This window comes from Pseudomonas sp. FJ2-5-13, assembly GCF_029201605.1.
GTDB classification, from domain to species: domain Bacteria; phylum Pseudomonadota; class Gammaproteobacteria; order Pseudomonadales; family Pseudomonadaceae; genus Aquipseudomonas; species Aquipseudomonas lactis.
The window spans coordinates 2,297,994-2,355,664 of the sequence record NZ_CP104045.1 but is presented as its reverse complement, the minus strand read 5'-3'; the positions used below and the strand labels follow the sequence as shown (position 1 = coordinate 2,355,664).

The window sequence follows — 57,671 nt, the reverse complement described above, 5'->3', positions numbered from 1 at the left end:
CACAGGCCGGCAGTGGCGAAGAATTCATCCTCGGCAGAGCGGAACACCGCGTAGGTCTGCGCGCCGTGGTCGAAGCGCAGCACGTCTTCTGCTTCTATTTCGCCCACGGCGCAGACGTCGATCCATTGATCGTTCATGCATTTATCTCCAATGACTGGCTCTTACTCTGTGGCGAACGAGCTTGCTCGCCACGGGTGGGGCGCTGGACGAAGTAGCTGGGGTCGCTGCGCTGGCGCCAGATCGTCGGAATGATTTCCTGGTAGGCCTGCCACAGGTTGGCATACGGCGGTGGGCAGTCGCTGCGGATCTCTTCGTGCAGCTGGCTGAGCGCGTGGTAAGGCACCATCGGGTACATGTGGTGTTCGAGGTGGTAGTTCATGTTCATGTAGATAAAGCGCAGCACGCGGTTCATGTAGATGGTGCGGCAATTGCTGCGGTGGTCGAGCACATCTTCGGCCAGGCCCACGTGCTGGCTGAGGCCAAACAGGTAGCCGAGCCACGCGCCATAGAGGCTGGGCAGGCCCACCAGCATCAGCGGCAACCAGCTGTGCAGGTACAGCGCAGTGCCAATGATCACCGCATAAAGACCGACCCAGATACGCGCATCTCGGTACACCTTGGGCCACTCGGATTCGGGGATGAAGTCCTGCTCCTGGGCACTCATTCGCCCGAGCGCGTGGCGGGCCACGCCGCTGAAGGTCTTCCAGGCCAGGGGCAGGTTGAACAGGCTGAGGGCCATCATCCATAAGCTGGGCGGGCGCGGTTCGACGATCTCCGGGTCACGGCCGACGACGATGGTGTCGGTGTGATGACGGGCGTGGCTCCAGCGCCACACGTGGGGTTCGAAGAGGCACATGAAGCTCGCCACCTGGTACAGCGCATCGTTCATCCAGCGGGTCTTGAACGCCGTGCCGTGGCCGGTTTCGTGCCAGCGCGGGTTGGAGGCCGTGCCATAAAGCACACCGTAGGCGATGAAGAACGGCACGCAGGCCCAACTGCCCCAGAACCAGTAGCCGCCGACACCAGTGGCCAACAACGCCGAGAACCACAGGGCGGTGTCGAGCAACGCCGGAGCGTCGCGGCGTTGCATCAGGGCTTTCATGCGATTGCGCGGGATGGGCGACTGGTACCAACGGGCCGAGACCAGGCCCTTGTCGGCGGCGCGGGCCGCTTCGGGGCCGGTGAGGCTGTAGTCGCGCCGAGCGCGGTGAGCGGTGTGTTCAGGCATTGTTATTGTTCTCCGCAAGCGTGGGTTTCAGGGGCTTTGCGAAACCAACCATAGAGCGCGGCTAAATCACCCTCAAGGCCTTGAATCCATTCCCTATCAAGCTATCATCCAGGCCCAGCGGAGCTTGATAGTTTTCTATCAAGACGCTCAAGGGGCCTACCATGCACAACAACAAACGCCCAACCATCGCCACCGTTGCCGCCCAGGCGGGGCTCAGCGTAGCCACCGTCGACCGCGTGTTGAACGCCCGCGCGCCGGTCAACCCCGGCACCGCCGAACAGGTGTTCCAGGCCGCCGAAGCGGTGGGCTATTTCGCCGCACGGCTGATCGGCCAACGCATTCGCGAGCGCCGGCCCACCTACCGTTTCGGCGTGCTGTTGCTGGGGACCGCCCAAGCGTTCTATGCGCAGTTGGCACACTGCATCAGCGAGGCCGCGCAGCATCACGCCACCGCCAACCTGAGCTGCCAGTTCGACTACATCAACGACCGCACGCCCGGCGCCATCGTCGCGCAAATCGAACAACTGGCCGTGCAGTGCGACGCCCTCGCGGTGGTCAGCTTCGCCCACCCATTGATCAACGCCTGCCTGGCGCAGATCCGCACAGCGGGCGTGCCGGTGGTTGCCCTGCTCTCGGACATCCATGAACACGCCGCCGAACCCTATGTGGGCCAGGACAACCACGTGGTCGGGCGCACCATGGGCTGGCTGCTGGCGCGCACTTGCGGCGCACGCAAAGGCAGCGTGGGCATCCTGTTGGGTGGCCACCGTTTTCTCGGCCATCAGGCACGGGTCGAGGGCTTGCACAGCTACCTGGCCGAACACGCGCCGGGGCTCAAGCCGTTGGAGCCGCTGATCAACCTGGACAACTGCGACATCACCGAAGAAGCCACCCTCGACCTGCTCAGCCGCCATACCGATTTGCGTGGGTTATGCGTGGTCGGCGGTGGTGGCGACGGTGTGATCAACGCCTTGGCCCAACTGCCCAAGCGCCCGGCGCTGTGCTGCATCCTGCAAGAGTCCACGCCGTTGTCGCGTCAGGCATTGAGCAACGCCTTGATTGATGTGGTGATGGACTCGCAGCCACGGCAAACGGCCGTGGCGCTGGTGGAGTTGCTGGTGCGCTTGCAGAGTGATGAGGGGTTTGACCCCTTGAGGCACCGCGTGCATATACCGCCGCAGATAGTGACCCCGGAAAACCTGTGCAACTGATCGGGTTGGATTGAGGTTTCAGCGCTCACGGAAATCGGCGGCGCTCAAGCCAAACCGACTCATTTTGTTGTACAGCCCGCCCCGCGACACATCCAGTTGCTGTGCGGCCAGGCGAATGTTGCCGTGGGTGCTGGTGAGCGCGGCAACGATGGCGTGCATTTCATGGCTGCTCAAATCCTGCGCGGGCTGGGGCTGGTAGGCGCGCAACGTGGTGCGTTGCTGGGTTTCCAACGGCAAGTCAGCCGATTGAATCAGCTCGCCCATCGCCAGGTTGGTCGCCCGCTCAATGACGTTTTCCAGTTCCCGCACGTTGCCCGGCCAACCATGGGCTGACAGCAACGCCAACGCATCCGGCGCGAAACCTTGCACCGTTTTACGTAGCGAGCGGGCACAGCGCTGCAGGAAGTGCCGCGCCAGCAATGGGATATCGTCACGGCGCATGCGCAGTGGCGGCACGCTCAGGTTCAGCACGTTGAGTCGGTAGTAAAGGTCTTCACGAAACGCGCCCTCGGCCACCGCCTGGCTCAGGTTGCGATGGGTGGCCGCGATGATGCGCACGTCGACTTGCCGCGATTGCTTGGCCCCGACGCGGGTGATTTCACCCTCCTGCAAAACCCGTAGCAGACTGACCTGGGCATCGAAGGACATGTCGCCGATTTCATCCAGGAAGATGGTGCCGCCATCCGCCAGTTCGAACTTGCCTGCCGCCCCACCCCGCGCCGAGCCGGTGAACGCACCTTCGACGTGGCCGAACAGTTCGCTCTGCACCAGGTCCCGTGGGATCGCGCCGCAGTTGACTGCCACAAACGGGCCGTTGCAACGCTCGCTGCCGTTGTGAATGGCCTGGGCAAACAGCTCCTTGCCGGTGCCGCTTTCGCCGAGGATCAAGGTGGTGGACTCGCTGCGACTGGCAATGCGCCCCAGGTGCAGTGCATCTTGTATGGCCCGAGAGGTGCCCAGGATGGTCTCGAAGGTATAGCGCGCCTGGGTGCCGATAATGCGCCGGGTAATCTCGCGGATACGGCGGTTTTCGCGCACCGACACAATCACTCCACCCTGCTCCAGTGGGCATACCGAAACCAGGCAGGCGAGTTGGCTGCCGTCGTGCAAGTGGAAGGTGCAATCGCGGTCGCGCACCGGCTCACCTAGCGCGTCGCTCAGCTCACTGCGGCCCAGGCGCTGGAAAGGACTGCCGATCAACTCGCGCCCTACCCCGAACAATTGCCGCGCATAACGGTTGAGTGCCTTGATGCAGCCACGCTCATCGAGCACCACCAAGCCTTCGTTGAGCACTTCGAGTACGGCCTGTTGTTCTTCCAGCAACAGCTGCAGCGCCATCTGCCGCGACACCGCTTCGGCCGCCGCTTGAACGGTGCCCAGGGTATGGAAATGAAACCAGCCGGGCTCGGCGGTCAGGGTGAGCATGGCCAGGGTCTGGCCTTGGGCATCCTTGATCGGCGCGGCGGCGCAGTGCATGTGGCGCTGGCGCAGGCCGCTGGCGAAATTTTCTTCCGCCAGCACATACACCAGGCGATCTTCGGCCAGGGCCAGGCCGGTGCAGTTGGTGCCTTGCACCGATTCGAGCAAGCGACTGCCCACCGGGGTGATGTCCAGCCCGCAAAAATACAGAGTCGTGCCCTCGGCATCGGTGAGGTTGATATGCCCGCGCGGGTTGTAAGCCAGTAATCCATGCATGACCTGCGCGGCGGCGGCGATCAGGGCGCGATGGTGGGCCAGGGTCGCCGCCAGCGCATGAGGCGCAACAAAGCGGTAGTCGTTGTGACCGGGCTCGATACCTGCCTTGACGCTGCGTTGCCAGGAATCCCAGATGACTTGGCGTACCCCGTCGGGACGCACGACTTGGCCAGCCAGGCACTCTCGCCACGCCTGTTCCAAGGCGGCAATGGGCCCGTCATTCAGCGCGGCAGGCCCCAGGTTCGTGAGGTATTCGAGGTCTTGCACACTGAACGCCTGGGTCATTGCGGTTATCCATGTTCATATTTTCGACATGTCAGTATAGACATGTCATAAAAATGAACACTTTTTGTTTGATTAAAATAATAAGCCTTTATAAATCAGCTACTTATAAACTGGCACAGGCCTTGCTCTTGCCCCTGTGTCACCCAGGACGGTCCTGGGGGCCCATAACAACAAAAGGGGTCGTTTCATGAGTACACAGAACATCCGCCTGGGCTTGATCGGTGCCGGCCGCATGGGCAGCTTCCATGGCCTTACCGCTGCACGCCATATCCCCGGTGCCTGCCTCGCCGCCATCGCCGATCCCGTCCCAGGCCAGGCCGCTCGCCTGGCAGCAGAACTGGGGGTGGACAAGGCCTACACCGACCCGCAACAGTTGCTGGACGACCCGGACATCGACGGCGTACTCATCGCCGCCCCTGCCCGTAGCCATGCCGAGCTGGTGATCAAGGCCGCACGTGCCGGCAAGGGCATCTTCTGCGAAAAACCCATGGCGATTACCCTGGATGAAGCCGACCGCGCCATTGCCGCCGCTGCCGATGCACGGGTGCCCCTGCAGGTCGGCTTCAATCGGCGCTTCGCCAGAAGCTTTCGCACGGCGCACCTCGACGTCGTCGCCGGACGTATTGGCACGCCGCAACTGCTGCGCTCGCTGACCCGCGACCCGGCGCTGAACAACCCGGCCAACTCACCGCAATGGGTGATCTTCCTCGAAACCCTGATCCACGACTTCGACACCCTGCGCTACCTCAACCCCGGAGCCGAAGTGGTACAGGTGCAGGTGATGGCGGACGCACTGATTGCCCCGCAATTCAAAAGCCAAGGCTTGCTCGACACCGCCGTGGTCACCCTGCGCTTTGACAACGGCGCCATTGCCACCGCCGAAGCCAGCTTCCAGGCCGTGTATGGCTACGATGTGCGCGGCGAAGTGTTCGGCAGCAAGGGCATGCTGAGCATGGGCAGCCTTAACGACTGCGACCTGGTGCGCTACCTGGCCGAGGGCATCCAGGCAGACACGCAGCGGATGGACACCGACCTGCTGCGCGACGCCTACATCGCTGAGCTCAACCACTTTGTCGACTGCCTGCGCAGCGGCGCCAAGCCCCTGGCCAGCGGTGAAGATGCGCGTGCAGCCCTGGCAATTGCCCGTGCCTGCATTGAGTCGTACCAAACCGGCAAGGCCGTGGCCGTTCAAGGAGCCCGCTGATGATGCCGTTCAAATTGGCCGTCAGCGCCGAAATGGTGTTCCTCGACCTGCCCTTCATCGAACGGGTCAAACGTATTCATGCCCTGGGTTTCAGCGCCGAAATCTGGGGTTGGGCCGATAAGGACATTCAGGCCTTGGCGGCGACCGGTGCGGACTTCACCTCGATGACCGGCTACCTCACCGGCACCCTCACCGACCCCGACGGCATCCGCCAATTGCTCGACAGCGCCCGTGAGTCCCTGGGCATTGCCGAGCGCCTCAACTGCCCCAGCCTCAACCTGCATGGCACGGGCCTGGGTGAAGGCGGCCTGCCCGTGCAGCCCGTCAGCCACACCACCGGGCGCATGTGGCTGAGCGCATGCAAAAGCCTGGAGAAAATCGCGCGCCTGGGGGAAGACGCCGGCCGCGTGTTTCTGCTGGAAAACCTCAACACCGCCGTCGACCACCCCGGCACACCGTTTGCGCGTGCCGACGACACCCTGGCCCTGATCGAAGCCGTCGGCAGCCCGCATCTGAAGATGAACCTGGACCTGTACCACGCGCAGATTGGCGAAGGTAACCTGATCGAATTGATCCAGCGCGCTGGCAGCGCCATCGGCGAAATCCAGGTCGCTGATGTGCCTGGACGCAAGGAGCCCGGCACGGGCGAAATCCACTACCCGGCCATTGCCCGGGCCTTGCACGCCATGGGTTACACCGGTGTGGTCGGCCTGGAGGGCTGGGCCAGCGGCGACAGCGAGACGGCCCTGGAGCGTTTCCGCCAGGCATTCACCCTATAACAATAAAAGGAACAGCCTCATGCACCGTTATTCATTACTAATGGCCGCGCTGTTATTGATGTTCAGCCAGTGGTCCTTCGCCGCCTATCGCATCGGCGTGAGCATTGCCCGGGTGGACGATAACTTCATGACCTACGTGCGCACCGGCCTGGAAGCGGCAGCCAAACACCAGGACGTGCAGATCCAATTCGAAGACGCCCAGGGCGATGTGGTGCGCCAGCTCAATCAGGTCGAAGGCTTTCTCAACCAGAAGGTCGATGCGGTGATCGTGCTGCCGGTCGACACCGCCGCCACCGCCAACATCACCCGCGCAGCCGTGGCGGCGAAGACGCCGCTGGTGTACGTCAACCGCCACCCGGATGAGCGTACGCTGCCTGAGGGCGTGGTCACGGTGGCCTCCAACGACATCGAAGCGGGGCAATTGCAGATGCGTTACCTTGCCCAAAAACTGGGTGGTAAGGGCAACGTGGCGATCATCATGGGCGACCTTGCGCAGAACGCCACCCATGCCCGTACCGAGGGGGTCAAACAGGTGCTCAAGGACTTTCCGGGAATCAAGATCGTCGAGCAGCAAAGCGCCGAATGGCAGCGCAGCAAGGGGATGGACCTGACCAGCAACTGGTTGCTGGCCGGGACACCGTTCAATGCCATTGTCGCCAACAACGATGAAATGGCGATTGGCGCGGCCATGGCCTTGCAACAAGCAGGCAAGGCCAAGGGCGAGATTGCGATTGTCGGCATCGACGGCTTGCCCGATGGACTGGCGGCGATCAAGCGCGGGTTGTTGGCGGGCTCAGTGTTCCAAGACCCCAAGGCCCAGGCTGCCCAGGCCGTGCAAGCGGCGGTGCGCATGATCAAGGGCGAGCAAGTTGACGCACAGGTGTGGGTGCCATTTGAGCTGATCACGCCTGAGCAGGTGGGGGTGTTTGAGCAGCGCTACAAATAACGCAGCTTTGTAGGAGCGAGCTTGCTCGCGAAGAACGCCCAGACGCCGCGCTCATTAAGGAAGCACGCGTTATCGTTGACGTTTTTCGCGAGCAAGCTCGCTCCTACCTGGTTATCGTATCAATCCAGGTCACGTGCATCATGGCGCTCGGGCAGTTGATCATCCCCCGACACCCGGTTCACCCGCCGTCCACGCTGCACCGCCGGCCGTGCGTCAATCGCATCCGCCCAGCGCTGCACATGCTTGTATTCATGCACCGACAAAAACTCCGCCGCGCCATACAAACGGCCTTTGACCAACCCACCGTACCAAGGCCATATCGCGATATCGGCAATGGTGTAGTCATCCCCGGCAATGTATTGGCTGACCGCCAGGCGCTTATCCAGCACATCCAGTTGGCGCTTGGTCTCCATGGCAAAGCGGTTGATCGGGTATTCCATCTTGCTCGGCGCATAGGCATAGAAATGCCCGAAGCCGCCCCCCAGGTAAGGCGCGCTGCCCATCTGCCAGAACAGCCACGACAGGCATTCAGCCCGTGCGGCGGGCTCCGTGGGCAGGAACGCACCGAACTTCTCGGCCAGGTACTGCAAAATCGCGCCTGATTCGAACACGCGAATCGGCGTGGCGCCGCTGTGGTCCATCAGCGCAGGAATCTTCGAGTTCGGGTTCACCGCCACAAAGCCACTGCCGAACTGGTCGCCGTCGCCGATCTTGATCAGCCAGGCATCGTATTCGGCGCCGCTGTGCCCCAGAGCCAGCAGCTCTTCCAGCAGGATCGTGACCTTCTGCCCATTGGGCGTGGCCAGAGAGTATAACTGCAGCGGGTGCTTGCCCACCGGCAGCGGCTTTTCGTGGGTGGCGCCGGCGATGGGCCGGTTGATGCTGGCGAAGGTGCCGCCGCTTTCGGCGTCCCAGGTCCAGACTTTGGCAGGTACGTACTCGGTCATAATCAATGCTCCAGAGGCGCTTGTGATCCACTAAGCGTTCCAGACTAAACCAAAGGTTGATGACTCGTCACACCTATCAGCATGGAAGATCCGGCATGAACGAGCGACTCGACGACCTCCTCGCCGACCACTTGCACGTACTGTTCTGCGGCATCAACCCTGGCAAGGGCTCGGCAGCCCTCGGCCTGCATTTTGCCAATCGTAGCAACCGCTTCTGGCGCACCGTGCATCTGGCCGGTTTCACGCCCCATGAGATTCGCTCGCAAGACGGCGCCACCTTGCTGCACTACGGTTGCGGATTAACCACCTTGGTGGAGCGCCCCACGGCCAGTGCAGGCGAGTTGGCGCGGCATGAATTCCAGGACGCGGCGGCGGCGTTCGAACACAAGATCCGCCGCCATGCCCCGCGCTTCGTCGCGTTCCTCGGCAAGCCCGGCTATAGCGCGCTGAGCGGCCAGCGCGAGGTCGCCTGGGGTTTGCAAGCGCAGCCACTGGGCGACGCCTCGGTCTGGGTGCTGCCCAACCCCAGCGGGCGCAACCTGGCGTTCAGCCTTGAGCAACTGGTGGAGGCGTATCGGCGGCTACGCGAGGCCGTTGTGCAAGCGCCCCAACCTCAAGCGTTACCCCATCGAGTAAGCACCACAATTTGAATGTGGGAGCGGGCTTGCTCGCGAAGGCGGTGTGTCAGAACCTAATAAGTTCACTGGCACACCGCCTTCGCGAGCAAGCCCGCTCCCACACCCGATGTGCATCATTCTGAAAATCGCGTTTATACCCAGCCGCCGTCAACGATAAAGTTCTGCGCCGAGCACATCGCCGAGGCATCCGAGGCCAAAAACAGCGCCATGTTGGCGATGTGTTCCGGCATCACGCTGCCGGGCAGGCACTGGCTGCGGGCGATGAGGTCCTTGGCGGCGTCGTCGACCCACATGGCCAGTTGTTTTTCGGTCATCACCCAACCCGGCACCAAGGTGTTGACGCGGATATGGTTGGGCCCCAGTTCCCGCGCCAGGGCTCGGGTCATGCCGTGGGCGGCGGCCTTGCTGGCGGCGTATACGGGGTAGCCGGCCGAGGCCATCATCCAGCCCACCGAGCCCAGGTTGATGATCGAGCCGCCACCGGCCTGTTTCATCATGGGCACCACCGCTTTGGCGGCAAAGAAGGCGTGCTTGAGGTTGACCGCAATCAGCTGGTCGAACATGTGCGAGTCGATTTCTTCCAGGCTGTGGCGCACATCGTTCGCTGCATTGTTGACCAGTACCGTGATCGGCCCCAGGGAATGCTCGAAGCGCCCGATCGCGGCGCGGTAACCGATCTCGTCGGTGATATCGCAGCACTCGAACTCGACACGCTGCCCTTTGGAGTTCAGCAGCGCCGCCAAGCGTTCACCCTGGCTCTGTGCACGGTCCACAAACGCCACCTTGGCGCCCTGTGCGGCGAAGGCCCGCACCATGAACTCGCCAATCCCCGAAGCCCCGCCGGAAACCAGCACGGTTTTGTCCTTGAGGTCGGGATAAATCGCTTGCTGGGTAGTCATAACAATCAGTGCTCCGCTTAATTAGTCTTATTTTATTTTGCAAGAACGGCGTTAAAGGCTATAAATCTGCTGTCATATCGACAAAATATCTCAAATTAGTAGAACTATTCCAGCAAAACAACAAAAGGAAGTTCGACCATGAAGCACCCTCGATACCTGCTGTCCGGCCTCGCGCTGTCCATGCTGATCGCCAGCGGCGGCGCGCACGCCGCTGGCCTTAGCAGCGAACACAAACCCTTCGGTAAAACCAACGATGGCACCGCCGTCGAACAGTACGTGTTGCGCAACAGCCATGGCATGCAAGCCACGGTGATCACCTACGGCGGCGTGCTGCAGTCGCTAAAAGTGCCGGACAAACACGGCAAGCTCGACGACGTGGTGCTGGGCTTCGACGACGTGCAAGGTTATCAAGGCGGTACCGCGTTTTTCGGCGCCACCATCGGCCGCTTCGGCAACCGCCTGGCCGGCGGCGCCTTCGAACTCGACGGCAAACGCTACCAGGTACCGCTCAACGACGGCCCCAACTCATTGCATGGCGGCGCCCAGGGCTTCGACAAGCAGGTGTGGCAAGCCAAATCGGTCAAGGACAAGGATTCGGTGGGCGTCACCCTCACCTACCTGTCCAAGGACGGGGAAATGGGCTTTCCGGGCAACTTGAAAACCGAGGTCACCTACCGCCTCAACGACAACAACGAACTGCACATCGACTACACCGCCACCACCGACAAACCGACGGTGCTCAACCTCACCAACCACAGCTATTTCAACCTGGCCGGCGCGGGCAACGGCGACATTCTCAAGCAGGTCGCCACCTTGCACGCCAGCCACTACACACCAGTGAATGCCACCTTGATTCCCACCGGTGAATTGGCGCCGGTCAAGGGCACGCCGATGGACTTCCTGAAGCCCACACCTATCGGCCAGCACATCAAAGACGACCATCCGCAGCTCAAATTCGCCGAGCCGAAACAGGGTGGCTTCGACTTCAACTGGGCGCTGGATACCAAAGGGAATGTGAAACAGCTGGCCGCCGAAGTGCATGACCCTGAGTCGGGGCGGCGTTTGCAGCTCTACACCACAGAGCCTGGCGTACAGTTCTATACCAGCAACTTCCTGGACGGTTCGGTGAAGGGCAAAGGCGGCAAAACCTATCAGCATTGGAGTGGGTTTACGTTGGAGACCCAGCACTTTCCCGATGCGCCTAACCAACCAGGCTTTGCCTCAACCCGCTTGAATCCTGGGCAGACTTACACCCAGAGCACCCTCTTCAAATTCACCGCCGATTAAATTGTGGGAGCTGGCTTGCCTGCGATAGCGGTGGTTCAGGCAACACTTGTGTAGCCTGTGCCACCGCTATCGCAGGCAAGCCAGCTCCCACATTGGTTTCTCACTGCGCCTGGGTTCAGCGTTGTTTCATGCGGTCGATGACCACGGCCAACAGCAGGATCGAGCCGCGGATCACATACTGGTAGAAGGTATCGATGTTCTTGAGGTTCATCGCATTCTCGATGATCGCCAGAATCAACACCCCGGCAATCACATGCCGGATCATGCCGATACCACCGCTCAGCGACACCCCACCCAGCACGCAGGCCGAGATCACCGTGAGCTCGAAGCCCTGGCCGATCATCGGCTGGCCGGAGGTCATGCGTGAAGCCAGGATTACACCCGCCAGCGCGCCAATCAGGCCGTGCACGGCAAAGATCAGGATCTTGGTGCGGTCAACGTTCACCCCCGCCAACAGCGCCGCCTCCGGGTTACCGCCGATGGCCATGGTGTTGCGCCCGTAGGTGGTGTAGTTGAGCAGCCAGCCGAAGAACAGGAAGCAGACAATGGTGATCAAGATCGGCACCGGCACACCAAACAATTGGCCGTTGCCGAACACAAAGAATTGCTCCTGGGACACACCCACCGCTTTGCCGTCGGCAAAGATATAAGCCAGGCCGCGCACGATCTGCATGGTCGCCAGCGTGGTGATCAGGGCGTTGACCCGCAGCTTGGCGATCACGATGCCGTTGATCAGCCCCACCATCAGGCCCATCAGCAGCGCTGCGCCAATGCCCAGCATCACGCTGTCGGTATCGCGCATCACAATCGCCGCAACCACCCCGGCGCAGGCGATCACCGAGCCTACCGACAGGTCGAAGTGCCCCGAGGCCAGGCAAAACAGCATGGTGCACGCGGCAATACCGACAGTCGAAATTGCCAGGCCCAGACCGCGCATGTTCAGTGGCGAGAGGAAGTTATCGATCAGCAGCGCGCACAGTACGAAGATGCCCACCGCTGCCAAGAGCATCGCCCAGTTATCGAGCAATGCGCGTATATCGAGGGGTTTGCGTGCCGAGGGCAGCGCGTTGTTTTGAATAGTCATGGTCGTCTCTCAGTTCGCCAGGCCGCGTGGCAAGGCCAGTTGCAGCAGGTTGGATTCAGTCGCCTGTTCTCGCAGTTGTTCGCCGCGCAAGGCGCCTTCGCACAGCACCAGGATGCGGTCGGAGATGCCCATCACCTCCATCAGGTCGCTGGACACCACAATCACCGCAATGCCGCTGGCTGCCAGGTTATGGATGATCTGGTAGATCTCCGACTTGGCGCCGATGTCGATACCGCGAGTAGGTTCGTCGAGCAGCAACACCTTCATCGGCATCGACAACCAGCGGCCAAGGATGGCTTTCTGCTGATTGCCGCCGGACAGGTACATGATCTTCTGCGCCGCGTTCGGCGTTTTGACCCGCATCGCCTGGATCTGTCGGTCGGCGTTACCTTTCTCCCAGCCTTCGCGCAACAGCCAGCCAAAGGTGGAATGGGCGCCACGGGCGCTGATGTTGATGTTTTCAGCGACGCTGCCCAGCGGGATGATGCCCTCTTTCTTGCGGTCCTCCGGACACAGCAGCACGCCAGCGGCAATGGCGTCGCGGGGTGAGCGCAGTTGCAGCGCTTGCCCGCACAGTTCCAGGCTGCCGGCGCTGGCGCGCTCTAACCCACTGAGCAAGCGAAACAGCTCGGTACGCCCCGCGCCCACCAGCCCGAACAGGCCCAGGATCTCGCCCTTGCGCACCTGGAAGCTGATCGGCTCACGCAGGCCCGGACCGAGCAAGCCGTCCACCTTGAGCGCCACTTCGCCCTGCTCACGCGGTCGGTAATCGTAGATATCCTGAATATCGCGACCGACCATGCAGGTCACCAACTGGTCATGGGTCAGTGTGCTCATGTCCTCGAACGTGCGCACGTAGCGGCCGTCCTTGAACACCGTCACCGCATCGCAAATACGGAACACCTCTTCCATACGGTGCGACACGTAAAGCACCACTTTGCCCTCGTCGCGCAGGCGCGCGATGATCGCCATCAAGCGGTCGATTTCCCGCGCCGATAAACTGCTGGTGGGTTCATCAAAGGCGATCACGTTGGCGCCGCGAGACAGCGCTTTGGCGATTTCCACCAATTGGCGCTGGCCCAGGGACAGGCGCCCGAGCTTCTCGTCGGGGTCGATTTCATCGGCCAGGCCCTTGAGGCAGGCCAGGGCCTGCTTGCGCAGCAGGCTCCGGTTGACCACGCCAAAGCGCGTGGGCAAATGCCCGAGGAACAGGTTCTCGGCCACGCTCATTTCCGGCACCAGGTGCAGCTCCTGGTGAATCACTGCCACACCGCTGGCAATGCTGTCGGCGGCGCATTTGAACGCCATGGTTTGCGCGCCGATTTGCACGGTGCCGCTGGATGGGATGTAGGCGCCGCCGAGGATTTTCAGCAAGGTCGATTTGCCGGCGCCGTTCTCGCCCATCAGCGCATGCACCTGGCCCGGGTGGGCGGTGAAGCAGATGCCATCCAGCGCCTTGACCCCGGGAAAGGTCTTGCCGATGCCGTCAAACCGCAGGGCCGCAGCGGTCATTTCCACAGCCCGATCTTGGTCAGTTCCGCTTGGAAGTTTTCGCGGGTGATCAGCGTCACTTCGTCCATGGCGGTGTATTTCGGCGGCTCGGTGCCCTGGGTGACCCACTCGTACATCATCTCGGCGGTTTTGTAGCCTTCAATGTGCGGGCTGGGCAGCATCGAACCAAAGAAGCCGCTGTTGGCTTTCTTCAATTCGCCGATGGCGTCGGTACCATTGATGCCGATGCCGATCACATTGGCTGCAGCGAAACCGGCACTTTCGGTGGCGCGCACGCCGCCGAGCACGGTATTGTCGTTCATGCCGCCGATGATCAGGTTCTTCGCCCCGCTTGGCAGCTTGACCAAGGCCGAGTTGGTGGCGTCCATGCTCCCGGGCACGTCGAGGGTTTTCAGGGGGGCGGTGAGGATGTGGTCCTTGGGAATACCCGCCTCCTCCAAGGATTTGATCGAGCCGTCGGTGCGTTTCTTGCCGGTGTCGAGCTCGTTGAAGGTGTTGATCACCGCGTAGGTGTCCTTCCAGTCCCAACCGCGCTTTTTCGCTTCAGCGGCCATGGCGGCGCCCTGCTTCTGGCCCACCTCAAATGCGGCCATGCCCAGGTACGGCACGTCTTCCATGAAGTTGCCCTTGGCATCGACGAAGCGATCATCCACGGCCATCACTTTCAAACCGTTGACCTTGGCCTTGGCAACGATGGCAGGGCCCAGGGACACGTCCGGCGGGCAGATCACGAAGCCTTTGGCGCCGTTGGCGGCCAGGCTGTCGATGGCCGAGAGGGTTTTCTCGCCGTCGGGCACCGCGATCTTGATGAGTTTGAAGCCTTTGTCCTGGGCGGCTTTTTCCGCAAACGCCCACTCCGTCTGGAACCAGGGCTCTTCGGCCTGCTTGACCAGAAAGCCGATCTTCACGTCTTCAGCGGATACGATGCTGCTGAGGCTGCTTAACGCAACAGCGGCAGCCAGAACGCGTAGAACCTTTTTCATGAGCGACACCTCTTGTTGTTGTTTTTTTAAGTCTTGGGTTTAACCGGCGAAACGATGGCAAGGCTTGCCAGGAACATCGACTTCAATGGCCAATACCGCACCATCAAGGGGGTGATCCAAGGGACTCGCCGCGCTGGTGATGTACAGCGTGGTGAGCTCGGGCCCACCGAACACGCAACTGGTGGGACGGCTGACCGGCAGTTCGATTATGCGATCCACCTCACCTGAAGGCGTCAGACGCAGCAGGCAACTGCCGTCCCAGCGCGCATTCCAGATGTAGCCGTCGGCGTCCATGGCCGAGCCATCCGGCCCGCCGCGTGTGTGCGGCCCGAACCAGGCCTGGGCGGCACCGAGTTGACCGTCAGCCTGGATCGAATGCTGATAGAGCGTGCCGTCCATGCTGTCGCCGAAATGCACCTGGCTGCCCTCCTCGTTCCAAAGCAACGTGTTGGGAATGCCCAGGCCGTTGAGCAACCGCGTGACCGTTGCATCCGCATCGACACGAAACAAGCCACCGGAGCGCCGGGTAATCGGCAGGTCTTCGCCCTGCTCGCCAATGTTGTTCTGCATGGTGCCCAACCACAGCCGGCCCTGGGCATCGCAGCGTGCTTCATTGCCACGGTTGCCCGCTTGCGGGTCGGCTACGCACAGCAGGGTCAAGGCTTCGGTGGCCAGGTCCAGGCGATACACGCCGCTGCTCAAGGTCACCAGCGCATCGCCGCGTTCACAGGGGATGAACGCCGAGACGTGCTCGGGCAATTGCCACACCTGCAACTGCCCGCCCATCAGGCGCAGTGCCTGGCGGGCGGCGATATCCACCCAATACAGGGCCTGGGTCGGTGCATCCCAGAACGGCCCTTCGCCCAACCGGGCACGGTGCGGGGTGACTGCGCTCAACGACATGAAGCCTCCTGATCAGTTACAGCGATTCACGCGATGGCGTGCCATTTACCAGGCGCTGAATACGCAAAGGGTTGGCGTTTTTCAACGCGTCGGGCAGCAGGCTATCAGGGTAGTTCTGGAAGCACACCGGGCGCAGGAAGCGGTCGATGGCCAAGGTGCCAACCGAGGTGCCACGCGCATCGGAAGTTGCCGGGTACGGCCCGCCGTGAACCATGGAGTCGCACACTTCCACGCCAGTGGGGTAACCGTTGAGCAGGATGCGCCCGACTTTCTGTTCCAGCAGGGGCGTGAGTTCGGCGAACTGGTGCAGGTCGGCCGGTTCGCCGATGAGCGTGGCGGTCAACTGCCCGTGCAGCCCTTGCAGGGCGGCGCTGAGTTGCGCCTGGTCGGCCACTTCGACGAACACCGTGGTGGGGCCGAACACTTCCTCTTGCAGCACTTCGTCACCGTCAATCAACAGACGTACATCCGCCCTGAACAGTTGCGGTTGCGCCTGGTTGCCCGATTGCGCGCTGCCCGCCAGGTGCTGGATGCCCGGGTGAGACCGGAGTTTTTCCAGGCCCTTGCCGTAGCTGCCCAGGGTGCCGGCATTAAGCATGGTTTGTGGCGGTTGCTCGCCGATCAATTGCGCGACCTGCTGAGTGAACGCGGTGAACCCAGGCGAGGCGATACCGATCACCAGGCCTGGGTTGGTGCAGAACTGGCCGCAGCCTTGTACCACCGAGGCGGTCAGGTCGCGGGCAATGCTGTCGGCGCGGGCGTGCAGCGCCTGGGGCAGCACGATCACCGGGTTGATGCTCGACATTTCGGCAAACACCGGGATCGGTTGCGGGCGCGCCGCTGCCATGTCGCACAGGGCGCGGCCGCCTTTGAGCGAACCGGTAAAGCCCACCGCCTGGATCGCCGGGTGCTTGACCAGCGCCTCACCGACGCCGCCGCCAAAGATCATATTGAACACGCCAGCCGGCATCTCGGTGGCTTCGGCGGCGCGGATGATCGCATCGGCTACGCGCTCGGCGGTCGCCATGTGCCCGCTGTGGGCCTTGAACACCACCGGGCAACCGGCGGCCAGCGCGGCAGCGGTGTCGCCGCCAGCCGTGGAAAATGCCAGGGGGAAGTTGCTGGCGCCGAACACTGCCACCGGGCCAAGGCCGATGCGGTATTGGCGCAGGTCTGGGCGCGGCAGCGGCTGGCGCTCTGGCAGGGCCTTGTCGATACGCGCGCCGTAGAAGTCACCGCGGCGTAGCACGGTGGCGAACAGACGCATCTGGCCGCTGGTACGCCCACGCTCGCCTTTGATGCGTGCGGCCGGCAAGGCGGTTTCGCGGCAGACCAGTTCGACGAAATCATCGCCCAAGGCATCCAGCTCATCGGCCACTGCATCCAGGAACTGCGCACGCCGTGCGGCGCTCAAGGCACGATAGGCCGGGTAAGCCTGGGCTGCGGCCTGGGCAGCGGCATCCACTTCCTGGGCGGTGGCCTGGTAGAAATCCTGGGGCAAGGCTTCGCCGGTGGTGGCGTCGATGCTTTGCAGCTTGATGCTGCCGTTGGCGCTGCGCTGGCCGCCGATGTAGTTGTGGCCGAGGAACGGGGTCATGTTGATCTCCTTAAAGGGGGGTGACTTGGCCGGGTTCAAATGCCGCATCGCTGCTGCCGATACCGTTGATCAACGGCGCGCCGAATTCAGCCTGGCTGATCTCAAACACATCGCCCGGCTGGGTACGTATACCGTCGGCGAATGACAAGGTGGCGGTGCCGAAGAAGTGAACGTGCACATCGCCCGGCTTGAGGAACTGGCTGTATTTGAAGTGGTGGTATTCGAGGTTTTCCAGGCTGTGGCACATATTGGCCTCGCCGCTGAGGAATTCGTTCTGCCAGATGACTTCGCCGTTGCGCAGGATGCGGCTGGTGCCTGCCAGATGCTGGGGCAGTTCGCCCACGCGCAGCTCCGGGCCATAGCTGCAACTGCGCAGCTTGGAATGGGCCAGGTACAGGTAGTTCTTGCGCTCCATCACATGGTCGGAGAACTCGTTGCCCACCGCAAAACCCAGGCGATAGGGTTTACGGTCATGCCCGATCACATAGAGGCCGCCGATTTCCGGTTCTTCGCCGGCGTCTTCGGCGAACGGCGGCACCGGGAAGGCCTGGCCCGGGCGCACGACGATGCTGCCATCGCCTTTGTAGAACCACTCCGGTTGCACACCGGCCTGGCCGGCGCCTGGTTTGCCGCCCTCCACGCCCCATTTGAAGATGCGCATGGTGTCGGTCATCGCGCTGTCGTCGCCGGCCTGCTGGTGCATCTTGTCGCGGGCCGAGGCGCTGCCCAGGTGGGTAAGGCCGGTGCCGCTGATCAGCATGTGGGCCGGGTCAGGGTGGTCCAGCGGGGGCAAAATTTTATGGTCCGCCAATAAGGCGGCGTAGTCATGGCTGCCGCCCAGGCCAAAGGCCTCCACCTGGTGCTGCAACTTGCCGCCGGCTTCGATAGCGGCCAGCGCCAGTTCACGCACGCTGTGGGCGCCGCGCACTTCGCGTACCTGGTTGCCTTCTACCACGCCGACGCGGCGCTCACCGTTGCTCAACTCGAACTGAACTAAACGCATGCGGGTTCTCCTGGATTTATGTGCGTGTGGCGCCACGGGCGCTGGCGGCGAATTGGTCGGCGGGCAGCACGTGCTTGCGCTCCAACAAGCGGTAGACCACAAGGGTCAGCAGCAGCCCGAACACCATCACACCGGATAAGAAATACAAGCCTGAAGCCAGGTTGCCGGTGTACTCCTTGAGCGCACCGATCACGAACGGGCCGATATAGCCGCCGAGGTTGCCCACCGAGTTGATCAAGGCAATACCGGCCGCCGCACTGGCGCCGGCAAAGAAGCGCCCCGGCAGGGTCCAGAACACGGCGGTGCAGGAAAACATTGCAAATGCCGCCAGGCACAGCGCGGCCATTTGCAGCACCGGCACGGTGAGCCAGGCGCTGCAGAATAGGCCGATGGCGCCCAATACATAGAGCACGGCGAGATGGCCGTAACGGTCGTTCAAGCGGTCGGAACTGCGCGGAATGATCAACAGGCCGATGATGCCGAAGATATAGGGCACGGCGGAGATGAAGCCGGTGGTGAGGTCGCTGCCGCCAAACTGTTTGATCAGGGTCGGCAGCCACAGGCCGAGGCCGTAGATGCTCAAGGTCACCGGCAGGTAGAACAGCGCCAGCAGCAACACGCGCTTGTCCTTGAGCGCATGCAAGGGGTTGCCGTGGCGCGTCTGGCCGTAGGCTTGCAGGTCTTTGTGCAGCTCGCCGGTGAGCCAGGCTTTTTCTTCCTCGCTCATCCAGTTGACCTTTTGGGGGCCATCCGGCAGGTAACGCAGCACCGGCCAGGTCAGCAGGATCGCCGGGGTGCCGATCACGATAAACAGCCACTGCCAGCCATGCAGACCGAGGATGCCGTCCATGCCGAGCAAACCGCCGGACACAGGGCCGGTGATCATCATTGCAATCGGTTGGGAGAGGATGAACAGCCCGAGGATCTTGCCGCGATGGCGCACCGGGAACCATTGGGTGATGTAGTACAGCACGCCGGGAAAGAACCCCGCCTCCGCCGCGCCCAGCAGAAAGCGCATCACATAGAAGCTGTGCGGCCCCTGCACGAACGCCATGCCAATGGTGATGGCGCCCCAGGTGATCATGATGCGCGCAAACCAGCGCCGTGCGCCGAAGCGGTCGAGCATCAGGTTGCTGGGAATCTCGAACAGGAAATAGCCAATGAAGAACAACCCCGCACCCAGGCCATAGGCGGCGTCGCCGATGCCCACGTCAGCGCCCATGTGCAGCTTGGCGAAGCCCACGGCGGAACGGTCCACGTAGGCGATCAGGTACAGCAGGATCAGGAAGGGAATCAGTTTCAGCGTGATGCGCCGAATAAGCCGCAGTTCCTGGCTCATGGGGTCGATCTCCGATTGTTGTTTTTATAGAAGCTCGGGGGACGCCTCTCGCGAAAATCCGCCAGGGTCATACCTCAGTTGAGAAAGACTATATAGTATGACTATTTGCAAAACAACACTTCCAAAGCAGCGATTTTGCGCTTATGTTTAAGCACGCATAGAACATATAGTCATACAATAAGAGAATCGATCATGCCTGACAAAAAGCCCGGCCTACGCTCTGCCCAGTGGTTCGGTACCGCCGACAAGAACGGTTTCATGTACCGCAGCTGGATGAAGAACCAAGGCATTGCCGACCATCAGTTCCATGGCAAGCCGATCATCGGCATCTGCAACACCTGGTCGGAGCTGACGCCGTGCAACGCGCACTTCCGCCAGATCGCCGAGCACGTCAAGCGTGGCGTGATCGAGGCCGGTGGCTTCCCGGTGGAGTTCCCGGTGTTTTCCAACGGCGAATCCAACCTGCGCCCTACCGCCATGCTCACTCGCAACCTGGCGAGCATGGATGTGGAAGAAGCGATTCGCGGCAACCCGATTGATGGCGTGGTACTGCTCACCGGCTGTGACAAAACCACCCCGGCGCTGCTGATGGGCGCGGCCAGTTGTGATGTGCCGGCCATCGTGGTCACCGGCGGGCCGATGCTCAACGGCAAGCACAAGGGCCAGGACATCGGCTCGGGCACGGTGGTGTGGCAGCTCAGCGAACAGGTCAAGGCCGGCACCATCACCCTGGATGACTTCCTCGCGGCCGAGGGCGGCATGTCGCGTTCGGCGGGCACCTGCAACACCATGGGCACGGCTTCTACCATGGCGTGCATGGCCGAAGCACTGGGCACTTCCCTGCCCCACAACGCGGCGATTCCGGCGGTGGATGCGCGTCGCTATGTACTGGCGCACATGTCGGGCATGCGCGCCGTGGAGATGGTGCGTGAAGACTTGAAGCTGTCGAAGATCCTCACCAAGGAGGCGTTTGAAAACGCTATCCGCGTGAACGCAGCCATCGGCGGCTCGACCAACGCGGTGATCCACTTGAAAGCCATCGCCGGGCGCATCGGTGTCGAACTCGACCTGGATGACTGGACCCGCATCGGGCGCGGCATGCCGACCATTGTCGACCTGCAACCCTCCGGGCGCTTTCTGATGGAGGAGTTTTACTACGCCGGTGGCCTGCCCGCCGTGCTGCGCCGCCTGGGTGAAGCCAACCTGATCCCGCACCCCAACGCCTTGACCGTCAACGGCAAGTCCCTGGGCGAGAACACCAAGGACTCACCGATCTACGGCCAGGACGAAGTGATCCGCACCCTGGACAACCCGATCCGCGCCGACGGCGGCATCTGCGTGCTGCGCGGCAACCTCGCGCCCCTGGGCGCGGTGCTCAAGCCTTCGGCAGCGAGCCCCGAACTGATGCAGCACCGTGGCCGCGCCGTGGTGTTCGAGAACTTCGACATGTACAAGGCACGCATCAACGACCCGGAGCTGGACGTGGATGCCAACTCGATCCTGGTCATGAAAAACTGCGGCCCCAAGGGTTACCCCGGCATGGCCGAAGTCGGCAACATGGGCTTGCCCGCCAAGCTGCTGGCCCAGGGCGTGACGGACATGGTGCGCATTTCCGATGCACGCATGAGCGGCACCGCCTACGGCACCGTGGTATTGCACGTGGCACCGGAAGCCGCTGCCGGCGGGCCGTTGGCGACTGTGAAGGAAGGTGACTGGATCGAACTCGATTGCGCCAATGGCCGCCTGCACCTGGACATTCCCGACGCCGAGCTGGCAGCGCGCATGGCCGACCTGCCGCCCGCGCAGAACCTCATCGTCGGCGGCTACCGCCAGCTGTACATCGACCATGTGCTGCAGGCCGACCAAGGCTGTGACTTTGACTTCCTGGTGGGCTGTCGCGGGGCGGAAGTCCCACGGCATTCCCACTAATTGGGATGCTATGATGCGGCGAATCTAAGCCAGAGCCTCCCCGTCGTTATGGATCACCAGCCGCCCAAGCCGCGCAAGAGCCAGCATGCCCAGATCGTTCAGGACTTGGGCATGCACATCGTTTCCGGTCGCTTCAAGCCCGAGGAACGGTTGCCCATGGAAGCCACGCTGTGCGAGGAATACCAGGTCAGCCGCTCGGTATTGCGCGAAGCCACGCGAGTGCTCAGCGCCAAGGGCCTGGTGTATTCCAAGCCACGGGTGGGCGCAGTGGTACGGCCACGCTTGAAATGGCACCTGCTCGACCCGGACGTGCTGTCCTGGTTGATGCAGTCCACGCCCCACAGCGAGTTCTTCAACACCCTGGCCGGGGTGCGCCGCATCCTCGAACCGGAGATCGCCGCCATGGCCGCGACCACCGCCACCGATGAAGACATCGCCACCATCGAACACGCCTACCAGGGCATGGAAACCGCCAAGACCCACGAGGAGCTGTTGCAGGCCGACCTGGACTTCCACCGCGCGATTGCCGACGCCACCCGCAACGACCTGCTCGCCTATATGTGCAACATGCTCTCGTTGCCGTTGCGCGAGTCGATCAACATCACCAACCGACGCCCGGACATCCAGGGCCTGAGTCTGCCGCGGCACAAGGCGATCCTAACGGCGATCCAGAACCGCGATGCCCTGGGCGCACGGCATGCGTCGCTGGTGCAACTGGATGACACGCGAGTGGCGCTGGACACGGTGATGAATGTGTTGACGCCGTTGTAAACCCGCGTCATTCCTGATTGTTATTGTTGGCCCTGGGGCAGCTGTTATCGCCCTCTTTTTTCAGCGCCAGGACGGCCTGGCGCTCGGACAGCAAGTGGGTGATGGCGCCGCCGATCGCCGCAGAAATCAACGCCAACGCCTCTTTAGGCAGATTGATCGCCGCCCAGGTCAACCCGCCGATCAGCAGGATGACAAACAGGATATTGAACCGTGACACCCCGAGTTTTATCGAGCGGACAATATCGGACGTGTCCTGCATTTTTTCGAAGCGTTTAAGGTCTTCGAACTTGCGCACCGATTCCAGGGTTTCCAGGTAATGGGTTTCGGCCCGCTTGAGTTTCTTGATCACATCGGCTTCGAGCATGACCTCCTCTATCTCGATCCTGACCAGGCTGATATTGGCGCCCGGGCGGCCGAGAATTTCCGAGCTCAGCGAACTTTCGGCCAGCTCTGCCAGCAGGTAGGTATAGGAGGTTTCGCTGATGTCCTTGGCATATTTTTGCAAGGCTGATGTGTAGCACTTGGTGGAGTATCGGGTGAACAGACGCTCGGCGTCGTTGGTCTTTTTGATCAGCTCTTCAACTTCGTCGATCAGTTCCCGTTCCATTTTTAATATCCCTATTAAGCGTGGCTTCGAAAAGCAATGAGCGCCGACTGCTGCGCTGGCACGTTAGGGCAAACATCCCTCGATCAGCGGGCAAGTGTCTACTGTCAAACCTGACAGGTGAATAGGAGGCAGGGCTCCTTGCTCCCGTGACGGCCTACGGTCAGCGCCTATCTACCTGGCGCTCCCAAGATCCAAATGTGGGAGCTGGCTTGCCTGCGAAGGCGGCCTGACAGGCGACACAGTGGGACCGGGTATATATCCGTTATTTAGGTAACGGCCACTTAGGGTTCCGCCCTGACGGCGGCTCACTTTTGAACAGCGCAAAAGTAAGCAAAACGCTCTTGCCCCACCACTCGGCACCTCGCTTGGGCTCGGTGTGCCCGTAATCCGCCAGTGATTTGGGGGGCCGCCGCCACGCGCCATCCATGGCGCGGGGCGGCTAAACCGGCATCCCTGCCGGTTTACCCCCCAAATCCCTGTCGAATTCCGGCCAGCGTGGTTTAACGGGGCGCCTAAGATCAAAAGCAGATCAAGAGCAAGATCAAGAGCGACTCGCTTCGCATCGTGGCTACCGTCCGCTGCTACAGTCCACTAAGTTGTGTAGATACCTATGGCCATCGCAGGCAAGCCAGCTCCCACATATCGACGCTGTTCATCACAGGGTATAGGCGATGCCCACCTGCACGGTACGCGGTGCACCGGGGTAGGCGTAGATATTGCCGAACGCGCCCTCTTCATACTCGCGGTTGAACAGGTTCTTCACATCCAGGTTCAGACGCACCCGCTCATTGACCTTGTAGTAGCCGAGCAAGTCGACCACGGTATAAGCGTCCATGGAGAATGCCGTGTTAGCAGTCTGGCCGGCACGCTGGTCGACGTACTTGCCGCCGACGCCCAGGCCCAGGCCTTTGAGCGCGCCGTCCTGGAACTCGTAGACGTTGAGCAGGCTGAAGCTGTTGCGCGGGATGTTCATCAAGCGAGTGCCGGAGCGCAGGGTGGTGTCGCGAGTAACTTCGGCATCCACATAGGCGTAGCCGCCGATCACGCGCCATTCGGGTGTGAGGTTGCCTGCCACGTTGAGGTCGAACCCGCGACTGCGCACCTGGCCAGCTGCGACGTTGAAGGTGTTGGTGGTATCAGCCGGGTCGACAGCCAGCACGTTTTTCTTTTCGATCTGGTAGATAGCGGCGTCGATGCTCAGTTGGCGGTCAAGCGCTTCCCATTTAATGCCCATCTCGTAGGATTTGCCTTTCTCCGGCGCAAAACTAACACCTTCGCGGCTAGCACCGGTGTTGGGCTTGAACGAACGCGCGGCATCGGCATACACCGCGACGGTGTCGGTGAGGTCGTAAATCACCCCCAAGCGCGGAGTGACAGCGTTGTCGGCGGCCTGCCAGCTTTTACCTACATAGTTCTGGTAATCATGCTCGAAACGCTCAAAGCGCGCACCGGCCAGTACTTTCAGACGTTCGGTGAGCGCGACCTGGTCCTGTACGAAGGCCGCGTAGGTCTTGAGGTTCTCTTTATCGTGGGTCGGCGTACGGGTCAGCGCCGGACGGGTTTGACCGTACACCGGATCAAAGATATCGATCGGGTAAGTACCCGCAACGGCGCTTGAACGCTGGATGATCGATTTGTAGTCGTAATCCTCGTACTCGATACCGGTGAGCAGCGTGTGATCGAAGCCGCCAGTGGAGAAGTGCCCGGTCAAGTTGAGCTGGTAATCCTTGTCGGTCCATTCCAGCTTGCGATAGTTGAAGTTGCGTTGCAGGGTGCGGCCATCGGCGCCCAGGCTGCCCGGCCCGTTGGCTTCGATGGCATTGCCTTTCAAGCTACCGTCCAACCACTGGAAGCCGCCGCCCAGGGTCCAGTTGTCGTTCAGCGCATGCTCAAAACGCAGTTGCGCCATGTTGTTGTCGTTGTGCAGCTTGCCGGCGTCCTTGTCGCCCCAGAACGTGTCGCGCGAAGGGGTACCGCGCTGATTGGGGAAGCGCGTCAGGCCGCGGTCCAGCGGGTGGTTGTTGCGCATGAAATCGCCTTCGAAGGTCACCTTGGTGTCATCGGTGGCCTGCCAGGTAATCACCGGCGTCACGCCGTAGCGTTCCGTCTCGACGTGATCGCGGAAGGTGTCGCCGCCCTCGCCCACTACGTTCAGGCGATAGGCCAGGCGGCCTTCCTCGTCCAGCGGGCCGGAGGCATCCAGGGTGCCGCGCTTCATGCCCTGGTCATTGAGCTGGCTACCCAGGGTGACGGTGCGTTCGGCCAGCGGCTGCTTGGACACCACATTGAAGGTACCGCCCGGGTCGCCACGGCCGTAGAGCATGGTCGCGGGGCCGCGCAGCACTTCAAGACGCTCGATGGTGTTGGCGTCCGGCATGTTCGGGTAACCGCGGTTGATCGGGAACCCATTGCGGTAGAACTCACCGGTGGTGAAGCCGCGCACGGTAAAGGTGGTCAGGCCCTGCCCGCCGAAGTTGTTGGCACGACCCACGCCGCCGGCGTAGTCGAGGGCATCCTGCAGGCGCGTTGCACCGAGGTCTTCAACCACGTCCTTGGACACTACGCTGATGGACTGCGGGGTTTCATGAATAGAGGTGTCGGTGCGCGTCGCACTGGCTGAGCGTGTGGCGTGGTAGCCCTGCACGGGGCCTTGGGCCGACTCAAGGTCCGCGGTGGCGGTGACATTGGTCGCTTGCAGCTCGATACTGGCACTCTCGGCAGGCACCTGCTCTGCCCACGCGAAGGGGGAAAACGCCTGGAGCACGCAGATGGAAATCAGGGTACGACGCATGGGTGTGGAACCTAGTGAATGAGCCAGATGGGACGGCAAACCTGCCAAGAATTCGCCGCGCATCATATATCAGGGCATTCTCGTTTGATATCGGTTCTCATTTGTTATTTTTCGCCGCTTAGGTCGCGAAAAACAACAGGCGAAAAAAAGCCACTCAATCGAGTGGCTCAAGCAACGCGCAGGCTTACCTCAGCGATAGCGTTCCAACCAATGCGCGTAAGGTGCCGGCAAGGTCCAGGAGGACTTGTCCACGCCCAGCTCCTTGGCGGCAAAGTAGGCCCAATGTGGGTCGGCCAAATGTGCCCGACCTACCGAAACCAGGTCCAGGTGCCCGGCCTGCAACGCGCCTTGGGCCAGTTGCGGCGTGCCGAAGCCCCAGGCTGACGTCACCGGGATACCGGCTTCACGGCGTACACGCTCAGCAATCGGGCCCATGAAGGCCGGGCCCCAAGGAATGTTGGTGTCAGGAATAGTAAAGCCGACGCTGACGCTCAGCAGGTCCAGGCCACCGTCCTTGAAACGGCGGGCCAGTTCGATGGACTCGGTGAGGGTCTGCTCATCACGGCCGTCGTATTCGATCACACCGAACCGGGCGGTGAGCGGCAGGTTTTCCGGCCAGACTTCACGCACTGCAGCCAGGGTTTCGAGGAGGAAGCGGCTGCGGTTGTCGAAGCTGCCACCGTAGGCATCGGTACGCTGGTTGGAATGTTCGGAGAAAAAGCTCTGGCCCAGGTAGCCGTGGGCGAAGTGCAACTCGATCCATTCAAAGCCGGCATCGCGAGCACGACGAGCCGCGTCGACGAAGTCCTGCTGCACGCGGGCGATGTCTTCCAGGGTCATGGCACGCGGTACGTTGGGCAGGTTGGCACCGAACGCGATGGCAGACGGGGCGATGGTTTCCCAGCTACGGGCATCAGAGGCCGGGATGTGGTCATCACCTTCCCAGGGGCGGTTGGCGCTGGCTTTGCGGCCGGCGTGGGCGATCTGAATGCCCGGCACCGAACCTGCGGCCTTGATCGCTTTGACCATCGGCACGAATGCCTCGGCGTGGGCGTCGCTCCAGATGCCGGCGCAGCCTGGGGTGATGCGCCCTTCAGGGGCAACCGCAGTGGCCTCGACCACCAGCAGGCCGGCACCACCACGGGCCATGCCGGCCAGGTGCACGTGGTGCCAGTCGTTGACCATGCCGTCGTCGGCCATGTACTGGCACATCGGTGGTATAGCAATGCGATTGCGCAAGGTCACGTCTTTAAGTTTGAACGGTTCGAACAAGGCCGACATTGGGAGCTCCAAGAAGGGGTGAGTGATTCGATAGTTCGATGGTAATCGAACTATGGTATTGAACGCTACCCCCCTGTTATGATCCGCCCCATGCGAGCCTTCAAACACCCTACCCCGCTGGAATTGACGCTTGAGCGTGTGCTGTACGCCTTGAGCGACCCCGTACGCCTGGACATCGTGCGCTACCTGGCCAACGTGCCAGAGGCGACCTGTGGCGAACTGGACGGGGGGCGGCCCAAGTCCAGCATGTCCCATCACTTCCGGGTATTGCGCGATGCGGGCCTGGTGCACACGCGCAATGTGGGCACCACCCATATGAACTCGTTGCGCCGTGACGAGCTGGAGAGCCGCTTCCCTGGGTTGCTGGCCAGTGTGTTGTCACAGCGCTAGACGCATAACCTCGGCGCGACGCTGAGTCTGTGGCGAGGACGCTTGCTCCCGTGACGGCCTGCCAGCCGGCGCCCATCTCCCTGACACCCCGCGGTCCAAACTGTGGGAGCTGGCTTGCCTGCGATGACCATAGGTATCTACACAACCTTGTGGGTTGTAACAGCAGACGGTAACCACGATGCGAAGCGAGTCGCTCTTGATCTGCTTTTGATCTTAGGCGCCCCGTTAAACCACGCTGGCCGGAATTCGACAGGGATTTGGGGGGTAAACCGGCAGGGATGCCGGTTTAGCCGCCCCGCGCCATGGATGGCGCGTGGCGGCGGCCCCCCAAATCACTGGCGGATTACGGGCACACCGAGCCCAAGCGAGGTGCCGAGTGGTGGGGCAAGAGCGTTTTGCTTACTTTTGCGCTGTTCAAAAGTGAGCCGCCGTCAGGGCGGAACCCTAGGTGGCCGTTACCGCAGGAATGGATATGTACTCGGTATAACGGTGTCGACTGTGAGGCCGTCTTCGCGAGCAAGCCCGCTCCCACAGGTTGATCGCAGGGTGTCAGGGTAGATTGGCATCGGCTGTCAGGCCGTCACGGGAGCAAGCTCCCTCGCCACAGGTCCAGCGTCGCCTCGAAGTTGTGTAGATACCTATGCACTGGACGGCAAGCCTCAAGACAAGATCGCCTTTAACAGCGCGCCGTCCAGGTGCACACAGTCTTTGCCATTGCGCTTGGCGCCGTACAGGTTCTTGTCCGCCATCTTGAGCACGGCCGATAACTCGTCGCCCGGCGAAAAACGCGCCATCCCCGCACTGCAGGTGTAATGGTGGGGCGCGGGCACACTGCTGCGGATCGCCTGCAACAAGTCCAGGGCGTAATCACAGGCTACGTCCACATCGTCGCCCTGCAATAATACGCCGAACTCTTCCCCGCCGATCCGCCCAAAGCTGTGGCTGCCCTTGGCGTTTTTCAGGCACAGGGCCATGGCGCGCAAAATCTTGTCCCCCACGTCGTGGCCATACAGGTCGTTTTTTTCTTTGAAACTGTCGATATCCAACATGATGAAGTAGCCGCCCTGCTCCCCGGCCAGCAACTTCTCGAAGCTCTGCATAAAGGCGCGCCGGTTGAGAATGGAGGTCAGGTAGTCGGTCTCGGCCAGGGCGCGAAACTCGCTTTCCACCAGCAATACCGAACGCAGATTCTTCAAGTAGGAGTAACTCAAGATAAACCCGATGGACACCGATGCCGCGCAGAACAGCAGCAAATACACCTCATTGCCAGCCTCTATATCCGCCTGCATGGGCGGCCATAGGATCAGCCAGATCAATAGCGCATCGACCAGATAATCCTGGACACTGATAAACAAGATGGCGCTGCCCACCACCAGGGTCACGGCCAACGGCAAGCCGTAGATACGCAACTCTTCGTTCAAATGAATCAGATACGCGAAGCCGACGGACAACAACACCATATAAATGACCCCCAGCACTCGCCAGAGCAGGAAGTTCGCGGTGGTGGCATGTACCCGGCAAACAATCAGCAGGCCGACCGTGATGGCCAACATATAAAGGTCCAACTTCAAGGCCGGAGGAATCAGGAGCATGCCGAACCAGGCAATAATGCCTACCCATTCGGCCTGGGCCACCGCAGGTGACAACAAACTGCGCATTCTGGGCCGCAACTTCAAGTTAGCAGGCATCCTTACGCTCCCATCTCAATAGCATGCAGGCCCATCGCAAATGAAAAGGCCATGAACCGCTTTACCAGGCTGGCAAAGGGTGGCAGAACTTCCAGCCGGGTTTTGGAGTGGGCTTTGAAATAACCCTTTTCAACCCCCTCCTGCACCATACGGATAATGTGGGTCTTGGACACGGAAAGTTGCTTGGCCAAGGCCAGGTAGGAAGACGACCGGAAGGTGGCGCGGTCGTTCTCGGGGGCAAAGGCGTCGTTGTAGATCGCCAGCATCAACAGATGGCCGGCGTCGCGCTTCACCAGCCAATAACATTCGGGCAGCAAGACATCCACCGTCAACTCGGCCGCGAGAATCATGGCAAAACCCTTGAAATAGAGCGCCAGGAACTCGCGGTCATCCAGGTCGCGCATCTGCCGGAACACTTCCCTCTCGGGGTAGAGCAGCGCCAACGACTCAGTGAGGGCGGTGAGCATCAACCGCGCTTCGCGGCAGGCTTCATCCGAGGGCGCATACACCCTGAAGCGACTGTCTTCGGGGTGCGGCGCAACCTCCATGAAGCCCAGGGCCTGGAACAGCAAAAAGATCGATTCCAGGCTGTTTTTCGAGCAATACTTGCGCGTTACGCACAAGGCTTTAACTTCTGCCAACAACGGCAGCGGTGTGGAAAAGTATTGGCTCAATAATGCGAACGACACCATCAAGCGGCTGTATTTAAGGGCACTCTTGTAGAAAAACGGTCGTCTCGAATAGGGCACGAGCAGCACGTGGTAATGCGCTCTCATGCACGATTCAAAATCCTTATGACGTTCGAGCGCTTGCGCGGTATTACACATAGCCAACTTCAACGAACTGACACGCATGAAAGAGCCCTGATCATCCAACTTGATGCCACTGATCTCAGCTACGAAATCCCTGCAGCCCGGCTCCAAAACAAATCACTTCAATAATCCTGCCATTAATGGCTTTTCGCCTCGAACGCAATGTACAGCGATTGCCGGACAAGACGTCATCAGTACCAAAGTTGTTCCACATCAAACGCCACGGCCGCACACAGTTGCGCGCAACCTTTGGTTACATTCACTCCGCCTGGCGGTTAGAGGACTAATCGATTCAGCACGCTGCGAACCTTCCCCTCTCGACGGCGTCGTAACAGGGATTGTTGCCAACCGCCCGCCGCGAGGTTCTCGTTTGAAAGCTGCCCTTCTGAAGAAATACCGCCTGATCATCAAGACCATGGGCTATGTGGGCTGGGCGTTGTTCTGGCTGTTGTTGTGGGATGTGGCAGTGACGGTGGACTTCATGCTGTTTCTCACCGCCAAGATCAATTTGCCGCTGATGCCCCTGACCTTGCTCGGCTCGGCCCTGGTGGTGCTGATCAGTTTTCGCAACAGCAGCGCCTACAACCGCTGGTGGGAAGCGCGCACGCTGTGGGGCGCGATGGTCAACAACTCGCGCAGTTTTGCCCGACAAGTGTTGACCCTGCTCGATGACGCCCCCGGTGAGGTGAACCCGGTGAAGTCGACGCTGTTGCGCCGTCACGTGGCTTACGTCAATTGCCTGGCTGCGCACCTCAAGGGCCAGCCGTGCCCGGAGGAAGTGCGAGCTTTTATCCCCGCCGAAGAATTTGCCCGCAACGGCGCCACCAATAACTTCGCCAATGACATCCTTACAGGCTCGGCCTCGTTGCTGGCGCGCGAATACCAGGCCGGGCGCCTGGACAGCATTCGCCTGGCACGGTTGGAGTCGACGCTGGTGGACCTCTCCAACGCCCAGGGCGGCATGGAGCGGATTGCCAACACGCCACTGCCCTACCCTTACGTGTACTTCCCGCGGCTATTCATTTCGTTGTTCTGCCTGATCGTGCCGGTGGGCCTGGTGGAGTCCCTCGGTTGGTTCACGCCGTTGGCCTCCACGGTCGTGGGCTTCATGCTGCTGGCCATCGAACGCATCGGCACTGACCTGCAAAGTCCGTTCAATTCCAGCGAACACCAGATCCAGATGGAAAGCATCTGCGAGACCATCGAGAAGAACCTGCAGTCGATGCGCCGCGATGCCCTGGTCGGTGACCCGATCGCCTGATTACCCCTGCTCAAGTGCCTGCGCCCTCGGCCGATATACCGAGGGTACGCATGGCCTCGCCTCTCACAAAAACGCCTGCGACACGCAGCACTAATTTTTCTCCCCTTGCCAAAACTATAAATACCCGCGGGTGAAGTCATGAATATCAAGCAGAAGCTGACATGGGCGTTTGCGGCCATCGCGTGCGTGCCGGTCATCCTGGTCGCCATTATCGTGGTGCTGAATCTGCGCGAGGGTGCGCTGGCCAACTTCCTCGACAGCAGCGGCCGCGAGATCCGCCAGATCGACAATGGCATGCAGCAGTTTTTCGACGGCATCAGCCAGAATGTCGATTTCGTCGCCAAGGACCCGCGCGTGATCGCGGCCAAGAACCTCAAAAGCTATGCCGGCGCCGATGCCGCGCAAATCCCGCTTACGCCGACCAATACAGAACTGCTGGCGATTTTCGATCAGTTCGCCAAAAGCCACCCCAGCACCGCCTACCTGTCCCTGGGACTGAGCGATGGCGGCTACGCCAGTTGGCCGGACGACGCCAAACTGACGCAATACGACCCGCGCACCCGCCCCTGGTACCAGGCCGCCATCGCAGCGCCGGGCAAGACCGTGCGCACAGGCGCCTACTACTGGGCCCCGGACGACGTGGTGCTGATCGGCACCGTGCGCACCGTCGCGGATGCCACGGGCAATATCCTTGGAGTAGTCGGCTTGGACGTGTCGCTCAAGCAGCTCACCGAACTGGTGCGCACCATCAAGTTGGGCGACAGCGGCTACCTGATGCTGGTGGAAGCCGACGGCAACGTGCTGGTGGACCCCAGCGATGCCACGCACAACTTCAAGCCCCTGGCGGGCCTGGGCGCGAACTACGCCGAACTGGCCAAGCACGGCGATGGCGTGACCGAGGTGAGCATCGACGGCGTGGCCTACATGGCTAACGTGGTCAGTTCCAAAGACCTGGGCTGGCGCTTTATCGGCCTGATCAAGCGTGACGAAGTGATGGCCGGTGCCACCCGCCTGACGTGGTTGATCGCGGCGATTGCCGCCGTACTGGCCGTGGTGTTCGCCATCGTCGGTGCCAGTTTCGCCCGTGTGATCGTGCGTCCGATTCGCGGTGTGGCCGACGGCCTGCAGGAAATCGCCGAAGGTGAAGGCGACCTCACGCGCCAGCTCAAAGTGCAAGGCAAGGACGAAACCGCCAGCCTGGCCGGCTGGTTCAACCAGTTCCTGAGCATGATCGCGCAACTGGTGCAGCGCATCGGCAACGCCTCCTCAGACCTGCAAACCGCCGCCGCCGACACCAGCGCCGTGGCCAATAATATGAACCAGGCCGCCGGCCGCCAGCGCGAAGCCGTGGAACTGGTGAGCACCGCGTTCAACGAGATGGTTGCCACCGCCAACGAAGTCGCGCGCTCATGCAGCGCCGCCGCCACGAGTGCCGATGAGGGCTATCGCGACGTGCACACCGGCCAGCAGCACATCGGCGAAGCCACCGGCAGCGTGCTCAAGCTCAGCGAAGACCTGCAAAAATCCACACAGACCATGCAGTTGCTCGAGCAAGACAGCCAGAACATCAACACCATCCTCGACACCATCCGTTCGATTGCCGAACAGACCAACCTGCTGGCGCTCAACGCCGCGATCGAAGCCGCCCGCGCTGGCGACCAGGGCCGCGGCTTTGCGGTGGTGGCCGATGAAGTGCGTGCATTGGCGCGTCGCACCGCCGACTCCACCGGCGAAATCGACAGCCTGCTGGGCAACCTCGCCCGCCGCACCCAGGAAGTCACCCAGCAGATGCAAGGCAGCTTGCTGGTGTCCAACACGAGCGTTGCGCGCATCCAGCAGGCCCGCGATAGCTTCGACAAGATCCGTGGTTCGGTGGACTCGATTCGCGACCAGAACACCCAGATCGCCACCGCCGCCGAAGAGCAGCACCAGGTGGCCGAAGAGATCAACCGGCATATCGCGCAGATCCACGCCGACGCGCAGTTGGTGGAAGGCTTTGCGCATTCGGCGCAGACCGGGTCCGGACGGTTGACTGATATTTCCGGCCAGCTCAATGGGCTGGTGGGGCGTTTCAAGTTCTGATGCTGTGGCGAGGGAGCTTGCTCCCTCGCCACAGGGTACGCGTCGCCGGGTCCATCTATGCCGCCTCAGAGGCGGCCCTGGCCATCATCGCAGTACCTGCAACAGTCTATTGCAGGACTCAAATGTACTAACCGGTTACTTATCTTGCTAAAATCGCGTCTTTGCCCTCTCTCACTCGAGTCCATTCGACATGAAACGAGCATCGCGCGCCGCTGGCGTCTCTAGATTCTTACTCCTGGGCCTGGGCGTCGTCATCGCCCTGCTCGGCCTTGCGCTGGCCGTCGGCGGCGCCAAACTGGTCAGCCTGGGAGGCTCTTGGTACTTCCTGCTCGGCGGCGTGGTCATGGCCATTTCCGGGCTGCTGATTGCCCGCTGCAAACCTGCCGGCGCTTGGTTGTTCGCCGCGTTTCTGCTGGCTACCGCCGTGTGGGCAGTGGCCGACGTGGGCCTGGAATACTGGCCGCTGTTCTCGCGACTGTTCATGTTCGCGGTGATCGGCGTGGTGGTCGCGCTGGTGTATCCGTTGCTGGCCGGAAAACCGGCGCGGGGTGCCTATGGCGTCGCCGCCGTGTTGGCGCTGGGCGTGGCGGTGGCCGCGGGCAATATGTTTGTTGCGCACCCAAGCGTTAAGCCCACTGGTGCAGGCCCGGGCATGACCCCGGTGGCTGCAGCCGATGCGCAGAAAGATTGGGCGCACTACGGTAATACCGAAGGTGGCAGCCGTTTCGCCGCGCTGGACCAGATCAACCGCGACAACATCGACAAGCTCAAAGTCGCCTGGACCTACCACACCGGCGACGTGGCCATCAGCGACGGCAACGGTGCCGAAGACCAGCTGACGCCCCTGCAGATCGGCAACAAAGTGTTTATCTGCACCCCGCACAACAATCTGATCGCGTTGGATGCCGACACCGGCAAAGAACTGTGGAAGAACGAAGTCAACGCCAAATCGGCAGTGTGGCAGCGTTGCCGGGGCATGGCGTATTTCGACGCCAGCGCGCCGATTGCCCAGCCGACCCAGCCCAACAGTTCGCCGATCCTGGCCGCCAGCGTGCCTGCCGGTGCGCAGTGCCAGCGTCGCCTGTTGACCAACACCATTGATGCGCGCCTGATCGCCGTAGACGCCGACACCGGCAAGTTCTGCGAAGACTTCGGCACCCATGGCCAGGTAGACCTCAAAGCTGGCCTGGGCAATGTGCCGGACAGCTACTACCAACTCTCTTCAGCGCCGCTGATGGCCGGCACCACCGTCGTAGTCGGCGGTCGCGTGGCAGACAACGTGCAGACCGATATGCCCGGTGGCGTGATCCGTGGCTTTGACGTGATCACGGGTCAAATGCGCTGGGCGTTCGACCCAGGCAACCCTGAAGACAAGCAGGCCCCGACGGGCGACGCCACCTACGTGCGCAGCACCCCGAACAGCTGGGCGCCGATGTCTTACGACCCGCTGATGAACACGGTCTTCCTGCCGATGGGCAGCTCGTCCACCGATATCTACGGTGTGGAACGCACCCAGCTCAACCACAAATACGGCGCTTCGGTGCTGGCACTCGACGCCTCCACCGGTGCCGAGAAGTGGGTCTACCAGACAGTCCACAACGACCTCTGGGACTTCGACCTGCCAATGCAGCCAAGCCTGATCGACTTCACCCCGCCAGGCAGCGACAAAGCTGTACCGGCCGTGGTCATCGGCACCAAGGCCGGGCAGATTTACGTGCTCGACCGCGCCACCGGCAAGCCGCTGACGGACGTGCAGGAAGTGCCGGTCAAAGCCGCGAACATTCCCAACGAGCCGTATTCCCTGACCCAGCCGAAATCCGTGGGCATGCCGCAGATCGGCGCACAAACCCTCACCGAGTCGGACATGTGGGGCGCGACGCCGTATGACCAGTTGCTGTGCCGCATCGACTTCAAGGGCATGCGCTACGACGGCCTGTACACCGCGCCGGGCACCGATAAATCCCTGAGCTTCCCCGGTTCCCTGGGCGGCATGAACTGGGGCAGCATCTCCACCGACCCGGTGCACGGTTTTATCTTCGTCAACGACATGCGCCTGGGCCTGTGGATCCAGATGATACCGTCGCAGAACAAGGCCCAGGCCTCTTCCGGTGGTGAAGCGCTGAACACCGGCATGGGCGCCGTGCCGCTCAAGGGCACGCCGTATGCGGTGAACAAAAACCGCTTCCTGTCGGTGGCCGGCATTCCGTGCCAGGCGCCGCCATTCGGCACCTTGACCGCCATCGACATGAAGACGCAAAAGGTCGCCTGGCAAGTACCGGTGGGCACCGTTGAAGACACCGGCCCCCTGGGTATCCGCATGCACCTGCCAATCAAGGTAGGCCTGCCGACCCTGGGCGGTACGCTGTCCACCCAAGGCGGCCTGATCTTTATCGCCGGCACCCAGGACTTCTACCTGCGCGCCTTCAACAGCGGCAATGGCGATGAAATCTGGAAAGCCCGCCTGCCCGTCGGCAGCCAGGGTGGGCCGATGACGTACGTATCGCCGAAAACCGGCAAGCAATACATCGTCGTCACCGCCGGCGGCGCACGCCAGTCCACCGACCGTGGCGACTACGTGATCGCCTACGCCCTGCCGTAACCGCCCTCTGTTCGCGCGGTGCTCCGGCACCGCGCTTTGTGTTTGGAAAGATCCCCCATGACCCCTACTCCTCATACCGCCTGGCGCCTGGCGCTGGGCCTGGCCTTTGCGGCCGCCCTGCCCGTTCAAGCCGACGACACCACCCTGACCGGCGACTGGGGCGGCCTGCGCCGCGAACTCGACGCGCAAGGTGTGCGCTTTACCGGTGACTACAGCGGCGAGACCGCCTACAACGCCCACGGCGGCCAGCACCGTTCGGCGCGCTATTCGCAAAATATCAAGCTCGGCGTGCAGTTCGACCTGGGCAAGCTCTACGGTTTCACCAACGGCGACCGCATCCAGTTGACCATCAACGACCGACGCGGCAACAGCGCCTCCGAGGACCTGGTGGGCAATCGCCTGCCGATCCAGGAAAACTACGGCGGCCTCTACACGCGCCTCACCGAGCTGAGCTACGAGCGCACGCTGTTCACCCCGGCGCTGAACCTCAAGCTGGGCTATATGGCCATGGGCAATGATCTCGGCGGCCTGGACAGCGGCATCCTGTGCAATTTCATGAACGCCGGCTTCTGCGGGCATCCGCTGAACATGTCCGGCGGCAGCGGCTGGGCCAACTACCCGAATGCGCACCTCGGTGCCCGGGTGAAGTACGACTTTTCGCCCAACTGGCAACTGCGCGTGGCGGCGTTCAATGTCGACCCGTCCAGCAACGGCAACTCCAGCCGTGCCTGGCACCTGGGGCCCAAGCACACCACCGGCACCGTGGTGCCCATCGAGCTTATCTACAAGCATGCGGGCGCACTGCCCGGTGAATACAAGCTCGGTTATTACTACGACAGTTCCGATGTAAAACGCATTGGCAGCAACAAGGACGTCAGCGGGCGTGGCGGTCACTACCTCTTGATCGACCAGGCTGTGTGGGCCTCACAATCATCCCAAGGCCGTAGCCTGCACGCCTTCGGCCAGTACTCTGCCGCCAGCCAAGCGGCCTCGCCGTTCACCAAGTGGTATGGCGCGGGCGTGGTGCTGTACAAGCCGTTCGAAGGTCGCCCGCGTGATACCGTCGCCCTGGGCTATGGCCGTGCGGTGCCCAACCCGCGCAGCCGCGATGTGCAGGAGCTGGCAGCGTTCAATGCCGGCACGGCCTACCCCGACCTGGACACGGCTGAACAGTTGATCGAACTCAGTTATGGCTACCAGGCCACGCCTTGGCTGACCTTGCGCCCGGATGTGCAATACATCATCGAGCCGGGAGCGTTTTCCGGGGAGAGCATCGACAATGCGCTGGTGCTGGGCTTGCAAGTCAAAGCGGTGTTCTAGGTCGCGCCCTGCTGATACTGACGCGGCGTACAGCCAAATTCGCGGCGAAACACCGTATGCAGGTACTGCGCAGAGGTGAAGCCGCAGCGTGCGGCAATGTCGGCGATAGCAAGGTTGTGGTTTTCCAGGCCCTTGGCGGCAGCGGCGAGTTTGAAGCGCAAAATCTCATCATGCACGCTGCAGCCTCGGGCCTTGCGAAAATGCGCTTCCAGGGACGAGCGGGAAACACCAACATAAGCGGCGACCTGATCGGTCTTGATGCCCTGGCAGGCGTACTGGCGGATAAACAACAAGGCCTGCATCACGTAAGGGTTGCCCAGGGGTTGATGCAAACTCGAGGCCTGCACGTTAATGGCGTCCGGCGGCACCAGCACCTGGGTGCCCGTGCAGGGTTTGCCGTGCAGCATTTGATGCAACAGCGCTGCAGCGGTGCGGCCCATGGTCTCCGTGCCCTGGATCACCGAACTGAGCGGCACCCGCGTGAGGGTGCGGGTCAGCGGGTCGTTGTCGATCCCGATCAACGCCACCTCCTCCGGCACCGCAATACCCGCCGTCAGGCAGGCTTGCAACAACTGCCGGGCACGAGCATCGGTGACCGCGATAATACCGATGGGCTTGGGCAGGCTGTGCAGCCAGGCAATCTGCTGCTCCACCGCGCTGTCCCACAACGGCGCACTGGTGCCCAGGCCGCGATAGATCTCCACCGGCAAGCCATCGCGTTGCACCAGGCCGCGAAAGGCTTTCTCACGCTCCTGCGCCCAACGATTGGCCTGGGCTTCGGGCAGGCTGAAACAGGCAAACCGCGTCAGCCCGGCCTCGATCAAGTGTTCGTAGGCCAGCTTCATCAAGGCGTGGTTATCGGTCGCGACATAGGGAATGCCCTTGGGGTACGCGCTGACGTCCTCATAAGAACCACCCACTGCCACCACCGGCAGCTTGCTCCCGGCCAACGCCTCGCCAATCAGCGGGTCATCGAAGTCGGCAATGATCCCATCGCCCTGCCAGCGCTCGATACCGCGCAGACGGCAGAGAAAATCCTCTTCCAGGAACAAGTCCCAGGACGCGCGGGTGCTGCTCAGGTAATTGCCGATACCGGTGATGATGCCACGGTCGTAGATTTTGCTGCCGTTGAAGAGCAAGGCGATGCGGTGCACGGGCGGTAGGGTTTTCATTGTTTTTGTCCTGGGGCCGGTGGGTGCAGATTAGGCGGGTGGGTCGGGGTTCTCAATGGGTAGGAGGGAGAATTGGCTAGCATAAACAGTGCCTCGATCTGAGGTTTACCTCGGCGTACCAACCGAAACCAATGATGCGGCAGGCTGAGGTTGGAAATGCCGAGGCTTTACAGTCATGTTTGTCGCTCTTCAAACTACCTGAACTTAAGCAGTGCAACGCCGATTAACATCCAAATGAAGGCAATGATCATTATCTTCAAATTAACGGTGAGACGACGCTTTAAGTAAGGTGGAAAATTTTTCAGATCGACTGGGTCCAATTCTCCAAGAATGAGAGAAGCTTTTGGCCACATTATCATTCCAGTGATTTTCGCCATTTCCAAGAGAGACCAAATCAAACCTCGTTTTCCGAGACTTGGGCCCCAGATATAAATATAACGGCTGTTCTTTAAAGCCTCTTTTATGGCATCCAAATGTCGATGGGTCAGGTAAAGGCTGTATGCAAGAGTCCAAGCTGCAAGCAGCATGGGGCCGCCCAGAAAAGCGATTGCAACCCACGGAGACCACGTGTCGATATTGCTCATGGTTGATTAACTTCGTAGAGTTTTTCTCCAATAGCCTCACCAGCCATCCCTCCTCCTGTCGTACCCACCCATGCGCCTGCTCCCACTATAGCCGCGACACAAACAACCCCGCCGATGCCTCCAGTCGCTACGCCGATCGCCATGCAAATAGAACCGCTGGCAGCACCCGCCATCACCCCGCTCAAAGTTCCAAGAGAAGCAGATCCCACAAATTTTCCTACTTCCGTAAACTTGACCTTCTCGCAAACCGCACCAGAATCACCATTACACACCTGCTGAATAGCCAACAACGAAGACACCCCACCAAGGCCTATACCGATATAACCACCTGCCTTCATATACTTCGTGGCACGACTGACCGCATCCACATGGGCGGCATACCCCGGAATCTGCCCCGGCCCACCCGCCTTGTCCCAGTGATGCACCAAGCTGCGGCTGGAAATACCCAGGGCCGTTTTCAACTTCGGGTGATCGCCCAAAGTTGTCTGCCCGCGCAAACGGGTGGAGTTGAGCAAATGGGCATCCAGCTGGTTCATCAGCCGCTGACGATCAGCAAAGAACTGCGGCGATCTAAGGTGGCCGTGCTGCCGATAGCTTTCCTGATGCAGGCGCTCCATCGCCTGGAGTGTGTCGCGCAGATTACTCAGGTGCTTCTCCATCACCACCGCACTCACGCCGAGCCAGGTTGAGGTATGGCCGATGAAACCTGCGATTTCGGCGCCGTGGCGAAACAGGAAGTCGGCCTCGTCTGGCGTCAAGGCATCCAGGGAGGCATCGACCTGCCGAGCGGCCTGCATCAATTGCGCTTCCTGGTAGGTGCAGGAGGTATTGCTCGGATCGCTGAGTACGATCATTGAGCCGGCTTTGACGTGACTTGTATTGAGGTTCAGTGATTGAAACTTGCGCATCACAGCCGGGTCGCGAATTGGAAACAGCGTGGCCTCCAGTGCTTCGCGAGTCATGCTTTTGGGCACGATATAAAAACCTGGATCCTGGCTCGAGAGGTTGTTAAATGCGGGCGGCGCCGAATGGCTTGTCGGTGTGTAAGCGTTTTGAGACGGCGCTGCCCAGTGAGTCGTTGGCCGGACCTTCTCGGCGGCTTGCCTGTTGGCACTCACCACCGAGCCACCTCTGCTGTGATACTTGGCTGAAAACACCGAAGGCACCAGCTCGGCTTTACAGGGACAGTCACTGTAGCTATCCAAGGTACCGGCCATAAGCCGGCCATGGCTATTCATGAAGGAAATGCCACCGACGATCCTATAAGTTTGGCCATCCTTGCCACAGGTAACTCGGTCACCTTCGCACGCATGGAAAAGGCCATGTATATTGATTCTTTTATCGCCGTCCAGCACTTCCCCGCCACAGGTGGTTTTATCACCCAGGCCAATGAAATAACCTACGCTCATTGTTTTTTCCTTAATCTGCTCCGGACGTCCCGGCATATTTTCAACAGGGCATTGCGCCCCTGCTACTTCATAGACGGTAGAAAGTCTTCCGCCAGTGGAACGCCCTGACGCTCAATAAATATTGATGAGTCTTGAGGCGTATTAATAATCTGGTCGCCATTGCTGAGATAACTGCCTACCAGCGCGAGATGGCCATTATCTTCGCCCGATCCTGTCACGATAGGCGCTTGAGTGCCGTCGGCATATTCCACGTAATCACCCTTGTGTGCCGCACGTACTTGCGAGCCGTCGGCCAATCTGAACTCAAGCCCCGAAGCGGTTTTCTTGATGACACCACCGTTACGGGTCTGACTGCCTTCGGCGGCAATTCGGTAAATAGCAATAGGCGGGTGAGTGTTGCAATAAGCCTGCTGATCCTTAACGAGCTGCAAAGCGCGCTCATTGAAGTTGGATAACTGCTGCTCCGTAAAGGGTGATTTATTTAATTGATTGAGTAAGTCAGGCGTCATTTCATTGGTATATGGCGAAAAGTGCGTTGCGTTCATGATGTCTTCCTTATTGGCGGTCTTAGCTGACACTCGAACTTTGAAGAGGCATACCCCCACCGTAAAGTCAGACGTTTCCCTAAATCACGTACTCCCTGAGCCGTTCTGAGCCCTTCACTCAAAATCGCACTACCCCTTGGTGATTTTCATAATCGGCACCCCAGGTGCCGTTGCTAGTATCCAGCCACCGCCCAGAACAATAAGGAAACCGCCATGCCGTACTTCCCCGGTGTCGAGAAGGTTCGCTTCGAAGGCCCTGCCAGCGCATCCCCCCTCGCCTTTCGCCATTACGACGCCAACAAACTGATCCTCGGCAAGCCCATGCGGGAGCACCTGCGCATGGCGGCCTGTTATTGGCATACCTTTGTGTGGCCGGGGGCGGATATGTTTGGGATGGGGACGTTCAAGCGCCCTTGGCAGCGCAGTGGCGATCCAATGGAGGTGGCCATCGGCAAGGCCGAGGCGGCGTTTGAGTTTTTTTCCAAGCTGGGCATCGACTACTACAGTTTTCATGACACCGATGTGGCGCCCGAAGGCAGCTCGCTCAAGGAGTACCGCAACCACTTTGCGCAGATGATCGACCACCTGGAGCGCCATCAGGAACAGACCGGCATCAAGCTGCTGTGGGGCACTGCCAATTGCTTCAGCAACCCGCGTTTTGCCGCCGGGGCGGCGAGCAACCCAGATCCAGAGGTGTTCGCCTTCGCCGCCGCCCAGGTGTTCAGCGCGATGAATGCCACGCTGCGGCTCAAGGGCGCCAACTATGTGTTGTGGGGTGGCCGTGAAGGCTATGAGACCTTGCTCAACACCGACCTCAAGCGCGAGCGCGAACAGCTCGGGCGTTTTATGCGCATGGTGGTGGAGCACAAGCACAAGATCGGTTTCAAGGGTGACCTGTTGATCGAGCCAAAGCCCCAGGAGCCGACCAAACACCAATACGATTACGACAGCGCCACCGTGTTCGGCTTCCTGCATGAGTACGGCCTGGAACACGAGATCAAAGTGAACATCGAGGCCAACCACGCGACGCTGGCCGGGCACAGTTTTCATCATGAGATCGCCACCGCCGTGTCGTTGGGGATCTTCGGCAGCATCGACGCCAACCGCGGCGACCCGCAGAACGGCTGGGACACCGACCAGTTCCCCAACAGCGTCGAGGAAATGACCCTGGCCACCTACGAAATCCTCAAGGCCGGCGGGTTCAAGAACGGCGGCTATAACTTCGATTCCAAGGTGCGCCGCCAGAGCCTCGACGAGGCGGACCTGTTCCACGGGCATGTCGCCGCCATGGATGTGCTGGCCCTGGCGTTGGAGCGTGCGGCGGCGATGGTGCAGGACGACCGCTTGCAGCAGTTCAAGGACCAGCGCTATGCCGGCTGGCAGCAGCCATTGGGCCAGGCGGTGTTGGCCGGTGAATTCAGCCTGGAGTCATTGGCTGAACATGCCTTTGCCAACGAGCTGAACCCGCAGGCGGTGAGCGGGCGCCAGGAGATGCTTGAAGGCGTGGTGAATCGGTTTATCTATCGGTGACATTTGCACGACAAATCTCTGCACAGAGCGTCGAGTGACGCTCTACAGTTCAACCCGCACCACGCTGTGTCTTTCCAACAACAATAAAAGGACGCACCACCATGAAGTCATTCAAACCTGCCCTGCTCGCCGCAGCCCTGGCGCTGCTCGCCCTGCCGGTGATGGCCGATCCTGCGCACCCGAAAATCGGTTTTTCCATCGACGACCTGCGCCTGGAGCGCTGGTCCCGCGACCGTGATTACTTTGTCGCCGCCGCAGAAAAGCTCGACGCCAAGGTGTTCGTGCAGTCTGCCGATGCCAACGAACAGAAGCAGATTGCCCAGATCGAAAACCTCATCTCCCGTGGCGTGGATGTGATCGTGATTGTGCCGTTCAACGCCACGGTGCTGACCAACGCGGTGGCCGAAGCCAAGAAGGCCGGGATCAAGGTGGTGTCCTATGATCGCCTGATCCTCAATGCCGACATCGACGCCTATATTTCCTTCGATAACGAAAAAGTCGGCGAGATGCAGGCCAGCGGCGTGTTGCAAGCGGCGCCCAAGGGCAATTACTTCCTGCTCGGCGGCGCGCCGACCGACAACAACGCCAAGGTGCTGCGCGAAGGTCAGATGAAGGTGTTGCAACCGGCCATCGACAAGGGCGATATCAAGATCGTCGGCCAGCAATGGGTCAAGGAATGGAACCCCACCGAAGCCTTGAGCATCGTCGAAAACGCCCTGACCCGTAACGACAACAAGATCGACGCCATCGTCGCCTCCAACGACGCCACCGCCGGCGGTGCGATCCAGGCCCTGGCCGCACAGAAGCTGGCGGGCAAGGTGCCGATCTCCGGCCAGGACGCTGACCTGGCGGCGATCAAGCGCGTGATCGATGGCACCCAGACCATGACCGTGTACAAACCGCTCAAGCTGATCGCCACCGAAGCGGCCAAACTTTCGGTGCAGTTGGCACGCAGCGAACAGCCGACCTACAGCTCGCAATATGACAATGGCAGCAAGAAGGTCGACACCATCCTGCTTACGCCGACGCCGTTGACCAAAGCCAACATCGACCTGTTGGAAAAGGACGGTTTCTACACCAAAGAGCAGATCGCCGGGCAATGACCGTGGCCGCCGATTACCTGCTACAAATGAACGGCATCGTCAAAAGCTTTGGCGGTGTCAACGCCCTCAACGGCATCGACATCAAGGTCAAACCTGGGGAGTGTGTGGGCCTGTGCGGTGAAAACGGTGCGGGTAAATCCACCTTGATGAAGGTGCTCTCGGCGGTCTACCCGCACGGCACCTGGGAGGGGGAAATCCTCTGGGATGGGCAGCCGCTCAAGGCCCAGTCCATCCGCGAAACCGAGGCCGCCGGGATTGTCATCATTCATCAGGAACTGACCCTGGTGCCCGACCTGTCGGTGGCCGAGAACATTTTCATGGGCCACGAACTGACCCTGCCCGGTGGGCGCATGAACTACCCGGCGATGTTGCACCGCGCCGAAGCGTTGATGCGTGAACTCAAGGTGCCGGATATGAATGTGGCGCTGCCGGTGTCGCAGTATGGCGGCGGCTACCAGCAACTGGTGGAGATCGCCAAAGCCCTGAACAAACAGGCACGCCTGTTGATTCTTGACGAGCCCTCCTCGGCCTTGACCCGTGGCGAAATCGAGGTGTTGCTGGACATTATCAAGGGCCTGAAGGCCAAGGGCGTGGCCTGCGTGTACATCTCCCACAAGCTCGATGAAGTGGCGGCGGTGTGCGACACCATTGCGGTGATTCGCGACGGCAAGCACATCGCAACCACCGCCATGGCAGACATGGACATCCCCCGGATCATCACGCAGATGGTCGGCCGCGAAATGAGCAACCTCTTCCCCATCGAGCACCATGAAGTGGGCGAGGTGATCTTCGAAGCGCGTAACGTCACCTGCTACGACGTCGATAACCCCAAGCGCAAGCGCGTCGACGACGTCTCGTTCGTGCTCAGGCGCGGTGAAATCCTTGGCATCGCCGGCTTGGTGGGCGCCGGGCGCACGGAGTTGGTGTCGGCGTTGTTCGGTGCCTACCCCGGGCGCTACAGCGCCGAGGTGTGGCTGGAGGGTCAGGTGATCGACACGCGCACGCCGCTCAAGTCGATCCGCGCCGGGCTGTGCATGGTGCCCGAAGACCGCAAGCGCCAAGGCATCATCCCCGACCTGGGCGTGGGCCAGAACATCACCCTGGCGGTGCTCGACACCTACGCGCACCTGACCCGCATCAACGCCGAGGCCGAACTGGGCAGCATCGACCAGCAGATCAGCCGCATGCACCTCAAGACCGCCAGCCCATCGCTGCCGATCACCAGCCTCTCAGGCGGCAACCAGCAAAAGGCTGTGCTGGCGAAAATGCTGATGGCCAAGCCCAAGGTGCTGATCCTCGACGAACCCACACGCGGCGTGGACGTGGGCGCCAAGTACGAGATCTACAAACTGATGGGCGCGCTGGCGGCCGAAGGCGTGTCGATCATCATGGTCTCCTCGGAATTGGCCGAGGTGCTCGGCGTGTCCAACCGCGTGCTGGTGATTGGTGACGGCCAGTTGCGCGGGGATTTCATCAATGGCGGGCTCACCCAGGAACAGGTGCTCGCCGCTGCGCTCAGCCACAACAATAATGATCGGAAGACCGCGTAGATGAACCAGGTCAAACACCTATTTACCCGCTACAAAATGCTCGCGCTGGTGATCGCCGTGGCGTTCATCTGGCTGTTTTTCAGTTGGCAGACCGAGGGTGGTTTTCTCACGCCGCGCAACCTCTCCAACCTGCTGCGGCAGATGTCGATCACCGGGATATTGGCGTGCGGCATGGTGCTGGTGATCATCAGCGGCGAGATCGACTTGTCGGTGGGCTCGCTGCTCGGATTACTGGGTGGGCTGGCGGCGATTCTGGATGTGGTTTATCACGTACCGCTATTGGCCAACCTGAGCCTGGTGGCGCTGTGCGGCTTGATGATCGGCCTGGCCAACGGCTATATGACCGCTTACCTGCGCACTCCCTCGTTCATCGTCGGCCTGGGCGGGATGCTGGCGTTTCGCGGGATTCTGCTGGGGATTACCGGTGGTACCACCATTGCGCCCGTGTCGCCTTCGCTGGTGTATGTGGGCCAGGGGTATTTGCCCCACAGCGTCGGTATCGGGCTTGGAGCGTTGCTGTTTGCCCTGACGCTGTTCCTCACCTGGAAACAACGGCGCAACCGTGCGCTGCACGGGCTGGCTGCGCATTCACTGCTGCGCGACGCACTGCGCGTGGTGCTGATTGGCGCGGTGCTCGCAGGCTTTGTCACCACCCTCAACCGCTACGACGGCATCCCCGTGCCGGTGCTGCTGTTGCTGGCGCTGCTGGGGGTGTTCAGCTATGTCACGCACCAGACCGTGTTCGGCCGCCGCGTGTATGCGGTGGGCAGCAATATGGAGGCCACGCGGCTGTCCGGTATCAATGTGCAAGCGGTGAAATTGTGGATTTTCGGCATCATGGGGGTGATGTGCGCGCTGGCTGGCCTGGTCAATACCGCAAGGCTGGCGGCGGGTTCGCCGTCGGCGGGCAACATGGGTGAACTGGATGCCATCGCGGCGTGCTTTATTGGCGGCACTTCGATGCGCGGTGGGTCGGGCACGGTGTATGGCGCGTTGTTGGGGGCGTTGGTGATTACCAGTTTGGATAACGGCATGTCGATGCTGGATGTGGACAGCTACTGGCAGATGATCGTCAAGGGCAGCATTTTGGTGCTGGCGGTGTGGGTGGATGTGAGTACGCGCTCGGGCAGGCGGTAAGTTATCCGCCAGAGCACCACTGATTACCCTGTGGGAGCTGGCTTGCCTGCGATGGCGGCCTAACAGTCGACATCTATCTGCCTGACACTCCAATGATCCCACTGTGGGAGCGGGCTTGCTCGCGAAGGCGGCCTGACAGTCAACACAGTTGGACCGGGTACATATCCGTTATTTAGGTAACGGCTACTTAGGGTTCCGCCCTGACGGCGGCTCACTTTTGAGAAGCGCAAAAGTAAGCAAAACGCTCTTGCCCCACCACTCGGCACCTCGCCTAGGCTCGGTGTGCCCGTAATCCGCCAGTGATTTGGGGGGCCGCCGCCACGCGCCATCCATGGCGCGGGGCGGCTAAACCGGCATCCCTGCCGGTTTACCCCCCAAATCCCTGTCGAATTCCGGCCAGCGTGGTTTAACGGGGCGCCTGAGATCAAGATCACAAGCAGATCAAGAGCAAGAGCGGCTCGCTTCGCATCGTGGTTAGCGGCGATCGCAGGCAAGCCACATTGATCGTATTGCACGCGTGGGTTAGTGGCATTTGGTCATGGTTTGTAAAGGGCCAGCAAGGCGTGTCCCTTTAAATTGCAGGACGTTTCCTAGACAATCCTTGCCGCCTTGTGCCTGCTGGAATCGGTGGCTAGTCTGCGGTCCGTCACTGCCAAATCAGTGATCGGGTTTAGTCGCCCGCATTCGAGCAAGCGTTTGGTCCCATAACGTTTTTATGGTGGCTGTGCGCGGGGCGCCTTCGGGTGCGCCGGATGCTCTGGACCGGTCGACTAACCTGCGTACAGCCGCCACCCTACGTTTAGTCGCGAAGCGTGTCGGCTCCATGATCATTCCGGAGCTATACCATGAATAAAGTACTACCTGATCCACCCATCGATCCCGCAAAAGACCGCGCCGCGTTCAACCGCGCCATCGACCATTACCTGCCTACCCAAGGCTTCCACTGTGTCAACGAAGACCTGAGTTTCGAAGACGCCCTGCTCTACACCGCCAGCCTGCTCGACAGTGCCTCTGCCACGGCGCTGGATTGCGGTGAGCTGCTGCAAAGCCCTGAACGGGCGAAGATCCTGGCGGTGTGGCATTTGCTGGAAATTGCAAAAACCACGGTAGATCGCTCCATCGAGTGCCTGACCGGCACCAAGGCCACTGCCTAAACGCGCTTAAAACTGTGGGAGGGCACAAGCCTTAGTACCACCTGTAGGAGCGAGCTTGCTCGCGAAAAACGCAAAGGCGCCGCGTTTATTCAGGAAGCACGCGTTATCGTTGACGTTTTTCGCGAGCAAGCTCGCTCCTACGATGGGTGGGGGGACAGCCCTCATCAGCCTCATTTTTCCCTCGGGTTATTGCGGATAAAAACTAAAAGTCCATAATGGACAAATTAGTTTATCCGGAGAACCCAATGTCCACGACGCCCCTCGTTATCGACCAGGCCCAGGCCCGCACCCTGCTGGCTCAAGTCGACGTGCCGTTGATCCTGCGCAAATTGTTTTGCGACCTCGCCGCCGGGCAAGCGGTGCAGCCGGCGCAACAATTGGTGGAGTTTCCCCAGGGTGCCGGGGATTTCATCAACTACTTGGGCGTATTGGCCGAAGACGGGGTGTACGGGGTCAAGACTTCGCCCTACATCGTGCGCGAGCAAGGCCCGTTGGTGACGGCCTGGACCCTGTTGATGTCGATGCACAGCGGCCAGCCGTTGCTGTTGTGCGATGCCGCTGAATTGACCACTGCCCGCACCGCCGCCACCACGGCCTTGGCGGTGGATGCGCTGGCCCCGGCGGCGGCGCAACGCCTGGCGATCATCGGCAGCGGCAAGGTCGCCCAGGCGCACCTGCGTTACGTACAGAACCTGCGCGACTGGCAGCAAATCCGCCTGTACTCGCCGAGCCTGGGCAGCGCCAGCGCCGAAACGCGTATGCAGTGGGCCTGCCTGGACCCGCGCCTGACCCTCGCCGCCACCTGCGAGGCCGCCCTGGAAGACGCGGATGTGATCCTGCTGTGCACCTCGTCCGCCGGCCCGGTCATCGACCCGTCACGCTTGAGCAAACCCGCGTTGATCACCTCCATCAGCACCAACGCTCCGCGTGCCCATGAAGTGCCGCCACACTGCCTCAACCAGATGCACGTGTTCTGCGACTACCGCCAGACCACGCCGGATTCGGCCGGTGAGATGCTGATCGCCAGCGAACAGCACGGCTGGGACAAACGCACGATTGTCGGCGACTTGCCCGAATTGTTCAGCGACATGGCCCAACGCCCGACCTACGACCGTCACGTCTTTTTCCGCTCCATCGGCCTGGGCCTGGAAGACATCGCCCTGGCCAATGCCCTCTACAAACTGTAGGAGCGAGCTTGCTCGCGAAGACCTCACAGGCACTGCGTTTACACAGGATGGGCGCGTTATCGTTAACGTTTTTCGCGAGCAAGCTCGCTCCTACAATGCTTATTTCAGGAGTTCTTCATGAGCCACGCAGACTTCATCATTATCGGCGGCGGCATTGCCGGCGCGTCCACCGGGTTCTGGTTGTCGCAGCACGGCAAGGTGTTGGTGCTGGAGCGTGAAAACCACCCGGCCTATCATTCCACCGGGCGTTCGGCAGCGCTCTATACCGCCGCTTACGGCACCCCGCAGGTACGCGCGCTGACCTTGGCCAGCCGGGCCTTCTTCGACCAGCCACCCGCAGGCTTCTGCGAACACCCACTGCTGACGCCCCGAGGCGAAATGACCGTGGATTTCAACGGCGACCCGGCCGAACTCGACAGCCAGTACCTGAGCGCCAAGGCCACCGTAGAGCAGGTGCAGCGACTGACGGCCGACGAAGCCTGTGCACGCTTGCCGATCCTGCGCCGTGAAAAAGTCCACGGGGCTATCTACGACCCCACCGCTTGCGACATCGACACCGACGCCCTGCACCAAGGCTACTTGCGCGGTATCCGCCGCAACCAGGGCGACGTGCGCACCGACAGCCATGTGCTGGGCTTGAGCCGCGACGCCGACGGCCTGTGGCAGGTGCGCACCCAGGATGCTATCTACACTGCGCCGGTCATCATTAACGCCGCCGGCGCCTGGGCCGACCATATCGGCGGGCTGGCGGGCGCGGCGTCCATCGGCTTGCAGCCCAAGCGCCGCTCGGCCTTTATCTTCGCCGGCCCCGACGGCGTGGACAGCCACGACTGGCCGATGCTGGTGGCCCTCGACGAAGCGTTCTACATGAAACCCGATGCCGGCATGTTCCTCGGCTCGCCAGCCAACGCCGACCCGGTAGAACCCCAGGATGTACAACCCGAAGAGCTGGATATTGCCATGGGCATCTACCAGATCGAGGAAGCCACCACCCTGACTATCCGCCGCCCCACGCGCACCTGGGCGGGCTTGCGCAGTTTTGTGCAGGACGGTGATTTGCTGTCGGGCTTTGACCCGCAAGTACCGGGGCTGTTCTGGGTGGCGGCGCAAGGCGGCTACGGCATCCAGACCTCACCCGCCATGGGCCAGGCAAGCGCGGCCCTGGTGCGCGGCGAACCGCTGCCCGAGGCACTGACGCGGTTCGGTCTGGACGCTGGTATGCTCTCCCCGGTCCGCCTGGAGCCCCATTGATGAACACTGCTGAACAAGACAAGGTCATGCAGAACTTCCGCGCGATTGCCGATGCAATCGCCACGCTGTTCTTTCCCCATGCAGAAGTGGTGCTGCACGACCTGCGCACGCAAACCGTGGATTACATCGCCAATAACCTGTCCAAGCGCAGCCTGGGTGACGACTCATCCCTGGAGGACATGCTCGACGGTGACGTCAGCGAGGTGAATATAGGCCCTTATGAAAAGCTCAACTGGGACGGCCAGAAAATCCGCAGCCTGAGCACCGTGCTGCACGACCACAAAGGGCGCAGGCTGGCGGTGCTGTGCATCAACCTGAATATTTCAATGTTCGAAACGGCCAAAGCGGCGCTGGATATGTTCCTGTCGCCGAGCAAGCTGATTGCTCAGCCGGACGCGCTGTTCCGTGATGACTGGCAGGAGCGCATCAACACCTTCCTGCATGCCTGGCTGCGCGAGCGTCAGTTGAGCCTGAACCTGTTGACCCGCGACCATAAACGCGAACTGGTGCTGGCGCTGCATGCCGAGGGGGCATTCAAGGGCAAGAGCGCCTCCAACTATGTGGCCAATGTGCTGGGCATGGGGCGGGCGACGGTCTACAAGCATTTGAAGGAACTCAAGGGTTGACCCCCTTCTGACCACAACGCTAATCCCCTGTGGGAGCTGTCGAGCCCCAGCGAGGCTGCGAAGGGGCCGGCAAGGTCAACATTTTCATCGCCTGACCCACCGCTTTCGCAGCCTCGCTAAAGCTCGACAGCTCCCACATTGACCGCGTATTTCCTTAGGTCAGTCGCCGTAGATATCGGCCTTGAAGTACTGCTGTGAAATCTTCTGGTATTCGCCGCTGGCGCGAATGCCGTCGATGGCCGCGTTCAGTTCGCTGACCAACTCGCCATTGCCCTTGCGCACCGCAATACCGGCGCCCTCGCCCACGTATTTCGGGTCCTTGAGCTCCGGGCCAACAAAGGCATAACCCTGCCCGCGCGGCATCGACAGGAAGTCGCTCAGGGGGATGGTGTCGGCAAAGATCGCATCCAGGCGCCCCGCTGCCAGGTCCATGTAGATTTCTTCGTTATTGCTGTAGCGCTTGACGTTGATGCCCTTGGGCTCGAACACCTCGGTGGCATAGCGGTCGGTGGTGGTGGCGCGCTGTACGCCGACGTTCTTGCCCTTGAGGCTGGCGTATTGGTCATCCACCACCGCGCCGTCCTTCATCACCAGGCGCGACGAGGTGAAGTAGTACTTGTGGGTGAAATCCACCGACTTCTTGCGGTCTTCGTTGATGGTCATGGACGACAACGCCATGTCGATCTTCTTGACCTTGAGGGACGGAATCAGCCCGTCGAACTCGCCTTCGATCCATACACACTTGACCTTCATTTGCGCGCACAGGGCGTTGCCGATGTCGTAGTCGAAACCGACGATCTTGCCGTCGCCGGTTTTGGAGGCGAACGGTGGGTAAGCGGCCTCAATGCCGATACGCAGGGTTTTCTCAGCGGCCAGCAAGTGGCTGGAGGCGAACAGGCTCAGGGCCAGGGCGGGAAGGAGATAGCGTTTCTTCATGAGGGGGTTCTCGCAAGTTGTTGTTGGTTTGGCAAGAGTGAAGAAAAACGTGCAGCGACTATTTTGTACTTATAATTCCATACTGGACTTTTATGTGTTTGCCCGTCAACAGGCAAAAAAAAAGTGGGAGGGCTTGAGCCCTCCCACATCAGATCCTGCAATGCAGCTTAAACCCTACTTGGACACCGGCATCGCAAACTCCGCACCCTGCTCGATGCTCTCCGACCAGCGTTGCATGATCGACTTCTGCTTGGTGTAGAAGCGCACGCCCTCGGTGCCGTAGGCATGCATGTCACCGAACAGGCTCTTCTTCCACCCCCCAAAACCGTGCCAGGCCATGGGCACCGGGATCGGCACGTTGATACCGACCATGCCCACTTCGATGCGCCGCGCAAACTCACGGGCAATGTTGCCATCGCGGGTGAAGCAGCTGACGCCGTTACCGAACTCGTGGTCGTTGACCAGCTTCACCGCCTCGGCAAAATCGTTCACGCGTACACAGGTCAGCACCGGGCCGAAGATTTCTTCGCGGTAGATGCTCATGTCCTGGGTCACATGGTCGAACAAGGTCGCGCCGAGCCAGAAGCCGTTTTCCAGGCCGGGTTCGGTGGGCACGTAGTCACGGCCATCAAGCAACAACTGCGCGCCGGCGTGTACGCCCTGCTCGATGTAGCCACTGATGCGCTCCAGCGCGGCCCGCGACACGATCGGGCCCATCTCGGCTTTCAAATCGCGACCATCGGTGATGCGCAACGTCTTGGCGCGCTCGGTCAAGGCAGCGATGACTTTGTCACCCACGTCGCCTACCAGCACCGCCACCGAGATCGCCATGCAGCGCTCGCCCGCACTACCGTAGGCGGCGCCCATCAGCGCGTCCACGGTGCGTTCGATATCGGCGTCGGGCATCACCACCATATGGTTTTTCGCCCCGCCCAGGCCTTGCACGCGCTTGCCGTTGCGGGCACCGCTCTCGTAGATGTATTGGGCAATCGGCGTGGAGCCGACGAAGCTCACGGCCTTGACGTCCGGGTGTTCGATCAGCGCGTCCACCGACTCTTTATCACCCTGCACCACGTTGAACACGCCCTTGGGCAGGCCGGCCTCGTGCAGAAGCTCGGCCATGAACAGCGAAGCGCTTGGGTCGGTAGGGCTGGGCTTGAGGATGAAGGTGTTACCCGCCGCAATGGCGATGGGGTACATCCACATCGGGACCATCACCGGGAAGTTGAACGGCGTCACGCCGGCGACCACGCCCAGGGGCTGACGCATCGTCCAGTTGTCCATGCCACGGGAGACCTGGTCGGAGTGTTCGCCCTTGAGCAGGTTGGGAATGCCGCAGGCGAATTCGAGAATGTCGATGCCACGGTCGACTTCGCCCTGGGCATCGGTGAAGACCTTGCCGTGCTCGGCAACGATGATGCGCGCCAGGTCGTCCTTGCGTTCGCGCAACAGGTGCAGGTATTCGAACAACACGCGGGCGCGACGGATCGGCGGGGTGTCGGCCCAGCCGGCAAACGCGGCGTGGGCAGCGGCGACGGCTTCGGCCACGGTCTGGCGGCTGGCCAGGGCCACGCGCGCGGTGACTTCGCCGGTGGCCGGGTTGTAGACGTCCTGATAACGGTCATCGCGGCTGACGCGCTGGTCGTTGATGTAGTGCTCGATGGTTGCAGTCATGGCAGTCGATCCAGGTGGGTAGCGTTGGGCCACACGATAGGCTTTCGCTTTGTTCCTAACCAGAGCAGAATCCAGAACTTATTGTCCTTACAGGCGAACAATACACCCATGGAAAAGGCTGAGATTGAAGGGCTGTGGACCCACATTCACTGGCTGTCGGTGCTGGAGGAACACGGCACCTACACCGCCGCCGCCGCGCGCCTGGGGGTGAGCAAGTCAGCGGTGAGCCAGCGCATTTCCGACCTGGAAAAGGCCACCGGCACGCGCCTGGTAACGCGCACCACCCGCAGCGTGCGGCTGACCGATGCGGGGCTGTCATTGACTCGGGAAGTACGCAGCGCCTACGCGCAGATCGCCCGTAGTTTTTCCTCGGTGCGCGACTCGGTCGGGGAAATACGCGGGCTGGTGCGCCTGACCGCTCCCGTGGCCTTCGCCCGGCAACAACTGGTGCCGCACCTGTCCGGCTTTTTGCAGCAGTACCCCCAGGTGCGTATCCAACTGGACGTCTCCGATGCCTTGAGCTCACTGGCCGCCGAAGGTTACGACCTGGCGGTGCGCCACGGCTTCCAGGTGCCCGAAACCCACGTGGCCTGGAAGCTGTGCGACACCACCTCAGTGCTGGTCGCCACCCATGATTACCTGCAACGCCACGGCGAACCTCGCGAGCCGGGCGACCTGTCGGCGCACAACTGCCTGTTTTACCCACGCGGCACCGACCAGCCCGCCTGGACCTTCGAGCGCGGCAGCCACCCCGTCGAGCGCCTCACCGTGCCCATCGCCGGCAGCTTCGCCACCAATAACAGCGAAGCCTTGCGCGACGCCGCACTCAACCACCTGGGCATCGCCCTGCTCCCGGACTTCAGCGCCCAGGCGGCGCTGAACGCGGGCAAAGTGGTGCAGGTATTGAAGGACTGGACACTCAAAGGCGCGTTTGCCGATGAGATCTATCTGATACGGCCCTACTCACCCCATGTGCCCAAATCGGTGAGTGCGTTGGTCAGCTACCTGAAAGACAAGCTCTCGGGTGGGTTCCGCTAGGCTCAAGGATTAAAAATCCACCGTCGCCGACAGCTGCAAGGTGCGCATCGAGCGCTGCAGCCGCGGGCAGACGCATATTCTGATTGATGGGATAGTGTGAATAGACCATGCGAAAGCATGGGTATCCACGATGCGAAGCGAGCCGCTCTTGATCTGCTTGTGATCTTGATCTCAGGCGCCCCGTTAAACCACGCTGGCCGAACGCAGGCTTGAATTCGTGGGTAACCCGGCAGGACGCCGGGTTAGCCGCCCCGCGCCATGGATGGCGCGTGGCGGCGGCCCACGGATTCAAGCCTGCGTTCGGGCACACCGAGCCCAAGCGAGGTGCCGAGTGGTGGGGCAAGAGCGTTTTGCTTACTTTTGCGCTGTTCAAAAGTGAGCCGCCGTCAGGGCGGAACCTTAAGTGGCCGTTACCTAAATAACGGATATGTACACAATCCAACTGTGTCGCCTGTCAAGCCGCCTTCGCGAGCAAGCCCGCTCCCACAGTTGGATCGTTGGGTGTCAGGTAGATAGGCGTCGGCTGTCAGGGCGTCATCGCAGGCAAGCCAGCTCCCACATTTTGAATCTTGGGGTGTCAGGTAGATAGGTGTCGACTGTCAGGCCGTCATCGCAGGCAAGCCAGCTCCCACAGAAGATCACGGCACATCAGTCAAAATCTCGGATCAGCCACTGCTTCTATCGCTCAATCCTCGCGAATACTTGCCTGATCCTCCGACTTATCGCCTACCGGGATAGATACCCCTTGCGCCGTGGTCTAGAGTCCAACCATGCGCGCGTGGCCAAGATGAAACCGGTTCTCAACCCCGCCGCCATAACCCGTCGCCCATGAGCGACACCAGGGCATGCCACCGCGCACGTCCCTGATAAGAAAAAGCACCACCAACCGATGATCAGCAGGTGAGCCCGCATGGAATTACGTATCAACCAAAAGGCCTATCAGGTCGATGCCGAAGCCGACACCCCGTTGTTGTGGGTGATCCGCGATAACCTGGGCATGACCGGCACCAAATACGGCTGCGGCCTGGCCCAGTGCGGCGCCTGTTCGGTGCTGGTGGACGGCAACGTGGTGCGCGCCTGCGTAACGCCCGTGGCCGGGGTGGTCGGTCGTGAGATCACCACCATCGAGGCCGTGGAGGCCGATGACGTGGGCAAGCGTGTCGTTGCAGCCTGGGTCGAACACCAAGTGGCGCAATGCGGCTACTGCCAGTCCGGGCAGGTGATGGCAGCCACCGCGCTGCTCAAGCACACCCCCGCGCCGACCAAGGCGCAGATCGACGCGGCGATGGTCAACCTCTGCCGTTGCGGCACCTACAACGCCATCCATGCCGCCATGGACGCCTTGGCCGCCGGGAAGGAAACCGCCTGATGAATACTAACGAGATCATTCCCGGCGTTACCTTGGGCGAACCGGTCAACCTGTCCCGCCGCCGCTTCCTGGCCAGCACCGCCGTGGGCGCGCTGGTGATCGGTTTCGGCTTGCCGCTGGGCACCTCCCGTGTGCAAGCCGCGACCGCTGCCGCGGCTGAACGCGGTACTCAAGTGCCCGCCTTCCTGGAGATTCGTCCCGACGGCAGCGTGCGCTTGCTCAGCCCCTTCATGGAAGGCGGCCAAGGCACCCACACCGCCATGGCGCAGATCGTCGGTGAAGAATTGGATGCCGACCCGGCCACGTTCATCGTCGAAGCGGCCCCGCCCGGCGAAGCCTATGTGGTGATGGAAAATGGCATGCGCATCACCGGCGGCAGTATGTCGGTGCGCATGAGCTACCCGACCATGCGCCGCCTCGGCGCCCTCGCCCGTGCGATGCTGATGCAAGCTGCCGCCGAGCAACTGCGTGTACCGCTCAGCGAGTTGACCACCCAACCCGGTCGCGTGGTGCACGCTGCTTCCGGTCGCTCCCTGGGCTACGGTGAATTGGCAGGTGCCGCCCTGGATATGCCGGTGCCCGACCCGGCCAGCATCACCCTGCGCGACCCGAGCCAGTTCCGCTGGATCGGCAAGCCGGTCAAGCGCCTGGACGCCTATGACAAATCCACCGGCAAGGCGCAGTACACCATCGACCTGAAAATCGACGGCATGCTCCACGCGGCGGTCCAACACGCGCCGCGTTTGGGCATGACCGTGGGCAGCCTGCGCAACCAGGCGCAAGTGCAAGCCATGCAAGGCGTGCACTCGGTTCACACCCTGCCCGGCGCTGTAGCCGTGGTAGCTGAACGTTGGTGGCATGCCAAGCGGGCCGTCGAAGCTATCCAGGTCGAATGGCTTGAAGCCGCGGCCGACTCCGCCGTGCGGGCGATGCCGGCGGATTTTTCCAGCGACAAGTACCGCGACTTCCTCGCCGCCCAGCAAGGTCCGGCCCGCGATGACGAGAACGAAGGCGATGTGGCCGGCGCACTGGCCAGCGCCAAGACCCGTGTCGAAGCCACCTACCACAACCAGTACCTCAACCATGCCCAGTTGGAGCCGCCTTCAGCCCTGGCACGCTTTAACCCGGACGGTACGCTGGAGGTGTGGCTGCCTAACCAGGCGCCGGATATGTTCCGTGCCGACATCGCCAAACGCACCGGCCTGAGCACTGAGCAAATCACCCTGCACTCGCCGCTGCTGGGCGGTTTTTTCGGCCGGCATTTCCTGTATGACTCCGCCAACCCTTACCCGCAGGCCATCGCCCTGGCCAAGGCGGTGGGCCGGCCGATCAAGCTGATCTGGAGCCGTGAAGAAGAGTTCGTGCGCGATGTATTGCGCCCGGTCGCCGTGGTCAAGTTCCGCGCCGCGCTGGATGACAAAGGCCTGCCTGTGGCCATCGAAGCGGTGAGCGCCACCGAAGGCCCCACCGAAGCCATCGCTGGCAAACAGGGCGACGCCATCGACCCTACCGCCCTGGAAGGCTTGTCGGGCAAGAGCTACGCGATCCCCAACAAACGCATCGCGCAGATCTACGTCAAAGGCCCGGCCATGCTCGGTTACTGGCGTTCGGTGGGCAACTCGCTCAATGACTTTTTCTACGAAGCGTTCCTGGACGAACTGGCCGACAAAGGCGGCCATGACCCCTATGAACTGCGCCTGCATCTGCTGCGCGACAACCCGCGCCTGACCACCCTGCTGCAGGCGGCCGCCGAGCTGTCTGGCGGTTGGAAGCGTGGGCCTTACACCGCCGAAGACGGCACCCGCCGTGCACGCGGCGTAGCCATGGCTTCGCCGTTTGGCTCCCATGCGGCGGTGGTGGCCGAGGTGTCGATCGAGAACGGCCAGGTCAAGGTTCATCACATCTGGCAAGCGATTGACCCGGGCAGTATCGTCAACCCGGCGATTGTGGAAGCGCAGGTCAACGGTGCCGTGGCCTTGGGCCTGTCGCAAACCCTGTTGGAGGAAGCGGTGTACGTGGATGGCAAGCCACGGGCGCGCAACTACGACCTTTATCCGGTGCTGCCGCCTTCGCGTATGGCGCAGGTCCACGTGAAGATCGTAGAGAGCGGCGAAAAGATGGGTGGCATCGGCGAACCGCCGTTGCCAGCTGTGGCCCCCGCCGTGGCGAATGCCGTGGCGCAATTGACCGGCCAACGCATCCGTAGTCTGCCTTTGAGCCGTTACACCTTCAGCTAACCGACAGGGAATGCCCATGAATAACCGCCGATTCGCAAGAACCGCAGGGTGGCTGGTGCTGCCCTGCGTGGTCGCCGCTGGCGTGCTGGCCTGGTACG

At 61.4% G+C, this 57,671-nt stretch carries 48 protein-coding genes (2 of these 48 cut by a window edge); 25 read left to right on the top strand and 23 right to left on the bottom strand.

From position 1 onward, the window contains the following. Window positions 1–137: the start of a MocE family 2Fe-2S type ferredoxin gene (locus N2A98_RS10595; RefSeq protein WP_044272333.1), read on the bottom strand. The gene continues 190 nt to the left of window position 1, outside the view; only the first 137 of its 327 coding nucleotides appear in the window; the start codon lies at window positions 135–137; its stop codon lies beyond the left edge, outside the window. Beyond that, window positions 134–1,228: a fatty acid desaturase family protein gene (locus N2A98_RS10590; RefSeq protein ID WP_078467651.1), complete on the bottom strand. Its 1,095-nt coding sequence runs from the start codon at window positions 1,226–1,228 to the stop codon at window positions 134–136. The genes N2A98_RS10595 and N2A98_RS10590 overlap by 4 nt, the downstream gene beginning before the upstream one ends. A 161-nt stretch (window positions 1,229–1,389) precedes the next feature. Here N2A98_RS10590 and N2A98_RS10585 point away from each other — a divergent pair, with 161 nt between their 5' ends. Continuing rightward, window positions 1,390–2,439: a LacI family DNA-binding transcriptional regulator gene (locus N2A98_RS10585; protein ID WP_275623383.1), complete on the top strand. Its 1,050-nt coding sequence runs from the start codon at window positions 1,390–1,392 to the stop codon at window positions 2,437–2,439. 18 nt (window positions 2,440–2,457) lie between these two features. Here the strand turns inward: N2A98_RS10585 and N2A98_RS10580 are convergent, their stop codons facing one another. Beyond that, on the bottom strand, window positions 2,458–4,419 hold the full coding sequence (locus N2A98_RS10580; RefSeq protein ID WP_275623382.1) for a sigma 54-interacting transcriptional regulator: 1,962 nt from the start codon (window positions 4,417–4,419) through the stop codon (window positions 2,458–2,460). 187 nt (window positions 4,420–4,606) lie between these two features. Here N2A98_RS10580 and N2A98_RS10575 point away from each other — a divergent pair, with 187 nt between their 5' ends. Genes N2A98_RS10575 through N2A98_RS10565 form a run of 3 tightly spaced genes read left to right on the top strand, consistent with a single transcriptional unit; the run spans window position 4,607 to window position 7,348 of the window. Beyond that, entirely contained in the window at window positions 4,607–5,623 is a 1,017-nt protein-coding gene (locus N2A98_RS10575) for a Gfo/Idh/MocA family oxidoreductase (protein ID WP_078802651.1), read from the top strand. After that, the gene (locus N2A98_RS10570; protein WP_275623381.1) at window positions 5,623–6,402 is read left to right on the top strand and encodes a TIM barrel protein; all 780 of its coding nucleotides are present in this window, start codon (window positions 5,623–5,625) and stop codon (window positions 6,400–6,402) included. The genes N2A98_RS10575 and N2A98_RS10570 overlap by 1 nt, the downstream gene beginning before the upstream one ends. Window positions 6,403–6,421: 19 nt before the next feature. Next, entirely contained in the window at window positions 6,422–7,348 is a 927-nt protein-coding gene (locus N2A98_RS10565; protein ID WP_044272350.1) for a sugar ABC transporter substrate-binding protein, read from the top strand. A gap of 119 nt (window positions 7,349–7,467) precedes the next feature. Here the strand turns inward: N2A98_RS10565 and yghU are convergent, their stop codons facing one another. Continuing rightward, window positions 7,468–8,295: a glutathione-dependent disulfide-bond oxidoreductase gene (gene yghU, locus N2A98_RS10560; protein WP_125969860.1), complete on the bottom strand. Its 828-nt coding sequence runs from the start codon at window positions 8,293–8,295 to the stop codon at window positions 7,468–7,470. Between the two features lie 95 nt (window positions 8,296–8,390). Here yghU and mug point away from each other — a divergent pair, with 95 nt between their 5' ends. Continuing rightward, window positions 8,391–8,945 (top strand): G/U mismatch-specific DNA glycosylase, encoded by a 555-nt coding sequence (gene mug / locus N2A98_RS10555; RefSeq protein ID WP_275623380.1) that lies wholly within the window; start codon window positions 8,391–8,393, stop codon window positions 8,943–8,945. A gap of 119 nt (window positions 8,946–9,064) precedes the next feature. Here mug and N2A98_RS10550 read toward each other — a convergent pair whose 3' ends face one another. Continuing rightward, window positions 9,065–9,832: an SDR family oxidoreductase gene (locus N2A98_RS10550; RefSeq protein ID WP_044272356.1), complete on the bottom strand. Its 768-nt coding sequence runs from the start codon at window positions 9,830–9,832 to the stop codon at window positions 9,065–9,067. A gap of 138 nt (window positions 9,833–9,970) precedes the next feature. Here N2A98_RS10550 and N2A98_RS10545 point away from each other — a divergent pair, with 138 nt between their 5' ends. Next, entirely contained in the window at window positions 9,971–11,119 is a 1,149-nt protein-coding gene (locus N2A98_RS10545) for an aldose epimerase family protein (protein WP_044272358.1), read from the top strand. 115 nt (window positions 11,120–11,234) lie between these two features. Here N2A98_RS10545 and araH read toward each other — a convergent pair whose 3' ends face one another. Genes araH through N2A98_RS10510 form a run of 7 tightly spaced genes read right to left on the bottom strand, consistent with a single transcriptional unit; the run spans window position 11,235 to window position 19,540 of the window. After that, window positions 11,235–12,203, bottom strand: coding sequence for an L-arabinose ABC transporter permease AraH (gene araH / locus N2A98_RS10540; RefSeq protein WP_032892292.1), 969 nt, complete (start codon window positions 12,201–12,203; stop codon window positions 11,235–11,237). 9 nt (window positions 12,204–12,212) lie between these two features. Next, window positions 12,213–13,715, bottom strand: coding sequence for an L-arabinose ABC transporter ATP-binding protein AraG (araG, locus tag N2A98_RS10535; RefSeq protein WP_275623379.1), 1,503 nt, complete (start codon window positions 13,713–13,715; stop codon window positions 12,213–12,215). After that, on the bottom strand, window positions 13,712–14,698 hold the full coding sequence (locus N2A98_RS10530) for a substrate-binding domain-containing protein (RefSeq protein WP_275623378.1): 987 nt from the start codon (window positions 14,696–14,698) through the stop codon (window positions 13,712–13,714). Before N2A98_RS10530 ends, araG begins: the two co-directional genes overlap by 4 nt. A gap of 39 nt (window positions 14,699–14,737) precedes the next feature. Next, window positions 14,738–15,601, bottom strand: a complete 864-nt coding sequence (locus tag N2A98_RS10525) for an SMP-30/gluconolactonase/LRE family protein (protein ID WP_275623377.1) — start codon at window positions 15,599–15,601, stop codon at window positions 14,738–14,740. A 16-nt stretch (window positions 15,602–15,617) separates the two neighbouring features. Further along, window positions 15,618–17,198: an aldehyde dehydrogenase (NADP(+)) gene (locus tag N2A98_RS10520; protein ID WP_275623376.1), complete on the bottom strand. Its 1,581-nt coding sequence runs from the start codon at window positions 17,196–17,198 to the stop codon at window positions 15,618–15,620. Between the two features lie 10 nt (window positions 17,199–17,208). Next, the gene (gene araD1, locus N2A98_RS10515; RefSeq protein ID WP_275623375.1) at window positions 17,209–18,201 is read right to left on the bottom strand and encodes an AraD1 family protein; all 993 of its coding nucleotides are present in this window, start codon (window positions 18,199–18,201) and stop codon (window positions 17,209–17,211) included. 16 nt (window positions 18,202–18,217) lie between these two features. After that, on the bottom strand, window positions 18,218–19,540 hold the full coding sequence (locus N2A98_RS10510; protein WP_034135673.1) for an MFS transporter: 1,323 nt from the start codon (window positions 19,538–19,540) through the stop codon (window positions 18,218–18,220). A gap of 192 nt (window positions 19,541–19,732) precedes the next feature. Here N2A98_RS10510 and N2A98_RS10505 point away from each other — a divergent pair, with 192 nt between their 5' ends. Both N2A98_RS10505 and N2A98_RS10500 read left to right on the top strand, forming a co-directional pair. Continuing rightward, the gene (locus tag N2A98_RS10505; protein ID WP_003190553.1) at window positions 19,733–21,469 is read left to right on the top strand and encodes an IlvD/Edd family dehydratase; all 1,737 of its coding nucleotides are present in this window, start codon (window positions 19,733–19,735) and stop codon (window positions 21,467–21,469) included. 48 nt (window positions 21,470–21,517) lie between these two features. After that, window positions 21,518–22,240, top strand: a complete 723-nt coding sequence (locus N2A98_RS10500) for a FadR/GntR family transcriptional regulator (protein ID WP_003190551.1) — start codon at window positions 21,518–21,520, stop codon at window positions 22,238–22,240. 7 nt (window positions 22,241–22,247) lie between these two features. On the opposite strand, the gene N2A98_RS10495 is transcribed toward N2A98_RS10500, so the two are convergent. The 3 genes from N2A98_RS10495 to N2A98_RS10485 all read right to left on the bottom strand — a co-directional run bounded on the left by N2A98_RS10495 (window position 22,248) and on the right by N2A98_RS10485 (window position 26,919). Then, window positions 22,248–22,847, bottom strand: a complete 600-nt coding sequence (locus N2A98_RS10495) for a hypothetical protein (RefSeq protein WP_275623374.1) — start codon at window positions 22,845–22,847, stop codon at window positions 22,248–22,250. A gap of 655 nt (window positions 22,848–23,502) precedes the next feature. Then, entirely contained in the window at window positions 23,503–25,638 is a 2,136-nt protein-coding gene (locus N2A98_RS10490) for a TonB-dependent receptor (RefSeq protein WP_275623373.1), read from the bottom strand. A 189-nt stretch (window positions 25,639–25,827) separates the two neighbouring features. Next, on the bottom strand, window positions 25,828–26,919 hold the full coding sequence (locus N2A98_RS10485; protein ID WP_275623372.1) for an NADH:flavin oxidoreductase/NADH oxidase: 1,092 nt from the start codon (window positions 26,917–26,919) through the stop codon (window positions 25,828–25,830). 90 nt (window positions 26,920–27,009) lie between these two features. Here N2A98_RS10485 and N2A98_RS10480 point away from each other — a divergent pair, with 90 nt between their 5' ends. Then, on the top strand, window positions 27,010–27,309 hold the full coding sequence (locus N2A98_RS10480; RefSeq protein WP_050516211.1) for a helix-turn-helix domain-containing protein: 300 nt from the start codon (window positions 27,010–27,012) through the stop codon (window positions 27,307–27,309). 659 nt (window positions 27,310–27,968) lie between these two features. Here the strand turns inward: N2A98_RS10480 and N2A98_RS10475 are convergent. Both N2A98_RS10475 and N2A98_RS10470 read right to left on the bottom strand, forming a co-directional pair. Then, window positions 27,969–28,997: a GGDEF domain-containing protein gene (locus N2A98_RS10475; RefSeq protein WP_044273306.1), complete on the bottom strand. Its 1,029-nt coding sequence runs from the start codon at window positions 28,995–28,997 to the stop codon at window positions 27,969–27,971. Between the two features lie 2 nt (window positions 28,998–28,999). Beyond that, window positions 29,000–29,920 (bottom strand): hypothetical protein, encoded by a 921-nt coding sequence (locus tag N2A98_RS10470; RefSeq protein WP_032900547.1) that lies wholly within the window; start codon window positions 29,918–29,920, stop codon window positions 29,000–29,002. Between the two features lie 259 nt (window positions 29,921–30,179). Between N2A98_RS10470 and N2A98_RS10465 the strand changes: the two genes are divergently transcribed. The 4 genes from N2A98_RS10465 to N2A98_RS10450 all read left to right on the top strand — a co-directional run bounded on the left by N2A98_RS10465 (window position 30,180) and on the right by N2A98_RS10450 (window position 37,071). Continuing rightward, the gene (locus N2A98_RS10465) at window positions 30,180–31,070 is read left to right on the top strand and encodes a bestrophin family ion channel (RefSeq protein WP_003190542.1); all 891 of its coding nucleotides are present in this window, start codon (window positions 30,180–30,182) and stop codon (window positions 31,068–31,070) included. 138 nt (window positions 31,071–31,208) lie between these two features. Further along, window positions 31,209–33,152: a methyl-accepting chemotaxis protein gene (locus N2A98_RS10460; RefSeq protein ID WP_047710601.1), complete on the top strand. Its 1,944-nt coding sequence runs from the start codon at window positions 31,209–31,211 to the stop codon at window positions 33,150–33,152. A 190-nt stretch (window positions 33,153–33,342) separates the two neighbouring features. Continuing rightward, a complete protein-coding gene (locus tag N2A98_RS10455) occupies window positions 33,343–35,751 on the top strand; it encodes a glucose/quinate/shikimate family membrane-bound PQQ-dependent dehydrogenase (protein WP_069558646.1) in 2,409 nt (802 codons plus the stop codon). Between the two features lie 57 nt (window positions 35,752–35,808). Next, window positions 35,809–37,071 (top strand): carbohydrate porin, encoded by a 1,263-nt coding sequence (locus N2A98_RS10450; RefSeq protein ID WP_275623371.1) that lies wholly within the window; start codon window positions 35,809–35,811, stop codon window positions 37,069–37,071. Here the strand turns inward: N2A98_RS10450 and N2A98_RS10445 are convergent. The 4 genes from N2A98_RS10445 to N2A98_RS10430 form a co-directional block, all read right to left on the bottom strand. Further along, window positions 37,068–38,243: a XylR family transcriptional regulator gene (locus tag N2A98_RS10445; RefSeq protein WP_275623370.1), complete on the bottom strand. Its 1,176-nt coding sequence runs from the start codon at window positions 38,241–38,243 to the stop codon at window positions 37,068–37,070. The two genes, N2A98_RS10450 and N2A98_RS10445, sit on opposite strands and share 4 nt — an antisense overlap. A gap of 194 nt (window positions 38,244–38,437) precedes the next feature. After that, window positions 38,438–38,827, bottom strand: coding sequence for a hypothetical protein (locus N2A98_RS10440; protein WP_069558644.1), 390 nt, complete (start codon window positions 38,825–38,827; stop codon window positions 38,438–38,440). Continuing rightward, on the bottom strand, window positions 38,824–40,236 hold the full coding sequence (locus N2A98_RS10435; RefSeq protein ID WP_078802913.1) for a PAAR domain-containing protein: 1,413 nt from the start codon (window positions 40,234–40,236) through the stop codon (window positions 38,824–38,826). The genes N2A98_RS10440 and N2A98_RS10435 overlap by 4 nt, the downstream gene beginning before the upstream one ends. Window positions 40,237–40,298: 62 nt before the next feature. Then, window positions 40,299–40,781 (bottom strand): hypothetical protein, encoded by a 483-nt coding sequence (locus N2A98_RS10430; protein ID WP_069558642.1) that lies wholly within the window; start codon window positions 40,779–40,781, stop codon window positions 40,299–40,301. 213 nt (window positions 40,782–40,994) lie between these two features. Here N2A98_RS10430 and xylA point away from each other — a divergent pair, with 213 nt between their 5' ends. The 8 genes from xylA to N2A98_RS10390 all read left to right on the top strand — a co-directional run bounded on the left by xylA (window position 40,995) and on the right by N2A98_RS10390 (window position 50,319). Next, window positions 40,995–42,311 carry a xylose isomerase gene (xylA, locus tag N2A98_RS10425; RefSeq protein WP_275623369.1) on the top strand — a complete coding sequence of 439 codons (1,317 nt, stop codon included), beginning with the start codon at window positions 40,995–40,997 and terminating at the stop codon, window positions 42,309–42,311. Between the two features lie 101 nt (window positions 42,312–42,412). Continuing rightward, entirely contained in the window at window positions 42,413–43,414 is a 1,002-nt protein-coding gene (xylF, locus tag N2A98_RS10420; RefSeq protein WP_103452539.1) for a D-xylose ABC transporter substrate-binding protein, read from the top strand. Then, complete coding sequence (xylG, locus tag N2A98_RS10415) at window positions 43,411–44,964, top strand: D-xylose ABC transporter ATP-binding protein (protein ID WP_275623368.1); 1,554 nt, start codon at window positions 43,411–43,413, stop codon at window positions 44,962–44,964. Before xylF ends, xylG begins: the two co-directional genes overlap by 4 nt. After that, window positions 44,965–46,101, top strand: a complete 1,137-nt coding sequence (locus N2A98_RS10410; protein WP_275623367.1) for a sugar ABC transporter permease — start codon at window positions 44,965–44,967, stop codon at window positions 46,099–46,101. It abuts the gene before it with no gap. An 845-nt stretch (window positions 46,102–46,946) separates the two neighbouring features. Further along, a complete protein-coding gene (locus N2A98_RS10405; protein WP_003190524.1) occupies window positions 46,947–47,255 on the top strand; it encodes a hypothetical protein in 309 nt (102 codons plus the stop codon). Window positions 47,256–47,500: 245 nt separating this feature from the next. Next, the gene (locus N2A98_RS10400; RefSeq protein ID WP_275623366.1) at window positions 47,501–48,442 is read left to right on the top strand and encodes an ornithine cyclodeaminase family protein; all 942 of its coding nucleotides are present in this window, start codon (window positions 47,501–47,503) and stop codon (window positions 48,440–48,442) included. A gap of 117 nt (window positions 48,443–48,559) precedes the next feature. Next, complete coding sequence (locus tag N2A98_RS10395) at window positions 48,560–49,693, top strand: FAD-binding oxidoreductase (protein ID WP_047710592.1); 1,134 nt, start codon at window positions 48,560–48,562, stop codon at window positions 49,691–49,693. Further along, window positions 49,693–50,319, top strand: coding sequence for a PAS domain-containing protein (locus tag N2A98_RS10390; protein WP_078467762.1), 627 nt, complete (start codon window positions 49,693–49,695; stop codon window positions 50,317–50,319). The genes N2A98_RS10395 and N2A98_RS10390 overlap by 1 nt, the downstream gene beginning before the upstream one ends. Window positions 50,320–50,478: 159 nt before the next feature. Here N2A98_RS10390 and N2A98_RS10385 read toward each other — a convergent pair whose 3' ends face one another. Continuing rightward, window positions 50,479–51,255 carry an ABC transporter substrate-binding protein gene (locus tag N2A98_RS10385; RefSeq protein WP_072435616.1) on the bottom strand — a complete coding sequence of 259 codons (777 nt, stop codon included), beginning with the start codon at window positions 51,253–51,255 and terminating at the stop codon, window positions 50,479–50,481. Between the two features lie 174 nt (window positions 51,256–51,429). After that, the gene (locus N2A98_RS10380; RefSeq protein ID WP_275623365.1) at window positions 51,430–52,929 is read right to left on the bottom strand and encodes a CoA-acylating methylmalonate-semialdehyde dehydrogenase; all 1,500 of its coding nucleotides are present in this window, start codon (window positions 52,927–52,929) and stop codon (window positions 51,430–51,432) included. A gap of 108 nt (window positions 52,930–53,037) precedes the next feature. Here N2A98_RS10380 and N2A98_RS10375 point away from each other — a divergent pair, with 108 nt between their 5' ends. The 4 genes from N2A98_RS10375 to N2A98_RS10360 all read left to right on the top strand — a co-directional run. Then, window positions 53,038–53,967, top strand: coding sequence for a LysR family transcriptional regulator (locus N2A98_RS10375; protein WP_275623364.1), 930 nt, complete (start codon window positions 53,038–53,040; stop codon window positions 53,965–53,967). A 910-nt stretch (window positions 53,968–54,877) separates the two neighbouring features. Continuing rightward, complete coding sequence (locus N2A98_RS10370; protein WP_014718046.1) at window positions 54,878–55,336, top strand: (2Fe-2S)-binding protein; 459 nt, start codon at window positions 54,878–54,880, stop codon at window positions 55,334–55,336. Continuing rightward, complete coding sequence (locus tag N2A98_RS10365) at window positions 55,336–57,573, top strand: molybdopterin cofactor-binding domain-containing protein (RefSeq protein WP_275623363.1); 2,238 nt, start codon at window positions 55,336–55,338, stop codon at window positions 57,571–57,573. Before N2A98_RS10370 ends, N2A98_RS10365 begins: the two co-directional genes overlap by 1 nt. A gap of 16 nt (window positions 57,574–57,589) precedes the next feature. Next, window positions 57,590–57,671 carry the 5' portion of a cytochrome c gene (locus N2A98_RS10360; RefSeq protein ID WP_078802905.1) on the top strand. It continues 1,259 nt past the right edge of the window, so the window shows 82 of its 1,341 coding nt (coding positions 1–82); it begins with the start codon at window positions 57,590–57,592; its stop codon lies beyond the right edge, outside the window.

Coding starts and splice junctions, on each gene's coding strand:
- N2A98_RS10590 (WP_078467651.1), bottom strand. CDS start 1,228: ATGCCTGAACACACCGCTCACCGCGCTCGGCGCGACTACAGCCTCACC.
- N2A98_RS10585 (WP_275623383.1), top strand. CDS start 1,390: ATGCACAACAACAAACGCCCAACCATCGCCACCGTTGCCGCCCAGGCG.
- N2A98_RS10580 (WP_275623382.1), bottom strand. CDS start 4,419: ATGACCCAGGCGTTCAGTGTGCAAGACCTCGAATACCTCACGAACCTG.
- N2A98_RS10575 (WP_078802651.1), top strand. CDS start 4,607: ATGAGTACACAGAACATCCGCCTGGGCTTGATCGGTGCCGGCCGCATG.
- N2A98_RS10570 (WP_275623381.1), top strand. CDS start 5,623: ATGATGCCGTTCAAATTGGCCGTCAGCGCCGAAATGGTGTTCCTCGAC.
- N2A98_RS10565 (WP_044272350.1), top strand. CDS start 6,422: ATGCACCGTTATTCATTACTAATGGCCGCGCTGTTATTGATGTTCAGC.
- yghU (WP_125969860.1), bottom strand. CDS start 8,295: ATGACCGAGTACGTACCTGCCAAAGTCTGGACCTGGGACGCCGAAAGC.
- mug (WP_275623380.1), top strand. CDS start 8,391: ATGAACGAGCGACTCGACGACCTCCTCGCCGACCACTTGCACGTACTG.
- N2A98_RS10550 (WP_044272356.1), bottom strand. CDS start 9,832: ATGACTACCCAGCAAGCGATTTATCCCGACCTCAAGGACAAAACCGTG.
- N2A98_RS10545 (WP_044272358.1), top strand. CDS start 9,971: ATGAAGCACCCTCGATACCTGCTGTCCGGCCTCGCGCTGTCCATGCTG.
- araH (WP_032892292.1), bottom strand. CDS start 12,203: ATGACTATTCAAAACAACGCGCTGCCCTCGGCACGCAAACCCCTCGAT.
- araG (WP_275623379.1), bottom strand. CDS start 13,715: ATGACCGCTGCGGCCCTGCGGTTTGACGGCATCGGCAAGACCTTTCCC.
- N2A98_RS10530 (WP_275623378.1), bottom strand. CDS start 14,698: ATGAAAAAGGTTCTACGCGTTCTGGCTGCCGCTGTTGCGTTAAGCAGC.
- N2A98_RS10525 (WP_275623377.1), bottom strand. CDS start 15,601: ATGTCGTTGAGCGCAGTCACCCCGCACCGTGCCCGGTTGGGCGAAGGG.
- N2A98_RS10520 (WP_275623376.1), bottom strand. CDS start 17,198: ATGACCCCGTTCCTCGGCCACAACTACATCGGCGGCCAGCGCAGCGCC.
- araD1 (WP_275623375.1), bottom strand. CDS start 18,201: ATGCGTTTAGTTCAGTTCGAGTTGAGCAACGGTGAGCGCCGCGTCGGC.
- N2A98_RS10510 (WP_034135673.1), bottom strand. CDS start 19,540: ATGAGCCAGGAACTGCGGCTTATTCGGCGCATCACGCTGAAACTGATT.
- N2A98_RS10505 (WP_003190553.1), top strand. CDS start 19,733: ATGCCTGACAAAAAGCCCGGCCTACGCTCTGCCCAGTGGTTCGGTACC.
- N2A98_RS10500 (WP_003190551.1), top strand. CDS start 21,518: ATGGATCACCAGCCGCCCAAGCCGCGCAAGAGCCAGCATGCCCAGATC.
- N2A98_RS10495 (WP_275623374.1), bottom strand. CDS start 22,847: ATGGAACGGGAACTGATCGACGAAGTTGAAGAGCTGATCAAAAAGACC.
- N2A98_RS10490 (WP_275623373.1), bottom strand. CDS start 25,638: ATGCGTCGTACCCTGATTTCCATCTGCGTGCTCCAGGCGTTTTCCCCC.
- N2A98_RS10485 (WP_275623372.1), bottom strand. CDS start 26,919: ATGTCGGCCTTGTTCGAACCGTTCAAACTTAAAGACGTGACCTTGCGC.
- N2A98_RS10480 (WP_050516211.1), top strand. CDS start 27,010: ATGCGAGCCTTCAAACACCCTACCCCGCTGGAATTGACGCTTGAGCGT.
- N2A98_RS10475 (WP_044273306.1), bottom strand. CDS start 28,997: ATGCCTGCTAACTTGAAGTTGCGGCCCAGAATGCGCAGTTTGTTGTCA.
- N2A98_RS10460 (WP_047710601.1), top strand. CDS start 31,209: ATGAATATCAAGCAGAAGCTGACATGGGCGTTTGCGGCCATCGCGTGC.
- N2A98_RS10455 (WP_069558646.1), top strand. CDS start 33,343: ATGAAACGAGCATCGCGCGCCGCTGGCGTCTCTAGATTCTTACTCCTG.
- N2A98_RS10450 (WP_275623371.1), top strand. CDS start 35,809: ATGACCCCTACTCCTCATACCGCCTGGCGCCTGGCGCTGGGCCTGGCC.
- N2A98_RS10445 (WP_275623370.1), bottom strand. CDS start 38,243: ATGAAAACCCTACCGCCCGTGCACCGCATCGCCTTGCTCTTCAACGGC.
- N2A98_RS10440 (WP_069558644.1), bottom strand. CDS start 38,827: ATGAGCAATATCGACACGTGGTCTCCGTGGGTTGCAATCGCTTTTCTG.
- N2A98_RS10435 (WP_078802913.1), bottom strand. CDS start 40,236: ATGAGCGTAGGTTATTTCATTGGCCTGGGTGATAAAACCACCTGTGGC.
- N2A98_RS10430 (WP_069558642.1), bottom strand. CDS start 40,781: ATGAACGCAACGCACTTTTCGCCATATACCAATGAAATGACGCCTGAC.
- xylA (WP_275623369.1), top strand. CDS start 40,995: ATGCCGTACTTCCCCGGTGTCGAGAAGGTTCGCTTCGAAGGCCCTGCC.
- xylF (WP_103452539.1), top strand. CDS start 42,413: ATGAAGTCATTCAAACCTGCCCTGCTCGCCGCAGCCCTGGCGCTGCTC.
- xylG (WP_275623368.1), top strand. CDS start 43,411: ATGACCGTGGCCGCCGATTACCTGCTACAAATGAACGGCATCGTCAAA.
- N2A98_RS10410 (WP_275623367.1), top strand. CDS start 44,965: ATGAACCAGGTCAAACACCTATTTACCCGCTACAAAATGCTCGCGCTG.
- N2A98_RS10405 (WP_003190524.1), top strand. CDS start 46,947: ATGAATAAAGTACTACCTGATCCACCCATCGATCCCGCAAAAGACCGC.
- N2A98_RS10400 (WP_275623366.1), top strand. CDS start 47,501: ATGTCCACGACGCCCCTCGTTATCGACCAGGCCCAGGCCCGCACCCTG.
- N2A98_RS10395 (WP_047710592.1), top strand. CDS start 48,560: ATGAGCCACGCAGACTTCATCATTATCGGCGGCGGCATTGCCGGCGCG.
- N2A98_RS10390 (WP_078467762.1), top strand. CDS start 49,693: ATGAACACTGCTGAACAAGACAAGGTCATGCAGAACTTCCGCGCGATT.
- N2A98_RS10385 (WP_072435616.1), bottom strand. CDS start 51,255: ATGAAGAAACGCTATCTCCTTCCCGCCCTGGCCCTGAGCCTGTTCGCC.
- N2A98_RS10380 (WP_275623365.1), bottom strand. CDS start 52,929: ATGACTGCAACCATCGAGCACTACATCAACGACCAGCGCGTCAGCCGC.
- N2A98_RS10375 (WP_275623364.1), top strand. CDS start 53,038: ATGGAAAAGGCTGAGATTGAAGGGCTGTGGACCCACATTCACTGGCTG.
- N2A98_RS10370 (WP_014718046.1), top strand. CDS start 54,878: ATGGAATTACGTATCAACCAAAAGGCCTATCAGGTCGATGCCGAAGCC.
- N2A98_RS10365 (WP_275623363.1), top strand. CDS start 55,336: ATGAATACTAACGAGATCATTCCCGGCGTTACCTTGGGCGAACCGGTC.